The organism is Variovorax sp. Soil_C_26 (assembly GCF_057657075.1).
In genome coordinates this window covers 279,391-335,866 of record NZ_JBDGJC010000007.1, presented here as the reverse complement: position 1 = coordinate 335,866, position 56,476 = coordinate 279,391, and the positions used below count along the sequence as shown (strand labels likewise).

At 69.0% G+C, this 56,476-nt stretch carries 50 protein-coding genes and 1 pseudogene (1 of these 51 cut by a window edge); 30 read left to right on the top strand and 21 right to left on the bottom strand.

The genetic code is table 11. The features are described 5' to 3' along the window. The 7 genes and pseudogenes from AC3A6G_RS21190 to AC3A6G_RS21160 form a co-directional block, all read left to right on the top strand. Positions 1-610: pseudogene (locus tag AC3A6G_RS21190) on the top strand (type VI secretion system tip protein VgrG); the annotation flags it as partial. Between the two features lie 55 nt (positions 611-665). Next, on the top strand, positions 666-3,008 hold the full coding sequence (locus AC3A6G_RS21185) for a type VI secretion system Vgr family protein (RefSeq protein WP_487861099.1): 2,343 nt from the start codon (positions 666-668) through the stop codon (positions 3,006-3,008). 37 nt (positions 3,009-3,045) lie between these two features. Next, positions 3,046-3,486 carry a hypothetical protein gene (locus AC3A6G_RS21180; protein WP_487861100.1) on the top strand — a complete coding sequence of 147 codons (441 nt, stop codon included), beginning with the start codon at positions 3,046-3,048 and terminating at the stop codon, positions 3,484-3,486. Next, positions 3,483-6,149: a DUF2169 family type VI secretion system accessory protein gene (locus tag AC3A6G_RS21175; protein ID WP_487861101.1), complete on the top strand. Its 2,667-nt coding sequence runs from the start codon at positions 3,483-3,485 to the stop codon at positions 6,147-6,149. Before AC3A6G_RS21180 ends, AC3A6G_RS21175 begins: the two co-directional genes overlap by 4 nt. After that, positions 6,146-7,273 carry a pentapeptide repeat-containing protein gene (locus AC3A6G_RS21170; RefSeq protein WP_487861102.1) on the top strand — a complete coding sequence of 376 codons (1,128 nt, stop codon included), beginning with the start codon at positions 6,146-6,148 and terminating at the stop codon, positions 7,271-7,273. Before AC3A6G_RS21175 ends, AC3A6G_RS21170 begins: the two co-directional genes overlap by 4 nt. Further along, positions 7,270-7,980, top strand: a complete 711-nt coding sequence (locus tag AC3A6G_RS21165) for a DUF3540 domain-containing protein (RefSeq protein WP_487861103.1) — start codon at positions 7,270-7,272, stop codon at positions 7,978-7,980. The genes AC3A6G_RS21170 and AC3A6G_RS21165 overlap by 4 nt, the downstream gene beginning before the upstream one ends. A gap of 44 nt (positions 7,981-8,024) precedes the next feature. Continuing rightward, positions 8,025-8,408 carry a DUF4150 domain-containing protein gene (locus AC3A6G_RS21160; RefSeq protein WP_487874484.1) on the top strand — a complete coding sequence of 128 codons (384 nt, stop codon included), beginning with the start codon at positions 8,025-8,027 and terminating at the stop codon, positions 8,406-8,408. Between the two features lie 18 nt (positions 8,409-8,426). Here AC3A6G_RS21160 and AC3A6G_RS21155 read toward each other — a convergent pair whose 3' ends face one another. From AC3A6G_RS21155 to AC3A6G_RS21145, 3 genes are read right to left on the bottom strand one after another with little or no spacing between them, the layout of a single operon-like run. Then, on the bottom strand, positions 8,427-9,245 hold the full coding sequence (locus AC3A6G_RS21155; RefSeq protein ID WP_487861105.1) for a PP2C family protein-serine/threonine phosphatase: 819 nt from the start codon (positions 9,243-9,245) through the stop codon (positions 8,427-8,429). Beyond that, a complete protein-coding gene (gene tagH, locus AC3A6G_RS21150; RefSeq protein WP_487861106.1) occupies positions 9,238-11,094 on the bottom strand; it encodes a type VI secretion system-associated FHA domain protein TagH in 1,857 nt (618 codons plus the stop codon). The genes AC3A6G_RS21155 and tagH overlap by 8 nt, the downstream gene beginning before the upstream one ends. Positions 11,095-11,145: 51 nt before the next feature. Then, positions 11,146-11,520 carry a TssQ family T6SS-associated lipoprotein gene (locus AC3A6G_RS21145; protein WP_487861107.1) on the bottom strand — a complete coding sequence of 125 codons (375 nt, stop codon included), beginning with the start codon at positions 11,518-11,520 and terminating at the stop codon, positions 11,146-11,148. Between the two features lie 184 nt (positions 11,521-11,704). Between AC3A6G_RS21145 and tssJ the strand changes: the two genes are divergently transcribed. From tssJ to AC3A6G_RS21115, 6 genes are all read left to right on the top strand, one after another. After that, complete coding sequence (gene tssJ / locus AC3A6G_RS21140; protein ID WP_487861108.1) at positions 11,705-12,220, top strand: type VI secretion system lipoprotein TssJ; 516 nt, start codon at positions 11,705-11,707, stop codon at positions 12,218-12,220. 243 nt (positions 12,221-12,463) lie between these two features. After that, positions 12,464-13,759 (top strand): type VI secretion system baseplate subunit TssK, encoded by a 1,296-nt coding sequence (tssK, locus tag AC3A6G_RS21135; protein ID WP_487874486.1) that lies wholly within the window; start codon positions 12,464-12,466, stop codon positions 13,757-13,759. An 8-nt stretch (positions 13,760-13,767) separates the two neighbouring features. Further along, on the top strand, positions 13,768-15,159 hold the full coding sequence (locus tag AC3A6G_RS21130; RefSeq protein WP_487865209.1) for a DotU family type VI secretion system protein: 1,392 nt from the start codon (positions 13,768-13,770) through the stop codon (positions 15,157-15,159). After that, positions 15,159-18,791: a type VI secretion system membrane subunit TssM gene (gene tssM / locus AC3A6G_RS21125; protein ID WP_487874483.1), complete on the top strand. Its 3,633-nt coding sequence runs from the start codon at positions 15,159-15,161 to the stop codon at positions 18,789-18,791. Before AC3A6G_RS21130 ends, tssM begins: the two co-directional genes overlap by 1 nt. Position 18,792: 1 nt before the next feature. Continuing rightward, positions 18,793-19,506, top strand: a complete 714-nt coding sequence (gene tagF, locus AC3A6G_RS21120; RefSeq protein ID WP_487861111.1) for a type VI secretion system-associated protein TagF — start codon at positions 18,793-18,795, stop codon at positions 19,504-19,506. 34 nt (positions 19,507-19,540) lie between these two features. Then, positions 19,541-21,529, top strand: coding sequence for a serine/threonine-protein kinase (locus tag AC3A6G_RS21115; RefSeq protein WP_487874482.1), 1,989 nt, complete (start codon positions 19,541-19,543; stop codon positions 21,527-21,529). A gap of 20 nt (positions 21,530-21,549) precedes the next feature. Here the strand turns inward: AC3A6G_RS21115 and AC3A6G_RS21110 are convergent, their stop codons facing one another. Beyond that, positions 21,550-23,097, bottom strand: coding sequence for a YifB family Mg chelatase-like AAA ATPase (locus tag AC3A6G_RS21110; RefSeq protein ID WP_487874481.1), 1,548 nt, complete (start codon positions 23,095-23,097; stop codon positions 21,550-21,552). A gap of 223 nt (positions 23,098-23,320) precedes the next feature. Here AC3A6G_RS21110 and AC3A6G_RS21105 point away from each other — a divergent pair, with 223 nt between their 5' ends. The 10 genes from AC3A6G_RS21105 (at position 23,321) to AC3A6G_RS21060 (ending at position 33,313) form a co-directional block, all read left to right on the top strand. Beyond that, positions 23,321-24,145 (top strand): TorF family putative porin, encoded by an 825-nt coding sequence (locus AC3A6G_RS21105; protein ID WP_487861114.1) that lies wholly within the window; start codon positions 23,321-23,323, stop codon positions 24,143-24,145. Between the two features lie 69 nt (positions 24,146-24,214). Beyond that, on the top strand, positions 24,215-24,553 hold the full coding sequence (gene glnK / locus AC3A6G_RS21100) for a P-II family nitrogen regulator (protein WP_487861115.1): 339 nt from the start codon (positions 24,215-24,217) through the stop codon (positions 24,551-24,553). A 20-nt stretch (positions 24,554-24,573) separates the two neighbouring features. Then, positions 24,574-25,974, top strand: a complete 1,401-nt coding sequence (gene amt / locus AC3A6G_RS21095) for an ammonium transporter (protein ID WP_487874480.1) — start codon at positions 24,574-24,576, stop codon at positions 25,972-25,974. Positions 25,975-26,113: 139 nt separating this feature from the next. Beyond that, on the top strand, positions 26,114-27,049 hold the full coding sequence (locus AC3A6G_RS21090; protein ID WP_487874479.1) for an SMP-30/gluconolactonase/LRE family protein: 936 nt from the start codon (positions 26,114-26,116) through the stop codon (positions 27,047-27,049). Between the two features lie 19 nt (positions 27,050-27,068). Continuing rightward, positions 27,069-27,959 carry a LysR substrate-binding domain-containing protein gene (locus AC3A6G_RS21085; protein WP_487865214.1) on the top strand — a complete coding sequence of 297 codons (891 nt, stop codon included), beginning with the start codon at positions 27,069-27,071 and terminating at the stop codon, positions 27,957-27,959. Between the two features lie 110 nt (positions 27,960-28,069). Beyond that, the gene (locus AC3A6G_RS21080) at positions 28,070-29,536 is read left to right on the top strand and encodes an FAD-linked oxidase C-terminal domain-containing protein (protein ID WP_487874478.1); all 1,467 of its coding nucleotides are present in this window, start codon (positions 28,070-28,072) and stop codon (positions 29,534-29,536) included. Between the two features lie 11 nt (positions 29,537-29,547). Next, entirely contained in the window at positions 29,548-30,675 is a 1,128-nt protein-coding gene (glcE, locus tag AC3A6G_RS21075; RefSeq protein WP_487874477.1) for a glycolate oxidase subunit GlcE, read from the top strand. Between the two features lie 9 nt (positions 30,676-30,684). Further along, positions 30,685-31,497, top strand: a complete 813-nt coding sequence (locus AC3A6G_RS21070) for a YoaK family protein (RefSeq protein WP_487861121.1) — start codon at positions 30,685-30,687, stop codon at positions 31,495-31,497. A gap of 42 nt (positions 31,498-31,539) precedes the next feature. Continuing rightward, a complete protein-coding gene (glcF, locus tag AC3A6G_RS21065; protein ID WP_487874476.1) occupies positions 31,540-32,790 on the top strand; it encodes a glycolate oxidase subunit GlcF in 1,251 nt (416 codons plus the stop codon). A gap of 88 nt (positions 32,791-32,878) precedes the next feature. Beyond that, positions 32,879-33,313, top strand: a complete 435-nt coding sequence (locus AC3A6G_RS21060) for a carboxypeptidase regulatory-like domain-containing protein (RefSeq protein ID WP_487874475.1) — start codon at positions 32,879-32,881, stop codon at positions 33,311-33,313. 3 nt (positions 33,314-33,316) lie between these two features. Here AC3A6G_RS21060 and AC3A6G_RS21055 read toward each other — a convergent pair whose 3' ends face one another. Genes AC3A6G_RS21055 through lplT form a run of 3 tightly spaced genes read right to left on the bottom strand, consistent with a single transcriptional unit; the run spans position 33,317 to position 36,033 of the window. After that, positions 33,317-33,814, bottom strand: a complete 498-nt coding sequence (locus AC3A6G_RS21055) for a glutathione peroxidase (RefSeq protein ID WP_487874474.1) — start codon at positions 33,812-33,814, stop codon at positions 33,317-33,319. 16 nt (positions 33,815-33,830) lie between these two features. Next, complete coding sequence (locus AC3A6G_RS21050) at positions 33,831-34,721, bottom strand: DMT family transporter (RefSeq protein ID WP_487865220.1); 891 nt, start codon at positions 34,719-34,721, stop codon at positions 33,831-33,833. A 7-nt stretch (positions 34,722-34,728) separates the two neighbouring features. Next, positions 34,729-36,033 carry a lysophospholipid transporter LplT gene (lplT, locus tag AC3A6G_RS21045; protein WP_487861127.1) on the bottom strand — a complete coding sequence of 435 codons (1,305 nt, stop codon included), beginning with the start codon at positions 36,031-36,033 and terminating at the stop codon, positions 34,729-34,731. Between the two features lie 171 nt (positions 36,034-36,204). Between lplT and alr the strand changes: the two genes are divergently transcribed. From alr to AC3A6G_RS21020, 5 genes are all read left to right on the top strand, one after another. Beyond that, a complete protein-coding gene (alr, locus tag AC3A6G_RS21040; protein ID WP_487861128.1) occupies positions 36,205-37,308 on the top strand; it encodes an alanine racemase in 1,104 nt (367 codons plus the stop codon). Positions 37,309-37,347: 39 nt separating this feature from the next. After that, complete coding sequence (locus AC3A6G_RS21035) at positions 37,348-38,343, top strand: LysR family transcriptional regulator (RefSeq protein ID WP_487861129.1); 996 nt, start codon at positions 37,348-37,350, stop codon at positions 38,341-38,343. A 144-nt stretch (positions 38,344-38,487) separates the two neighbouring features. Further along, positions 38,488-40,065 carry an AMP-binding protein gene (locus AC3A6G_RS21030; protein WP_487874473.1) on the top strand — a complete coding sequence of 526 codons (1,578 nt, stop codon included), beginning with the start codon at positions 38,488-38,490 and terminating at the stop codon, positions 40,063-40,065. 18 nt (positions 40,066-40,083) lie between these two features. Beyond that, entirely contained in the window at positions 40,084-41,292 is a 1,209-nt protein-coding gene (locus tag AC3A6G_RS21025; RefSeq protein WP_487874472.1) for an acyl-CoA dehydrogenase family protein, read from the top strand. Between the two features lie 34 nt (positions 41,293-41,326). Further along, complete coding sequence (locus AC3A6G_RS21020) at positions 41,327-42,316, top strand: Bug family tripartite tricarboxylate transporter substrate binding protein (protein ID WP_487874471.1); 990 nt, start codon at positions 41,327-41,329, stop codon at positions 42,314-42,316. Here AC3A6G_RS21020 and AC3A6G_RS21015 read toward each other — a convergent pair. The 12 genes from AC3A6G_RS21015 to hpaR form a co-directional block, all read right to left on the bottom strand. After that, positions 42,310-43,287 carry a 2-dehydropantoate 2-reductase gene (locus AC3A6G_RS21015; RefSeq protein WP_487874470.1) on the bottom strand — a complete coding sequence of 326 codons (978 nt, stop codon included), beginning with the start codon at positions 43,285-43,287 and terminating at the stop codon, positions 42,310-42,312. The genes AC3A6G_RS21020 and AC3A6G_RS21015 overlap by 7 nt on opposite strands. A 4-nt stretch (positions 43,288-43,291) precedes the next feature. Further along, positions 43,292-44,083, bottom strand: coding sequence for a class II aldolase/adducin family protein (locus AC3A6G_RS21010; RefSeq protein ID WP_487874469.1), 792 nt, complete (start codon positions 44,081-44,083; stop codon positions 43,292-43,294). A gap of 92 nt (positions 44,084-44,175) precedes the next feature. Then, a complete protein-coding gene (locus tag AC3A6G_RS21005) occupies positions 44,176-45,165 on the bottom strand; it encodes a Bug family tripartite tricarboxylate transporter substrate binding protein (protein WP_487874468.1) in 990 nt (329 codons plus the stop codon). A 28-nt stretch (positions 45,166-45,193) separates the two neighbouring features. Continuing rightward, positions 45,194-46,942, bottom strand: a complete 1,749-nt coding sequence (gene ilvD, locus AC3A6G_RS21000; protein ID WP_487861136.1) for a dihydroxy-acid dehydratase — start codon at positions 46,940-46,942, stop codon at positions 45,194-45,196. Between the two features lie 50 nt (positions 46,943-46,992). After that, positions 46,993-47,823, bottom strand: coding sequence for a 4-hydroxy-2-oxoheptanedioate aldolase (hpaI, locus tag AC3A6G_RS20995; protein WP_487861137.1), 831 nt, complete (start codon positions 47,821-47,823; stop codon positions 46,993-46,995). A 25-nt stretch (positions 47,824-47,848) separates the two neighbouring features. Then, complete coding sequence (gene hpaH, locus AC3A6G_RS20990) at positions 47,849-48,652, bottom strand: 2-oxo-hept-4-ene-1,7-dioate hydratase (RefSeq protein WP_487865227.1); 804 nt, start codon at positions 48,650-48,652, stop codon at positions 47,849-47,851. A gap of 13 nt (positions 48,653-48,665) precedes the next feature. Next, positions 48,666-49,073: a 5-carboxymethyl-2-hydroxymuconate isomerase gene (locus AC3A6G_RS20985; protein WP_487874467.1), complete on the bottom strand. Its 408-nt coding sequence runs from the start codon at positions 49,071-49,073 to the stop codon at positions 48,666-48,668. A 17-nt stretch (positions 49,074-49,090) separates the two neighbouring features. Beyond that, positions 49,091-49,969: a 3,4-dihydroxyphenylacetate 2,3-dioxygenase gene (gene hpaD, locus AC3A6G_RS20980; RefSeq protein ID WP_487874466.1), complete on the bottom strand. Its 879-nt coding sequence runs from the start codon at positions 49,967-49,969 to the stop codon at positions 49,091-49,093. Positions 49,970-49,971: 2 nt separating this feature from the next. Further along, positions 49,972-51,432 (bottom strand): 5-carboxymethyl-2-hydroxymuconate semialdehyde dehydrogenase, encoded by a 1,461-nt coding sequence (gene hpaE, locus AC3A6G_RS20975; protein ID WP_487874465.1) that lies wholly within the window; start codon positions 51,430-51,432, stop codon positions 49,972-49,974. Continuing rightward, complete coding sequence (locus AC3A6G_RS20970) at positions 51,429-52,202, bottom strand: fumarylacetoacetate hydrolase family protein (RefSeq protein ID WP_487874464.1); 774 nt, start codon at positions 52,200-52,202, stop codon at positions 51,429-51,431. Before AC3A6G_RS20970 ends, hpaE begins: the two co-directional genes overlap by 4 nt. Then, entirely contained in the window at positions 52,199-52,837 is a 639-nt protein-coding gene (locus AC3A6G_RS20965; RefSeq protein WP_487874463.1) for a fumarylacetoacetate hydrolase family protein, read from the bottom strand. The genes AC3A6G_RS20970 and AC3A6G_RS20965 overlap by 4 nt, the downstream gene beginning before the upstream one ends. Then, entirely contained in the window at positions 52,834-53,268 is a 435-nt protein-coding gene (gene hpaR, locus AC3A6G_RS20960) for a homoprotocatechuate degradation operon regulator HpaR (RefSeq protein WP_487861144.1), read from the bottom strand. The genes AC3A6G_RS20965 and hpaR overlap by 4 nt, the downstream gene beginning before the upstream one ends. A 100-nt stretch (positions 53,269-53,368) precedes the next feature. Between hpaR and radA the strand changes: the two genes are divergently transcribed. After that, on the top strand, positions 53,369-54,760 hold the full coding sequence (gene radA, locus AC3A6G_RS20955) for a DNA repair protein RadA (protein WP_487861145.1): 1,392 nt from the start codon (positions 53,369-53,371) through the stop codon (positions 54,758-54,760). Positions 54,761-54,828: 68 nt separating this feature from the next. Next, entirely contained in the window at positions 54,829-55,242 is a 414-nt protein-coding gene (locus AC3A6G_RS20950) for a glycerate kinase (protein ID WP_487874462.1), read from the top strand. Positions 55,243-55,294: 52 nt separating this feature from the next. Here AC3A6G_RS20950 and AC3A6G_RS20945 read toward each other — a convergent pair whose 3' ends face one another. Continuing rightward, on the bottom strand, positions 55,295-56,269 hold the full coding sequence (locus tag AC3A6G_RS20945; RefSeq protein ID WP_487874461.1) for a recombination-associated protein RdgC: 975 nt from the start codon (positions 56,267-56,269) through the stop codon (positions 55,295-55,297). Between the two features lie 117 nt (positions 56,270-56,386). After that, a protein-coding gene (locus AC3A6G_RS20940; protein WP_487861148.1) for a tripartite tricarboxylate transporter permease crosses the window boundary here: on the bottom strand, positions 56,387-56,476 show its 3' end. 1,425 nt of this gene lie beyond the right edge of the window; 90 of the gene's 1,515 nt are visible here — the last part of the coding sequence; its start codon lies off the right edge, out of view; its stop codon occupies positions 56,387-56,389.

Genomic DNA, 56,476 nt, shown 5'->3' with positions numbered 1-56,476 from the left:
TGCGACCGAGACGATCACGGGTGGCGAGACGCGCATGGTCACCGGTGGGCTGACCGAGACGGTCAATGGCGGCGTGACGCTGACGGTGAATGGAGGCAGCGTCCGGCTCCTGAACGGTGCGGATCTGCGCATCACCCGCAGTGGGCGCATCGAGAGGGTTCATGCAATGGACCTCAAGCAGGTGAACGGGGCCGACTGCACCTCGGTCACCGGCCCCAAGGTCGTGGTGGCGCCGATCATCCTCTATCACACGACGCAGCACGTCGACACCACGAGCACCTACACGCTCAACGCGACGGTCAGCATCACCAGATCGCCCCACAGCATCCTCAACGTCGCCGATGAGACGTGGCTCAAATGCAATGTCCTGCGTTGGTCCAATCAGCACGTACGGGCGATCGTTCTGGCGACCGATTTCTATGGGCTCAAGCTGCAGGCCTGCGGGCTCAACACGCAAATCAACGGCTGGTTCACCAACAGGGCGACGAATTTTCTGCTCGATGCGCCGGTCAAGTTCGAGACCTCGGCGCGCAGTTCGAAGAAGGAGGGATTGAACGTCGGCTTCTGCAAGCTGCACCTGTCGTGTGTCTACCTGACGAAGAAAAAATGATCCCGCTGCATCGCGGCCGGCCTTACACAACCACCCATCAGGAGTTCTCGAGCCCATGGACCGCATCGTGAAGACCCACTCTCCACTGGGCGAAGACCAACTGCTGCTGCGCTCGATGCAAGGTTTCGAGAGCCTTTCGCAACCCTACGAGTTCGAGCTCGAGTTGCTCAGCACGGACGTGGCGATCGATCCCAAGACCCTTCTCGGAAAGTCGGTGTCGCTGGAGATCAAGACCGCCGTCGGCGGCCCGCGTTTCCTCGATGGTCAGGTGGTGCGTTTCTCGAAGGTGGGCCGGGAAGGCGGGAGCTCGCGCCACACGGTCTACCGCGCCGTACTGCGGCCCTGGCTCTGGTATCTCTCGTTCTCGAGCGGCAGCAGGATCTTCCAGGGCAAGTCGGTGGTCGACATCCTCGAAGAAGTGTTCGGCGCCTACGGCTTCGCGTTCGAGAAGAAGCTCAGCGGCAGCTACCGGCAGTGGGTGTACTGCGCGCAATACAACGAGAGCGACCTCGACTTCGTGAGCCGGCTGATGGAGCTGGAGGGCATCTATTACTGGTTCAAGCACGAGAAGGGCCGCCATACCCTGGTGCTGGCCGACGACGCGGGTGCGCACGAGCCGATGCCGGGCTACGAGACCATCGACTACTTCGCAGCCGACCGCGGCATCGACGAGGACATGGAGGTCATCGACGACTGGCAGGTGACCGAGGAAATCCGCACGGGCAGCTATGCGGTGGACGACTTCAACTTCACCATGCCGCAGGGCGACCTCGGCAGCACGCGCAGCCTGCCGCGCGCGCACGACAACGCCAGCCACGACATGTACGAGTGGCTCGGGGACTACGTCGACGCTGGTCAAGCCGAGCACTATGCGCGCGTGCGGCTCGAAGAGGCGCAGTCGCTGGCCTCGCGCAGCACCGGCCACGCCAGCGTGCGCGGCATGGCGCCGGGCGCCAAATTCACCATGCGCAACGCACCGCGCACGGACGACAACCGCGAGCACCTGATCGTCTCGGTGGCCTACGCGTTGCGCGAGGGCGGCTACACAACAGGCGGCGCACCGGGCATGTACAGCTTCGATTTCGTCGCGCAGCCCGCGGACAGCCCCTATCGCGCACCACGGCAAACGCCGTTGCCGCACACGAGCGGGCCGCAGACCGCGACCGTGGTGGGCCCCGAGGGCGAGGAGATCTGGACCGATGAATTCGGGCGCGTGAAGCTTCAGTTTCACTGGGACCGCGAGGGCCGGCGCAACGAGAACAGTTCAGCCTGGGTGCGCGTTTCGCAGGCCTGGGCGGGCGATGGCTACGGCACCGTGCACGTGCCGCGTATCGGCCAGGAGGTCGTGGTCGACTTCATCGCGGGCCGCGTCGATCGGCCCATCATCGTCGGCCGTGTCTACAACGCCGACCAGATGCCGCCGTTCGACCTGCCGGGCGAGGCCACCCGGAGCGGCATCGTGTCGCGCTCGACCAAGGGCGGCTCGCCCGCGAATGCGAACGCCATCGCGTTCGAGGACAAGATGGGCGCCGAGCAGATCCTGCTGCATGCCGAGCGCAACCTCGACGTGGAGGTGGAGGGCGACGAGACGCACACGACCGGGAAGACGCGCACCACGCTGGTCAAGGGCCACGAGTCGGCCACCTACGAGGCGGGCGAGGAGCGGCACATCACGGGCGGCGCGGTGGAGACCATCGACGGCGGCGAGGAGCGAACCGTGACGGGCGGGGCGACCGAAATGGTGGCGGGCGGCGAGGAACGCACGATCACGGGTGGTGCCACCGAGACCATCACGGGCGGCGAGACGCGCACGGTCACCGGCGGCATCACCGAGACCATCAATGGCGAAGTGGTGGTGACGATCAACGGCAGTGTGCTGCGCCTGGTCAGCGGAGCGGACATCCGCATCACCGGCGCGGCCCGGGTGGAGGTGGTGAACGCGGTGGACATGACATTGGTCCAGGGAAGCAAGATCACCACCGTGACCGGACCGAAAGTGATCTTCGCGCCGACCATTTTTCATCTGTCCGGCAGTGACCATACGATCAATGTGCCAGGCACACTCAAGATCAATGTGACCGGCGTCGATATCGAGAATACGCCGGTCAAGACCGTCAACTCGTTGGATACGAAGTGGTGGCTCCATGCGGTCAAGGAAGGCATCGGCCACCAGGCCCTGTTCGTGGCGGCATCGGCCGACTCCTACACGGCCAAGATCCAGCTCGCGGTGCGTAACACGCTGCTGCAGAGGGGGGCATTCGTGAACATCTCGGCCGTCAACTGGGTGCAGGCAGTGAACAGGCAGGAACTCGGCCACTACCATTTCTGGCTTGATCCGATATTGATCGTTGCTGGAGCGGCGCAATTCGTAAAGAGCGCGCTCGACGTCGAGAAGTGAAGCCATCGCAACAAGGGAGTCGCAGCGGATGCAGATCATGAGATGGCTGGAAATAGCGGTCGCCGTCGTCGGTGTCGCGGTCCTGTTGGTGTCCACGCTCGGCAGCTCCCGCGTCTTTCGCGCCGGCAGCGCGACCAAGGCGGTGCATGTCCGGGAGGAGGAGGAGTGGGAGGCGCTGCGGCACGACGGCGCGCGCGCGGTCGCCGAGATCCTGGCGCTGGCGCGGCCCGGCTTCCGTCTGGTGACCTGGCGCGGAGACTCACCGAACATGGCGGCCGCGGAGATGCTGATCGCGTTCACAGATTCGGACGGCGAGAACCACCGCGTGACCCTGCGAACCTTCATCGACCAGGAACTGCTGGCCAACTTCTCGGGCGGCCGTCCGCTGCCGATCGTCTATGCCAAGAACCCGACGTTGCGCGTCGCGGTGGACCGTGATCGCGTGCAACTCGAGATTCGCTCCACGATCGACGCATGAAAATCATCAAGCCCTTGCGTCTGGGCATGCTGACCCGGCCCTTTGCCAACGACGGACGCCACTGGCTGGCCGTGACCGCCATCGCGATGACAGATCGCCTCGACGGCGACGCCCGACTCGTCTCGGAGCAGGCGTGCTGGAAGATCTTCGGCGAGGAGGTCGGCACCGACGGCGCGTTCGACCTGGGCATGCCCAAGCTGCATCCGGAATTCCTCGTCACGGGCGCGGCCTATACCCGTCGGGAGCAGGACAAGACGCAATGCGCGGTCCGGGTGCGCGTCGGCGAGCGGCAGAAGGACCTGCTGGTCTTCGGCGACCGCTTCTGGATCGATGGCCGGCCGAGTGCGCCGCAGCCCTTCGAGTCGATGCGCATCGACTGGGACCATGCCTTTGGCGGTCCGGGATTGGCCGAGAACCCGTGCGGCATCGGGCATGCGCAGGAGCAGGTGGGTGGCGTCCAGGTGCAGCGCCTTCCGAACGTCGAGGATCCGCGCGCCCGCGTGCAGCGCCCCGACCAGACCGTGCAGCCAGCGGGGTTCGGGCCCGTAGAGGCCACGCGGCCCTCGCGTGCGGACCGGCTGGGCCGCCAGTACGACGCGCATTGGCAGAACGAGCTCTACCCCGGCTTCGCGCAGGACATGGACTGGGCCTTCTTCAATGTCGCGCCGCCGGACCAATGGTTCGGGCGTGACGACGGCGAACTCGCGGGCAAGGAGTTCGAGCTCTGGAACCTGCATCCCGACCGCACGGTGCTGCACGGGCGGGTGCCCGACTGGCGCGCGCGTGCCATCGTCGTGCGCGGCCCGATCAACAGCGTGAAGCTCGACGAAGGCACCCTGCACGACGTGCCGATGCGCCTGACCACCGCCTGGTTCTTTCCGCATCTGGAGCGCATGGGCCTGATCTATCACGGCTTCGTGGAGGTCGAACAGGACGACGCGGCAGACGTCACGCACGCCATGATCGCCATGGAGGAGGCGGCCATGCCGCCTCAGGGACTCGATGCCTGGCGCGACGTGCTGGTGCTGCGCTGCGAGTCGGAAGACCGCGCGCTCTACGGCATGCGCGATGACCTGTTGTTGCCCGATCCGATCATCGGCCCGTGGCCTGAGCTCGACGCGGAGCTCGAGGAATCTCCGATGCGGCGCAATGTGCAGGCGCGCGCCGACTATGAGCGCGAGCGCATGAAGGTGTCGTTCAGGTCCTCGGGCCTCGGCCCGGCCGCGCAGGAGGAGCCGCCCGCCGTCGACCTGATGGAGAAGGCGCCCACGCTGCGCGAACTGCCGGCCTACATGGCCCAGCGCAAGGCGCTCATCGAGGAGCACCGCCAGAAGATCGAGGCGGCGCGCCAGGAGCTCGACGAGGCCGCAAAGGCCAATGCCGAGCATTCGCGCAAGGCGGGCTTCGACACGTCGACCCTGATGCAACAGGTCGAATCGTCGTCGCAGAAGGGACCTCCGAATGTGGACAGGTGGTCCCGCATCGAAAGCATCGTCGCCCAATCCGACGGCAGCGGCTTCTCGCCGACGCCCGAGCAGATCGCGCAGTTGCGCGAGGTTCACGACGATGCCGCACGCCAGTTGCTCGAGAACTACCGCCGCACGGCACAACACCAGGATGCGGCGGACCCGATGTCCGAAGCGCGGTCGGCCGAGACGCGCATGGAAGTCGAGCGTCGGATGGCCGGCACGCGAGACCTGTCCGACATGGACCTCACGGGCGCGGATCTCACGGGGATGGACCTGCGCGGCGCATGCTGGCACCGCGCGATGCTGGAGTGCGCCGATCTCAGCGGCAGCAAGCTCGATGGCGGCGACTTGTCGGACGCGCTGCTCGCGCGCGCGCGCCTGGTCGGCACTTCAATGCAGCAAGTGAACCTCAAGGACGCGAACCTGTCCCTGGTGCGGTGCGAGAACGCGGATTTCACCGGTGCGCGCTTCGAGTCCACCCAACTCGAAGGCATGGCCGCGCACGGCTGCAGATTCGCCGACGCATTTTTCGACCTCCATGAGGCCGCGGGCGTGGTGTGGGAGAACTGCGGCTTCGAGCGTGCGCAACTGCGGAACTTGAGCTTCACCGAGGGCACCCGGCTGAAAGGATTGGATTTCGAAGGCGCCAGATTCCACAAGGTGGCCTGGATCGAATGCCAGGCCGGCGGGCTGCGCTTCCGTGGGGCCACGCTCGACACCTGCGACTGGACCGACACCGACTGCACCGAGGCCATGGACTTCTCCGATGCGCGCCTCGTTGCGACCTGTTTCGTGGGATCGAGCGACCTGCACAAGGCCGACTTCCAGGGCGCTACGCTGGTCGAATGCAACCTGCAGTCGATCCGCCTCGACGAGGCCGACTTCCGCGATGCGAGGCTCGACAACACCGACTTCACCGATGCGTCGATGCGTGGCGCCCGGCTCGACGGCGCGAACGCCGACGGTTCCGAATTCGTGCGCACCGATCTCACCGCTGCGTCGCTGGTCGACGTGAGCCTGATCGAGGCCGACTTCAGCAAGGCCATCCTCGTTGCCACTGATTTCCACCGCGCCAACCTGTTCCAGGCCGACCTGTCCCAGTGCCTGATCGACGACACCACGCGCTTCGACGAGGCCTACACGGTCAACGTGGTCACGGTGCCGCGGCGCAAGGCGCAAGAGGGCGCGCGATGACGCCGAAGGAGGTGCAGACCATGGTCAAGCGCGGGCAGGAAATCGTCGACCAGAACCTGGCTGGCATGGATTTCCGCGGCCTCGACCTGTCAGGCGGCATGTTCATCGAGAGCGACTTCACTGGCGCGGACCTGTCGGGCGCGAACCTCAAGGGCAGCGCCTTCGCGACCTGCGGACTGAGCCGTGCCACGCTCGAGCGCGCCGTGCTGGACCGCTGCAACTTCCATCGCGTGAACGCATCCGGCGCCGCGATGGCCGGCGCCACCATGAATGGCACGAGCTTCTACGACACGCAGCTCGCCGACGCGCGCTTCGACGGTGTCGAGGGCGATGTGATCGGCATTTCCAATTGCGACCTGGCGGGGACTTCGCTGCGCGACATCAAGTCCGAAATGCTGGTGTTCTATGGGGCGCGGCTCGACCGGACGGATTTTTCCGGATCGCTGCTCGACGGCGCCACCTTCTATCAGGCCGACCTGCGCACCGCGGTGTTCGCGCGCTGCAGCTTCGAACGCTGCATCTTTTCCGAGTGCGATCTGTCGGGGCAGGTGTTTCGCGGGCAGACATTCAATCTCTGCCAGTTTCCCGATGCCAACCTGGCTGCCTGCGACTTCGACGAAGCGACGCTGCGCCAGTGCAACTTCAAGGGAGCGCGGATCGAGGGCGGTTCGTTCCGACGTGCGGCGGCGGCGCACAGCGTGTTCGTGGGGGCCAACCTCGGCGGCGTGTCCTTCAACGGCGGCCACTTCTTCCAGAGCGTCTGGGCCGATGCCCGGCTGCCCGGTGCCGACCTGTCCGGCGCGCACCTGGAACAATGCGTCTTCCACCGTGCGCAATGCGGCGATGCGAGGTTTTCGGAAGCGCGGCTCGCCTACGCCGACTTTTCCTATGCCGATCTGCGCGAAGCCGATTTCCGGGGCGCCACACTGATGCGCACCAAGGTGCACCGCGCGGTGCTCGAAGGCACGCAGTTCTCCGACCGCGGCGGCCTGCTGCTCAAGGAAGATGCGTTGTACGAGGCCGAGGCCTATTCGGCGCGCCGGCCCAGCCACCGCGATCCACCCCGGTCTCGCGGCGAGCCGGACACGAGCGCACAGGCCGCAGAGAAGGATTCCCAGAGATGACGACATTCCGACGTACAGCTTCCGACCCGACACCCGCAGGCGGCGAACTGCGCTCTGCGGCCGCTGCGCTCAAGCCCGGGGGCGGCGGCGTTGTCAATGCGCTGGGCACAGTGACGGCCATCCTGCCTGGAGGCATCCACAGCGTGGACAGCGACGGGCGCATGCTGCGGTGCCTGCGCGCCGCCAGCTGCCTGCTGCGGCCGGAGATCGGTGACATCGTGCTCGTCAGCGGTCCCGACGCGCAGCGCCTGTACCTGACCGCCGTGGCCGAGCAGGCCGATGCCGGGGTCGCCCACATCGAGGTGGCCGGCGATCTCACAGTGGCTTCGCAGCGCGGTGCGGTCACGCTGCAGGGCGCCACAGACTTGCACCTGAGCGGTCCACGCGCTCTGCGCATGGACACCGCGCAACTGCGCCTCGACGCGCAGGCGGCCGACTGCCAGGTCGGCCGGATGAGCTACCAGGGCGTGGAAGCGCGCGCGACCGTGCTGAACATGCGCATCGTCGGCCGCGTCTACGAGGCCATCGTCGACCGCCTCGTGCACCTGAGCAAGTCGGCCTTTCGCATGACCGAGGGCGTGGACCAGCTGCACGCGGGCCAGATCGACTACCAGGCCAGCGAGATGGCGCGGGTGCATGGAAGAAACACCGTGGTCACGGCCAAGGATCTGATCAAGGCCGATGCCAAGCAGATCCACATGGGCTGAGAAGCCCGTCCAAGCAACGAAACTTTTTTTGAAGGAGAGCCGAGATGTTCTTTGCCGCGCAAGGCCCCAGTCTGGATCTTGGATTCCCGGACGTCTGCAAGACACCGGCCGTTCCCATCCCTCACATCGACATCGGGCTGGGCCTGATGGCGACCCCCAACGTGCCGAACATCTTCTGGTCCTGCATGATGGCGCACAACAAGAAGACCAAGATTCCGCTGACCTTCGGCGACACCGCGGGGATCGGACTCGGTGTCCGCGTGCCCAGCGTCATGGGACAGTCGAAGAAGATCACTGCCTCCAACACCTTCCTGATCAAAGGGTCCCCGGCCACGCGCGTGACGAGCTTTACCAAGCAGAACCGCGGCAACGCGAACGGCATCCTCGCGACGCCGCCCCAGCTCACCAGCGTGAACCTCTGCGCCTGAGTCGCCGGCAATGCAACCTCAGCCGCCCGCCGCCCCCGGCCGCGCCGTCCCGGCCAGCGTCACCTGCTGCGGAAACCCCACCCACACCGCCAGCGCCGAGTAGTTGTCGCGCGCGTCGTCGGCCTTGGCCTCGGCCGCGCGGCGTAGCAGCGCGAGCCATTCCTCGGCGCTCGCGGCGAGCTGCAGCGAGCGCTCCATCACCTGCTGCGAGATGAGCTGCCAGAGCCCGTCGGTGCACAGCAGGAAGGCGTCGCCGTCGGCCAGGCGCTGCGGCGTCGAGACCGTGGTCTCGGCCGTGGCCCGCGCGCCGAGCGCGCGGTACAGCAGGTTGGTCTTCACCAGGCGCTCGCCGCCGTTGGTGCCGCTGCCGATCGCGGCCTCGCCCGAGCGTTCGGACAGGCTGTGGTCCTCGGTGCGCTGCATGAGCGCGCCGCGGCGGAACCAGTAGAGGCGGCTGTCGCCCACGTGGGCCCAGCAGGCCTGGCCGCTCGCGCGGTCGACGAACAGCGAGACGATGGTCGCGCTCATGCGGTTCTGGTCGGCCAGCTCGCGCTGCTTCGCGAGGATGGCGTCGTTGGCCCGCTTCACCGCATGTTGGATGTCCTCCTGCGCGACCGAAGGATGGTCGACGAAGGTGTCGAGTGCGGTGTCGACCGCGATGCGCGCGGCCAGTTCGCCGCCCGCGTTGCCGCCGACGCCGTCGCTCACGACGAAGCAGGCGCTGTGGTCGTCGAGGTGGTAGCCGATGGCGTCCTGGTTGCCGCTGCGCTCGCCCACGCAGGAGAACTGCGAGGTCGAGATCGGAATCGACGACACGGTGCGCGTGGCTTCAAGCACGGCGGGCCTCCTTCAAGCGTTCCATCTCCTTGTCGTAGGCCTGCTGGAAAGCCCGGCCGAAGACGGCCTGGAAGTCGTCTTCCACCGCCGCCGTGGTCTCGGCATGCAGCTTCTGCAGCTGGCGCCACAGGCGCGCCTCGCGTCCGCCGGGCAGCAGCTTCTCGCCGAGCCCGCCGTCGTGCGGCGTCTCGCTCGCGAGGGCGCCGGGATCGAAGCGCTGGAGCACGGTGAGCAGCGCGGCGCGCATGCCGGCCACCATGCCGAGCTGGTGCGACTGCAGGTCGCCGAGCGCATCGTGCACGGCGGCCTCGGGCGGCAGGAAGCCCGGCATGCGCGCGCCGAACATCTGCATCAGCACGGCGCGGCCGTTGGGCAGGATCTTGAACGGGTTGTTCTCCTCGTCGACGATCATCGTGATCTCGGCGCGCACCTCGCGCTTGAGCATGGCGCGCGACGACAGCAGCTCGATGGTGCCGTCGGTGAATGCGCGCATCAGCCGGCCGAGCCGGCGCATGGCCTCGGCATCGCACGGCTGCTGGCCCGCGACGTCGGGCACGCCGGCGCCTTCGAGGAATGCGCGGAAGAGGTCGTCGTTCGACGTCGCAGCCATCGGCGGCGGGCTGGCCAACGGTTCGGGTGGCGGAGGTTCGGGGACAGGTTCCGGTGCAGGCGCAATGGCGGGCGCGACTGGGGCTGGGGGCTGGACCGGTGCGACGATCGCGACGGGCGCAGGTGCCGGCACTTCGACCGTCGCTTCGGCGGCCTTTATTTCAGATTTCGCGGGCTGGGGCTTCGCCGGCTCGAACGCCACCGGATCGGGCGGCCTGAACTGCGCGGTCACTTCGCGCGCATGGTCCGAATGGCTGGCGTAGGCCGCGGGCGCTGGCGGTCGGGCCAGCAGGTCGATCGCGGGATGCACGTCGCTGAGCGGATCGTCGTGCGTGAGCGCGGTCGGGCGCGGATCGGACAGCGGCGAGGGCGCACTGCTGTCGCCCGCAAAGAACGACAGCGGGTCCATGCCGCGCTTGAGCGCCACGTCGGAGATGCCACCGGCCGCATGCGGGTTCAGCTCGGCCAGCGGATCGGCCGGGTTCCTGCGCGCCTGCGAGGGCAGCTCGAAAGGCTCGTGCGCCATCGGGTCGGGCATCGGCTCGGGTTCGGCGCTCGGCGCTCGGCGCGGGGCGTTGGCAAGGATCGCGTCCCAGTCGGCGGCGGTGGGTACCTGCGCTGCCGCCGTGGCAGGGCAGGCGATCGGTGCCGGTGCCGGCGGAGATGGCAGTGGTGGTGGCGGTGGTGGCGGCACCACTGCGGGTGCGGGCGCCGGCACCGGCGCAGCGCTCACCGGCTGCGCATCGCCGATCGGCAGCGCGCCTGCGCCGAAGAGGTCCGAGAACACATCGGAGACCGGCGTCGAAGGCAACAGCGCATCGATGGGCGCGGGCGCCACCGTGGGCGGTACCTGCATGTCGCGCGCGGGTGCGGCCGCTGCGGGCATCGGCATCGCTGGCGCATCGACGGCAGCAGCCGCGGCGCGTGTCCCGCTCGCGGCCTCGAGCACGTAGCTGCCGATGGTCACGCGGTCGCCATCGGCGACCGGCGACTCCTGCTCGTGCGCCAGCGTGCGCCCATTGACGACGATCGGCAGCACTGCGCTCATGTTGCGCAGCACGGCGGTGCCGGTATCGTCGAAGCGCACGGTGGCCTGCAGGCGCGAGATCTGGCGCTGCGCGTCGGGCAGCACCAGGTGGTTGTCGGGGCTGCGGCCGATGGTGCCGCCCGGCATGGCAAGCAATGCCGAGGGTCCCGAGGCCACCGGCTTGCCGGCATGTTCGATCACGGTCCAGCGCATGGCGTCTCCATGTTCATGTCGAGCTGATGCTGCTCGTTCGTTCACGGCGTCTCAGCGCTTCATCCGCTTCGCGGCCTCGAAGGCAGGGCCCCAGACCGGATGCTTGCGCTCGGCCACGTTGAGATCGAAGTTGGGAAAGGTGTCGAGCAGCTTGCGGAACTGTGCGCGGCATTCGGGCACCTGGTTGGCCACGCAGTAGCTGAAGGCCTCGAGCTTCATCGCGTCGAGCCGGGTGCCGGGTTCCGCCGCGTCGAACACCGACACGCCGCCACTCTTGAGCGTGGTGATGGCCTTGGCGTAGTCGCCTTCGTCATACGCCTGCTGTGCGCGTTCGAGCGTGGTGCGTGCCACCTGCTGGCTCAGCCGCTCGGGTTGTTGCGGATCGGGTGGCGGCGTGGCGGTGCAACCGGCGACGAGGGACAACACGGTGAATGCCAGGGCGGCCAGACATGACTTCAATCTTTTCTCCTAACTTGCGGAAGGCAATGCGCGAGAGAGTGTGCCGCTGTCATGCGACAGGCGTGCGATGCCGGACGATGCGAAGCGATACGAAGTGGTGCGTACGCACAACTTCGATAATATAGATCGCGAACCCAGAGGAAGATCACATATGCAACGACGAATCCTTCTTCAAGGCGCATTGGTCACCACACCGCTGCTCGGTGGCCTCGCTGGATGTGCATCGACCGCGAAGTCGCTGCCCACGCCCTATGCCGTCAGCGTGCGCATCGACGAGGGCGTCAATCCCGACGGCCGCGGCCAGCCCGCACCGATCCTCGTAAAAGTCTTCGAATTGAAATCTTCCGGTAACTTCGAAGCGGCAGACTACTTTGCACTGCAGGACCGCGACCGCGAGACGCTGTCGACGGAACTCGTGAACGCCGACCAGGCGATCATGCGCAGCGGCGAGCAACGCACCTTCAAGCGCGAGGCAGGACTCGACTCGCGCGCGATCGGCATCATCGCGGGCTACCGCAGGCTGGAGTCCGCACGCTGGCGCATCGTGCTGCCGCTCAAGGAGCCGAAGCAAACCAATCTCTACAAGGTCTGGCAGTTTTCGCCGAGCGAGCAGGTGGTGCGCATCGCCGTGCGAAAAACAGGCATCGAGTTACTACCAAGTCGTTAATCCTGCTGGCGAAGTAACCCAAAAGTGCGAAGAATTCGTGCGCGAAATGCAGTGAAAAATGTAAGAAGCGCCGTGTAGCATCCGAGAACAAAACAGTATCGAGCGGGATGCCCTTAACCCGGCCATCCCGCCCCAGTGTGGGCACTCCCAGGAGGTTCTTTGGTGACAGTTCGCAACCCGGGCACCGCAAGACAAGGCGCTCACCCGCAGGCGTTGGCAAATCGCGTCGTTTGGTCCGAAGGCATGTACCTGAGGCCGCAGCACTTCCAGCAGCTGGAGCGCTACGTCGAGCATTACGTCACGCGCCGCTCCGCGGGACTGCAAGGCGCCTACTGGGGATGGCTGCAGCTCGAGATCGACCGCGACGCGTATGCGCTCGGCCGCATCTCGCTGCTCGGCGGCGCGGGCGTGCTGCCCGACGGCACGCCGTTCGCGTTCGGCGCCGAGGACGCGCCGCCGCCCTATGAAGTACCCACCGACCTGACCGACGAACTGATCGTGCTGGCATTGCCGCTGCGACGGACGGGCAGCGAAGAGGTCATCTTCGCGGAGGACGAGGGCTCGGCCGCGCGCTTCGGCGTGATCGAGCGCGAGGTGACCGACGCCAACGCGGTCGCACTCGGCCCCGCGGTGCTGCAGCTCGCGCGGCCGCGCCTGCGCCTGGCCCGTGCATCGTCGCTCACGGCCGAATGGCAGGCCATCGGCGCGGTGCGCGTGATCGAGCGCCGCACCGACCACAAGCTCGTGGTCGATGCCAACTACATACCGCCGGTGCTCGATGCCTCCACGCACCCGATGCTGCGCAGCATGATCGCCGAGCTGCACGGCCTGCTCACGCAGCGCTCCGAGGCGCTGGCCTCGCGGCTGTCGCAGCCGGGCCGCGGCGGCGTCAGCGAGGTGTCCGACTTCCTGCTGCTCGAACTGGTCAATCGCTATCTCGCGCTCACCTGGCATGCGCAGCAGGCCGTGCAGGTGCATCCCGAGCAGCTGTTCGTCGACTGGCTCAAGCTCGCCTGCCATCTGGCCACGCACACCTCGCCGACGCGGCGCCCGGTGGTGTGGCCGGTGTACGACCACGACAACCTCAACGAGAGCATCCGCCCGCTGATCGAGGAGCTGCGGCGTTCGCTCTCGGCGGTGCTCGAGCAGAGCGCCATCGCGATCGAGCTCGAGGAGCGAAGCCACGGCGTGCGCGTAGGCCGCATGCCCGATCCGGTGCTGGTGCGCAATGCGGGCTTCGTGCTCGCGGTGCATGCCGACCTGCCGGCCGAGGCGGTGCAGCAGCGCTTTCCGACGCAGGTCAAGATCGGCTCGGTCGAGCGCATCCGCGACCTGGTGCAGCTGCAGCTGCCCGGCGTGACCGTGCGGCCGCTGCCGGTGGCGCCGCGCCAGATTCCGTACCACGCGGGCTATCACTACTTCGAACTCGACAAGAGCGGCGACATGTGGCGCCAGCTCGAGAAATCGGGCGGCGTGGCAATGCACCTGGCCGGCGACTTCCCCGGGCTGGCCATGGAGTTCTGGGCCATCCGTCCGTGAAGGACCTTATGAGCGGTGTCAACGACATGGCCGTCGGTGCTGGAGGCTTCGTGCCACCGAATCCGGGCGGCGGCGCCCACCCGGGCAACCACCAAGGCAGCAGCCAGCACGGCGATGCGCCCGGCATGCCCGCCGCCTCGCGCGGCCCGGGCGAGCCGCCGCAGGCCTTCACTGCCTGGCACGACGCGCGCCGCCCGCATGCGGGCGACACTGCGCTCGCCGGCAACAACCCGCTGGTCGCGGCGGCCAATCCGCTGCTCGACCTGATCCCGCAGATCCGCGCCACCGGCCACCATGATTCGCCGGCCCAACTGCGCGAGCACCTGGTCGACGAGGTGCGCCGCTTCGAGACGCGCGCGCAGCAGAGCGGCATCGCGCCCGAGGTGATCATCGGCGCGCGCTACTGCCTGTGCACCGCGGTCGACGAGGCAGCTGCGCTCACGCCCTGGGGTGGCAGCATCTGGTCGTCGCAGAGCCTGCTCGTGATGTTCCACAACGAGACCTGGGGCGGCGAGAAGTTCTTCCAGCTGCTGTCGCGCCTGGTCCAGAACCCGCAGCAGCACCTGCACCTGATCGAGCTGATCTATTTCTGCCTCGCGATGGGCTTCGAAGGCCGCTTCCGCGTGATCGACAACGGCCGCACGCAGCTCGAGACGCTCAAGCAGCGGCTGCTGCAGATCATCCGGCAGACACGTGGCGAGATTCCCGTGCCGTTGTCGCCGCACTGGCAGGATGCGAGCACGCCGGTGCGCCGCACGCGCAACCGGCTGCCGCTGTGGGCCGTGGCCGCGGTCGCCGGGGTGCTGCTGGTGCTGGTGTTCGCGCTGCTCACCTTCAGCCTCGCCGGCCGCTCCGACGGCGCTTTCGCTGCCGTCAATGCGGTGCGCCTGCCGCAGACGCACCGCGCAGTGGCGCTGCCGGCACCGCAGCCGCGGCTGCAGCGCTTTCTCGAGCCCGAAATCCGCGACGGCCTGCTGACGGTGCGCGACGAGGCCGACCGCAGCGTGGTGGTGCTGCGCGGCGACGGCCTGTTCGCCTCGGCATCGGACCGCGTGCTCGACCGCTACCTGCCCGTGCTCGCGCGCGTGGCCGACGCGCTCAATTCGGTGCAGGGCAATGTGCTGATCAGCGGCTTCAGCGACGACCAGCCGATCCGCAGCGTGCGCTTTCCTTCCAACTGGCAGCTCTCGCAGGCGCGAGCCGATGCCGTCAAGAAGATGGTCGCCGAGCGCATCGACCGGCCCGAGCGCCTGCGTGCCGAAGGCCGCGGCGAGGCCGATCCGCTGGTGCCCAACGACTCGCCGGCGAACCGCGCGCGCAACCGGCGCGTCGAGATCACGCTGCTGGTGGCGCCCGTGGCGGGTGCCGCGAGGCAAGCGCCGCAGGGAGGGTCCCGCTGATGCTGCGCGCGATCTTCCGTTTCATCGTGAGCCGCGACCTGTGGGTGTTCTTCGGGTTGCTGGCGCTGGCCTTCCTGATCTGGATCATCGGGCCCGTCGTGGCGGTGGGCCGCTACCGGCCGCTCGAAAGCGAGTTCGTGCGCATCGTCGTGATCGCGCTGATGTTCGCGATCTGGATCGCGCGCGTGCTCTACCGCAAGTGGCGCGAGCGGCGCCTCAATGCGCAGCTGCTCAACCAGCTGCGCACGCCCTCGAAGGAGAAGGCCGCCAAGCCCGAGGACGCGCCCGAAATCAAGGAGTTGCAGAGCGGCTTCACCGACGCCACCGCCATTCTCAAGAACATGCGCTTCGGCACGGGTGCCGACGGCAAGGGCGCGGGCCGCTTCTCGGTGTTCGACCGCCAGTACCTCTACCAGCTGCCCTGGTACATCTTCATCGGCGCGCCGGGCTCGGGCAAGACCACCGCGCTGGTCAATTCCGACCTCGACTTCCCGCTCGCCGACCAGCTCGGCAAGGCCGCGGTGCGCGGCATCGGCGGCACGCGCAACTGCGACTGGTGGTTCACCAACGAGGCGGTGCTGATCGACACCGCCGGGCGCTACACCACGCACGAGAGCAATCGCGAGACCGACGAGGGCGAGTGGAAGGGTTTCCTCGAGCTGCTCAAGAAGTTCAGGCCGCGCCAGCCGATCAACGGCGCGATCCTCACGATCAGCATCGCCGACCTGCCGCTGGCCGACGACGCGCAGCGCGCGCGCCATGCGATGGCGCTGCGCAAGCGGCTGCTCGAGCTGCGCAGCGACCTGGGCATCAATTTCCCGGTGTACGTGATGGTCACCAAGACCGACCTGCTCGCGGGATTCAACGAGTACTTCGGCTCGCTCGGGCGTGCCGAGCGCTCGCAGGTCTGGGGCTTCACCTTCCCGATCGACGAGAACCCGGCCGATCCGGCCAAGGCCGACCTGCGCGAGCGCTTCCACCAAGAATACAAGCTGCTGCACCAGCGGCTCGACGAGCGCCTGCCCGAACTGCTCGCGGCCGAGCCCGACCCGCTCCGGCGCGCGCAGGCCTACCTGCTGCCGCAGCAGTTCGCCAGTTTCGAGGACATCCTCGGCACGTTCCTGGCCGACGTGTTCAATCCGTCGAAGTTCGAGACCGCGCCGATGCTGCGCGGCGTGTACTTCACGAGCGGCACGCAGGAGGGCACCGCCTTCGACCGCGTGATGGGCGCGATCAAGCGCTACCTCGCGGTCAACGCGCCGCCCGCGCCGCCGCCGGGGCCGGGCAAGAGCTACTTCCTCAAGGAGCTGCTGCAGCAGGTGATCTTCCGCGACGCGGGCGTCGCCGGCACCAATCTGCGCTGGTACCGGCGCAAGCGCGCCATCGACGTCGGCGGCTACGCGCTGATCGGCGTGCTCATGGTGGTGCTGCTCGGCGCCTGCGTGAACAGCTGGCGCAACAACCGCGACTACGTGGCCGAGGTCGACAACAACGCGAAGACCTTCAACAAGGCCGCGGCGCGCGGCGAGCTGCCGACGGTAGTCGATTCGAACAGCGACATCGCGAGTTCACTGCCGGTGCTCGACCGCCTGCGCGACCTGCCGAAATCGAGCGAGTTCGACATCGAAGACCCGCCGCTCGGCCACCGCTTCGGCCTCTACCAGGGCGACAAGCTGCAGGCCGCGACCGACGGCGTCTACCAGCGCGCGCTCGAGAGCGTGCTGCTGCCGCAGGCGGCGCACCGGGTGGAGCAGGCGCTGCGCGAGGCGCCGAAGAGCGACGCCGAATACAGCTACGAGGCGCTCAAGGCCTACCTGATGCTCTACGACGCGGAGCGCTACGACGCCGACTACCTGCAGGCTTGGCTCTTGACCGACGTGGACCGCAAGATCGGCGCCGGCCTCACGCGCGAGCAGCGCACCAACCTCGAGACGCACCTGCAGGCGCTGTTCGCGGGCCGCGTGGTGACCTCGCCCTTCGCCAAGGACGAGCGGCTGGTCACCGAGACGCGCGAGCGCCTCGCGGGCATGCCGCTCGCGCAACGCTCGTATGCGCGGCTCAAGCGCATCCTGCTGCAGACCAGCCCGCCCAATGCGTTCAGCATCGCCGAGGCGGCGGGCGCCGAATCGGCGCTCGTGATCCGGCGCGCGAGCGGCAAGCCGCTGACCGACGGCATCCCGACGCTCTTCACCTACCGCGGGTACTGGGACATCTTCGACAAGCGCATGGCCGAGACCACGCTCGCGCTCGAGCAGGAAGACCGCTGGGTGCTCGAGATCCGCGCGCCCGGCATGACCGACATCACCTCGCGCGAGCTGCTGCTGCGCGAGGTGCGCCGGCTCTACCTGACCGACTACATCCGCACCTGGGACGAGTACCTGGCCGACATTCGCCTGGCCGACAGCCGCTCGCTGCTGCAGAGCATCCAGATGACGCGCGTGCTGTCGACCTCCGAGTCGCCGATGTCGCGCCTGATTCGCGGCGCGGCACGCGAGACCGATCTGCTGCGCAACCATGACGAGGCCACGCGCAGCCTGCTCGACCAGGCGCAGAACCGCGTGGCCAGCACGCGCGAGCGCATCGAGCAGCTCATCGGCCAGCCCGACGGCAGCCAGCGCCGCAACACGATTCCCGACCGCCCCGAGTCGCTCGTGGACAACCACTTCGCGCCGCTGCGCCGCATGGTGACGGCACCGAAGAACGGCGGGCAGGCGCCCATCGACGCCACCGCCGCGCTGATCAACGAGCTCTACACCTTCCTCACCGCCACCGACACAGCGCTGCGCAGCGGCAACATCCCGCCGTCGAGCGACGCGGTCACCAAGGTGCAGGCCGAGGCGGGCCGCCTGCCGGTGCCGTTCCAGGGCATGCTCAACGACCTCTCGGCCACCGCGTCGTCGAAGGCCGCGGCCGTCACGCGGCAGAACATCGGCCAGAGCGCGGCCGCGACCATCGGGCAGTTCTGCAACCGGGCCATCGCCGGGCGCTATCCGTTCTCGCGCGGATCGAAGCGCGACGTGGCGGCCGGCGACTTCGCGCAGCTGTTCGCACCGGGCGGCATGATGGACGACTTCTTCCAGAAGAACCTCGCCTCGCAGGTCGACACCTCGGTCAACCCCTGGGCCTTCAAGCGCGGCATCGACGGCAGTGCGTCGGGCCGCTCGGCCTACCTCGATTCGTTCCAGAAGGCGCAGGCCATTCGCGACGTCTTCTTCTCGGGCATGGCGGGCGGGCGCACGCCGTCGTTCACCATCGACATCCGACCCGAGGACATGGACGCCGCGCTGACGCAGTTCACGCTCGACGTCGATGGCCAGACGGTGCGCTATGCCCACGGCCCGCAGGCGCCCGCCTCCGTCAAGTGGCCCGGTCCGCGCAACAGCAACCAGGTGCGGCTGCAGGTGACTACCGCCAACGGCACACCCGCCGGCGGCATCGTGACCGAGGGACCGTGGGCACTGCACCGGCTGTTCGACCGCGCCTCGGTCTCGGCCGGCAGCGCGCCCGAATCGTTCAATGCCACCTTCGACCTGCAGGGCCGCAAGGTGGTGCTCGCGGTGAACGCGAACAGCGTCTACAACCCGCTGCGGCTCAACCAGATGAGCGGGTTCTCGTGCCCCGGGAAATCCTGAGATGAACAGCAGCATCGCCCCGCACGCCTGGGTCCCGCCCGATGAGCAGATCGGCTGGTACGGCAAGCTGCCGGCCGCGGGCGACTTCCTCTACCGCCGCATGCCGCGCGAACTGCAGGCCTGGTGGGACCGCTGGATGCAGAACGGCCTGGGCAGCTTCAAGCGCTGGCCCGACGCGATGACGCGGCACTTCGTGGTCGCGCCGGTCTGGAACTTCGTCATTCCGGCCACGCAGGGCGTGGACGCGGTGCAGTTCGGCTGCATCGCGCCGAGCTGCGACCGCGTGGGCCGCTACTACCCGGTCTGCGTGACGGTGCAGGTGGCGGCCTCGGGCTACCGCCCCGCCATGCTCGAAGGCTCGGCCGCCTGGTACTGGCAATGCGGCAGTGCCTTGCTGCAGGCGATCCGCCACAGCGTGGCGCCCGACCAGTTCGACCACCAGGTGCTGGCCGCCGCGCACGGCGGCTTCCAAACCGCGAGCGGCGGCTCCGACGACATCCTTTCGATCCTCGGGCCCGCGGCCGGCGGCGCCAGCCCGCAGCAGCGCCTCGGCTGGCCCGAGCTGCCACTGTGCTTCGATGCCTTCGGCAGCACCAGCTACTGGTGGACCAACCAGGCCGACGGCTCGCCGCTGCGCACCGCGGCGCACGGCGGCGGGCTCAACACGCCGTTGTTCTCTAAACTCTTTTCCCAGGGGCATGTGCCATGGGCATGAACGCACACAAGATCCAAAGCGCGGGAGGGGATGCATGACGACGACTGCCAGCAGCGCGGGCGAGCCGCAGGAGCGGCCCCATCCGCTCGCCGTGGGCCATCGGCTGGACGAGTTCGAGCTGCGCGAGGTGATCGGCGAAGGTGGCTTCGGCATCGTCTACCGCGCCTACGACCACTCGCTGCAGCGCGAGGTCGCCATCAAGGAATACATGCCCTCGATGCTCGCGCGCCGCGTGGGCGACGACAGCGTGCACGTGCGCTCCGACCGCCTCACCGCCACTTTCCAGGCCGGCCTTCGCAGCTTCATCAACGAAGCCCGCACGCTCGCGCAGTTCAGCCATCCGGCGCTGGTGCGGGTGCACCGCTTCTGGGAGGCCAACTCCACCGCCTACATGGCGATCCAGCTCTACCGCGGCCGCACGCTGCGGCGCGTGGCGGAGGAAGAGCCCGCGAAGATCTCCGAAGCCTGGCTGCTCGGCATGCTGGGCCCGCTGCTCGGCGCGCTCGAGACGCTGCACCGCAGCCAGTGCTTCCACCGCGACATCGCGCCCGACAACATCTTCATCCAGCAAGACGACCTGCCGGTGCTGCTCGACTTCGGTGCCGCGCGCAAATCGATCGCCGACCTCGTCGACGAAGTGGCGGTGATGGTGAAGTCGGGCTATTCGCCGATCGAGCAGTACGCCGACGACAACACGCTGCTGCAGGGCGCGTGGACCGACCTGTACGCGCTCGGCGCCGTGCTGTACCGCGCGGTCACCGGCGCTCCGCCGCCCTCGGCCGTGGTGCGCAGCGTGCAGGACGCCTACGTGCCGCTGTCCTCCATGGGGCGCAGCGACCTGAGCCCGGCCTTCTGCGCGGCCATCGACCACACGCTCGCGGTGCACAGCAAGGACCGCACGCAGACCGTGGCCGCCTTTGCGGCGGAGCTCGGGCTCGTGAAGCTCGGCGAGACCTACGTGGGCGGGCTCGCGGCGCCGACTGTGATCGTGCCGCCATCGCCCGCTCAGGCCGAGCCGCCGGTGGCGGCGCCGCTCGCCCCTGCTGCTGGGTCGCGCGAAGAAGCGGTGCCGCCGCGGGCCGCGTCCGAAGCGGCGCCGGCGCCGGCGCCTGCGCCTGCGCCTGCGCCTGCGCCTGCGCTCCCGCCGAAGGCCGCTGCGCCACGTGCGGCGGCGGTTATTGCACCCGCGGCACGCCAGCCGGCCAAGAAGTCGTCGCGCCCGCCCTGGGGGCTGGTCGGCGTGCTCGTGATCGCGCTCATTGCCGTCGGCAGCTGGATCGGCCTGCACCTGAGCGGGGGCCGGCAGGACACCCGGACCGCCATGGTCCCCGTGCCGCCGCCTTCCGAGCCGATGTCGGCGACCGCGCCGCCGCCCGCCGCCATGCCACCGGGCGCGACCGATCCCGCAGCCGCCGCGCCCGCTGTCAATGCGCCGGCCAGTGCGCCGGCCGGCCCGCTCACGCCGCTCGACAACGTGCCGGTCGCCGCCCCCGTTCCCGCCCCGCCCGTGGCACCGACCGAGCCGGCGGAGGCGCCCACCACGCCATCACCGGAGGCCGCGCTCGCCATCACCGAGGCCGAGGACTGGAACCTCGCGCAGGCCGAGAACACGCGCGAAGGCTACGAAGCCTACCTGCGCCGCTACCGCCGTGGTGCGCACGCGCGCGATGCGCGCAATGCGATCGCCGAGCTGAATCGCCAGGCGCAGGCGCAGCCGCCCGCACCGGTGCCCTCGACCAATCCTGTGCCGACCGTGATCGCCGGCGGCGCTCCGCTGCCCCCCACCCCGGCGTCGCCTGCCGCAGCGCCGGGCAGCGGCCGCGTGCAGTTCAACATCCGGCCCTGGGGCCATATCTTCGTCGACGGCGTCGACCGCGGCGTGAGCCCGCCGCTCAAGTCGCTGTCGCTGCGACCGGGCATCTACAACGTCGAGGTGCGCAACGGCGACCTCGAGGTGTTCCGGCAGCGCGTGACGGTGCAGGACAGCAAGTCGGCGCCGGTGGTGAGCCATGAGTTCAAGTAGCGCCGCAGATGCCCGGCGCCTCAGCGCCCGCTGAGCGCCCGCCGGTACTGCACCGCCTCCGCCACGTGCGTCGCCTGCACCGCATCGGCGCCGGCCAGGTCGGCCACGGTGCGCGCCACCTTGAGCGCGCGGTGCGTGCTGCGGGCCGACCAGCCGAGCTTGGCGGCGGCGTTGACCATGAAGCGGCGCGCCGTTTCGTCGAGCGCGGCGTGCCGGTCGATCTCGCCGGCCGCGAGCGCATGGTTCGCCACGCCCTGGCGCTTCAGCGCCCGATCGCGCGCGGCGACCACGCGCTCGCGGATGGCGGCGGTCGATTCGCCCGCGGGTGAGCCCAGCAGCTGGTCGGCCGGGATCGCCGGCACTTCGATGTGCAGGTCGATGCGGTCGAGCAGCGGGCCGCTGAGCTTCGACTGGTAGCGCGCGACCTGGTCGGGCGTGCAGCGGCAGGCCTTGCGCATCGAGCCCAGGTAGCCGCAGGGGCAGGGGTTCATCGCCGCCACGAGCTGGAAGCGCGCCGGAAACTCGGCGCGCCGCGCGGCGCGCACGATGGTGATGGTGCCGGTCTCGAGCGGCTCGCGCAGCGCCTCGAGCGCCGCGCGCGCGAACTCGGGGAATTCGTCGAGAAAGAGCACGCCGTGGTGTGCCTGAGAGATTTCGCCGGGGCGCGGCGGCGAGCCGCCGCCAACGAGGGCGACGGCGCTCGAGGTGTGGTGGGGCGCGGCGGTGGGCCGGTTCATCCACCGGGCGGGCGAGAAGCTGCCGCCCAGGCTCGCGATGGCCGCGCTTTCGAGCGCTTCCTCGATGCTCATCGGCGGCAGCAGGCCGGCAAAGCGCTGCGCCAGCATCGACTTGCCCGAACCCGGCTCGCCGACCATCAGCAGGCTGTGCCCGCCCGCGGCGGCGATCTCGAGCGCACGCCGGGCGCCTGCGTGCCCCTTCACGTCGGAGAGATCGGCATAGCGCAGCGCCGGCGCCGCATCGGCGGCCTGCACGCGGGCCCAGCCGTCGTTGCCGTTGCCGCTGTCCTCCTCGCTGTGGCCTGCCGCATCCTCGGCCACGAAGCGCTGTACCACGTCGAGCAGGTGCCGCGCACCGTAGACCTCGCCGCCCGGCACCAGCGCCGCCTCCTGCGCACTGTCGGTGGGCAGCACCAGGCGGGTCGCGATGCCGCGCGTGTGCAGCGCCAGCGCCATGGCCAGCGCGCCGCGCACGGGCCGCAGTTCGCCCGAGAGCGACAGCTCGCCCGCGAATTCGTGCCCCGCCAGCCGCGCCGACTGGATCTGTCCGCTGGCCGCGAGGATGCCGAGCGCGATCGGCAGGTCGAAGCGGCCCGAGTCCTTGGGCAGGTCGGCCGGCGCCAGGTTCACGGTGATGCGCTTGTTGTTGGGAAATTCCAGCCCGGCGTTCTGGATCGCCGAGCGCACGCGCTCGCGTGCCTCCTTGACCTCGGTGTCGGCCAGTCCCACGAGCGTGAAGCTCGGCAGGCCGTTCGCCAGATGCACCTCGACCGTGACACTGGCCGCTTCCAGCCCAAGCAAAGCGCGGCTTTGCACCAAAGACAGGCTCATTCCTCCCCCTCTCCCCAATATGGTGCACCCGGTCTGGGCCGGGCTCTTGCACCAGGGTGCCTCGTGGGACACCCCGTTGTTGAACAGGCTGTTACTTCGCTCGGTCCGGTGGCCAAGGGCGGGCGGCTGCACCGAAGGCGAAACGAGCACTTTGGCACGCTCCCTGCTAAGTGAGGTTGTCCCCCCCATTCAACGCCACCCACCACAAACCCGAGGAGTCTCGATGATGCACCGTAAATTCGTTCAGGCAGCGGCCGTCGCCGCTGTTGCCGTCCTGCCGATGCTGGCGAGCGCGCAGCTCTCGGGGAACGTGGCGTTGACGAGCAACTACAAGTTCCGCGGCCAGGACCAGGACATGATCGGGAACAACGACTACGCGAAGACCAAGAGCTTCAAGCCTGCGATCCAGGGCGGCTTCGACTATGCGTTCGGCGAGAGCGGCTTCTACGTCGGCAACTGGAACTCCAGCGTCAATTGGCTGCAGGGCAACAGCATCGAGAGCGACCTCTACGGTGGCTACAAGTTCAAGGCCGGCCCCTTCGACCTCGACGTGGGCGCGCTGACCTACATCTACCCCGGCAACTCGGTCGGCAACACCACCGAGCTCTACGCCGGCGCCACCTTTGCCGACGAAGCCATCGGCGCGTTCACGCTCAAGTACTCGCACACGGTGTCGAAGGACTACTTCGGCTACGCGGGCTACAAGTCGGGCTCGGGCCTGAAGGGCCGCAACACCGGCTACGTGAACCTCGCCTACGCCAAGGAAGTCGCGCCCAAGCTCACGCTCAAGGCCGCCGTGGGCTACACCCACATGGCCAGCGACATCCGCAGCCTGGGCTACAAGAGCTACGTCGACTACAACGTCGGCGTGTCGTACGACTTCGGCAACGGCCTGGCGCTGGCGGGCTCGGTGCAGGGCGCCAACAAGAAGAGCTCGTACCTCGCACTGAGCAACCCGGGCTACGACTTCGGCTTCGGCACCTTCGGCGAGCAGTACTACTCGCCCAACAAGGCGCGCTTCATCGTTACGCTCAGCAAGACGCTGTAAGAGAAAACAAAAACGAGGTGCGGCCCACGCTGCCGCGCCATTCATTCCATCCAGAAGGAGAAACACACCATGAAGCTGATCGCAGCCATCATCAAACCGTTCAAGCTCGACGAAGTGCGCGAAGCACTGTCGGCCATCGGCGTGCAGGGGATCACGGTCACCGAGGTCAAGGGCTTCGGGCGCCAGAAGGGGCACACCGAGCTCTACCGCGGCGCCGAGTACGTGGTCGACTTCCTGCCCAAGGTGAAGATCGAGGCGGCGGTTTCCGACGACCTCGTCGACCGCGTGATCGAGGCCGTCGAAGGCGCGGCGCGCACCGGCAAGATCGGCGACGGAAAGATCTTCGTCTACAACCTCGAGCAGGTCGTTCGCATCCGCACCGGTGAAACCGGCCGCGAAGCCCTCTGATCCAGCCCGGAACAAAACAAATGAAAAAACTGCTTGTTTCCCTCGCGCTCGGCCTGAGCCTGCTCGCTGCAGGCACCGCGAGCTTCGCCCAGGCGCCCGCGGCACCGGCCGAGGCGCCCGCCGCTGCGGCACCGGCCGCGGCTGCTCCGGCTGCAGCACCCGTTGCGGACGCCGCGCCTGCTGCGGCAGCGGCGCCCAAGATCGATTCGGGCGACACCGCGTGGATGCTCACCTCCACGCTGCTCGTGATCCTCATGACCATTCCCGGCCTCGCGCTCTTCTACGGCGGCCTCGGGCGCTCGAAGAACATGCTGTCGGTGCTGATGCAGGTCTTCGTGATCTTCTCGCTGATCAGCATCCTGTGGGCCATCTACGGCTACAGCCTGGCCTTCACGGGTGAAGGAAGCTTTGTCGGAACCTTCGACAAGATCTTCATGAAGGGCATCACGCAGGAAACCTTCGGCGCGCTCACCACGATTCCCGAATACGTGTTCGTCGCGTTCCAGGGCACCTTCGCGGCCATCACCGTGGCGCTGATCGTCGGCGCCTTCGCGGAGCGCGCCCGGTTCTCGGCCGTGCTGCTGTTCTCGGTGCTGTGGTTCACCTTCGCCTACGTGCCGATGGCCCACATCGTCTGGGGCGGCGGCCTGCTCGCCAAGGACGGCGCGCTCGACTTCGCAGGCGGCACCGTGGTGCACATCAACGCCGGTGTCGCCGGCCTCGTGGGTGCCTACCTGGTCGGCAAGCGCGTGGGCTACGGCAAGGAAGCCTTCACGCCGCACTCGCTCACGCTCACCATGGTCGGCGCCTCGCTGCTGTGGGTCGGCTGGTTCGGCTTCAACGCGGGCTCGGCAGGTGCGGCCAATGCGGTCGCCGGTCTGGCCTTCGTCAACACCGTGCTTGCAACCGCCGCCGCGGCGCTGTCGTGGATCCTGGGTGAGAGCCTGCACAAGGGCAAGGCCTCGATGCTGGGCGCCGCCTCGGGTGCCGTCGCCGGCCTGGTGGCCGTGACGCCGGCCGCCGGCTTCGTCGGCCCGATGGGTTCGATCGTGATGGGCCTGCTGGCCGGCCTCATCGGCCTCTGGGGCGTGGGCGGACTCAAGCGCATGCTCGGCGCCGACGATGCGTTCGACGTGTTCGGCGTGCACGGCGTGTGCGGCATCCTGGGCGCCATCCTGACCGGCGTGTTCGCGGCCCAGGGCCTTGGCGGCACCGGCGGCCTCACGCCCGACACCTTCTCGATGGGCGCGCAGGTCTGGATCCAGGTGAAGAGCGTGCTGTTCACCATCGTCTGGTCGGGCGTGGTGGCCTTCATCGCCTTCAAGATCGCCGACCTCACCATCGGTCTGCGCGTGTCCGAAGAGGAAGAGCGCGAAGGCTTGGATATCTCCTCGCACGGCGAGACGGCTTACAACAGGTAAGCCCGGCCGGTACGACAACAAGAACAACGCAAACGATCAGTTTCAGCAAGGTCTCCTTTGGATGTTCAGCCCGCGAGCGCTTCGGCGTGAGCGGGCTTTTTTTGGCCTGCGCGAGGGGCGGTGCACAATCCCTCGAACCATGTGGACATCCCTCGAATACAGCCTTTGCGAGCTCGGCGAATCGCCGTTCTGGCATCCCGATGAGCGCGCGCTCTACTGGCTCGACATCCCCGGCCGCGCCGTGCTGCGCACGCGCGGCGAGATCGGCACGCCGTCCGCGCGCGTGGAGCGCTGGGCCTTGCCGACCGAGCCCGGATGCATGGCCCCGGCGCGCCGCGGCGGGCTCGTGATCGCGCTGCGCGACGGCATCTACCGCGCGCGCGAATGGGGCGGCGCGCTCGTGCCGCTCGCGCGGGTCGACCACGACGCGCGCACCATGCGCTTCAACGACGGCAAGTGCGACGCCTTCGGCCGCTTCTGGGCCGGCTCGCTCAACGAAACCAAGGACCGGCCCAACGCGGCGCTCCACTGCCTCGATGCGCGGCCCGGCGTGCAGGCGGTGCCGCTGCTGTCGCGCATGGCGAACGAGGTGACCACGGCCAATGGCCTGGCTTTCTCGCCCGATGCGCGCACCCTGTACTGGGCCGACACGGCCGCGCACCGCGTGCGCGCATGGGACTGGAACGCCGAGGCCAACCTGCTGTCGCAGCCGCGCGTGTTCCGCCAGTTCGACGCCAAGCCCGAGGGCTGGACGCCGGGTGCGGCGATGCCGCGCTACGACGGCCGGCCCGACGGCGCCACGGTCGATGCCGAGGGCCACTACTGGGTCGCGATGTTCGAAGGCGCGCAGCTGCTGCGCTTCGCGCCGTCGGGCGACTGCGTGGCCGCGGTGCCGGTGCCGGTGCAATGCCCGACCATGCCCTGCTTCGGCGGCGACGACCTGAAGACGCTGTTCGTCACGAGCGCGCGCAAGGGACGGCCGGCCGACGAGATCGAGCGCTGCCCGGCCTCGGGCATGGTGCTGTCTACGCGCGTCGATGCACCCGGCCTGCCAGTCGCCTTCTTCGAAGACTGATTCGCAAGGCCAAGACGCCATGGCGCTCCAGCACATCCCGCCGATCCAGTGCCTCGTGACCTTCGAGGCCCTGGCGCGGCTGCGCCATGCGGGGCGCGCGGCCGACGAGCTCTGCGTGACGCCGAGCGCCGTGAGCCACCGCATCCGGCAGCTCGAATCGCACATCGGCTTCAAGCTGTTCGGCCGCGCCGACTTCAGCCTCACGGCCGACGGCGCCGCCTACCTGGCCAATGTGCGCACCGGCCTGGCGGCGCTGCAGGCCACGCCGGGCGGCCCGGCCGCGCAGAAGCAGCAGCGCGCGACGCGCCTGCGCCTCGCGGTCACGCCGACCTTCAGCCGGCAGTTCCTGATGCCGCGGCTCGAGCTGTTCCGCAACATCTATCCCGACATCGAGCTGGTGCTGCAGGTGTCGATCCCGCTGCTCGATGTGACGGCCGAGCAGGCCGACCTCGAGGTGCGCTACGGCAGCGGCAACTACGCCGATTGCGAGCACCGCCTGCTGCTCGAGGAAGACGCGGTGCCCGCCTGCAGCCCGAGCTACCTCAACGAGTTCGGCCCCTTCGACGGCTTCCGCACCGCGGCGGAGATCGCGAACTCGCGGCTCATCCGCAGCCCGCTCGAGCCCTGGGGCACCTGGTTCGCGGCCTGCGGCATCGACCAGCCGGAGCCGCACGTGGGCTCGCAGTTCAACGACCTGGGCCTGGTCTACGACGCGGCCGCGAGCGGCTTCGGCGTGGCGCTGGTGCGCCTGAAGATGGGGGCTGCCTGGTTCGAGTCGGGGCGCCTCGTGGCGCTGTCCGACCGGCCCGTGCGCTCGCCGCACAGGCACACCATCTGCTGGCAGCCCGGCACGCTCGAGCGCTGGGAATGCGCCGCCTTCGTCGACTGGCTGGCGCAGAGCCTGCGCTGAGCGGCGAAGTTCTCTCAAGCCCGGCGCGAAAAAGCTTCAACCCGGCGCGGCCTCAATTTGCGTAGAGTGCGTCTCTCCACGAGACGACAACACGAACGACAGACAACACGATGGACAAGACCGAACGCCAGGCACAGGTCGTGCGCGCGCTGCAGGCGAACCTGCCGGCGCATGCGCTGATCTGGCATGCCGAGGACACCACGCCCTACGAATGCGACGGCCTCACAGCCTACCGCCAGCGCCCGCTCGTGGTGGCGCTGCCCGAGACCGAGGCGCATGTGGCCGCGGTGCTGAAGACCTGCCACGGCCTGGGCGTGCCCGTGGTGGCGCGCGGCGCGGGCACCGGGCTGTCGGGCGGTGCCATGCCGCACGAAATGGGCGTGACGCTGTCGCTCGCCAAGTTCAACCGCATCCTGAAGGTCGATCCGGTGAGCCGCACGGCCGTGGTGCAGTGCGGCGTGCGCAACCTCGCGATCAGCGAGGCCGCCGCGCCCTTCAATCTCTACTACGCGCCCGATCCGTCGAGCCAGATCGCGTGCTCCATCGGCGGCAACGTGGCCGAGAACTCGGGCGGGGTGCACTGCCTCAAGTACGGCCTCACGCTGCACAACGTGCTGCGCGTGCGCGGCTTCACGGCCGAGGGCGAGCCGATCGAGTTCGGCGGCGAGGCGCTCGACGCGCCGGGGCTCGACCTGCTGGCGCTCGTGATCGGCAGCGAGGGCATGCTCGCGGTCACCACCGAGGTCACGGTCAAGCTGGTGCCCAAGCCGCAGCTCGCGCGTTGCATCATGGCGAGCTTCGACGACGTGCGAAAGGCCGGCGATGCGGTGGCCGCGGTGATCGCGGCCGGCATCATCCCCGCGGGGCTCGAGATGATGGACAAGCCGATGACGGCCGCGGTCGAGGACTTCGTGCACGCGGGCTACGACCTCGACGCCGCTGCCATCCTGCTGTGCGAATCCGACGGCACGCCGGAAGAGGTCGAGGAGGAGATCGGCCGCATGACCGCCGTGCTGCGTGCCTCGGGCGCCACCGCCATCGCGGTGAGCACCAGCGAGGAAGAGCGCATGCGCTTCTGGAGCGGCCGCAAGAACGCGTTCCCCGCCTCGGGTCGCATCAGCCCCGACTACATGTGCCTCGACTCCACCATCCCGCGCAAGCGCCTGGCCGACATCCTGCTGGCGATCCAGGCGATGGAGAAGAAGTACAACCTGCGCTGCTGCAACGTGTTCCACGCGGGCGACGGCAACCTGCATCCGCTGGTGCTGTTCGATGCCAACGACCCCGATGAGCTGCACCGCTGCGAGCTGTTCGGCGCCGACATCCTCGAGACCAGCGTCGCGATGGGCGGCACCGTGTCGGGCGAGCACGGCGTGGGCATCGAGAAGCTCAACAGCATGTGCGTGCAGTTCACCGCGGCCGAGAACGAGCAGATGTTCGGCGTCAAGCGCGCCTTCGATCCGGCGGGCCTCTTGAACCCCGGCAAGGTGATCCCGACGCTGCAGCGCTGCGCCGAATACGGCAAGCAGGTGGTGCGCGGCGGGCGTCTGCCGCATCCCGAATTGCCGAGGTTCTGACGATGGATGCCATGGACAACACCCTGCGCGAAGTGGTCGAGCGCATTCGCGCCGCCGCCGCCGCCGCCGCCGGCCATGCCGCGCCGCTGCGCATCCGCGGCGGCGGCACGAAGGATTTCTACGGCGAGGCGCCGCGCGGCGAGGTGCTCGACACCGCCGGCCTGCGCGGCATCGCGAGCTACGAGCCGAGCGAACTGGTCGTCACCGTGCGTGCCGGCACGCCGCTCGCCGAGCTCGAGGCCGTGCTGGCCGACAAGGGGCAGTGCCTGCCGTTCGAGCCGCCGCACTTCGGTGCGCCTGGCGCCGCTACCGTCGGAGGCATGGTGGCCGCGGGGCTCAGCGGGCCCGCGCGCGCCAGCGTCGGTGCGGTGCGCGACTACGTGCTCGGCGCCACGCTCGTCAACGGCCGCGGCGACTTGCTCACCTTCGGCGGCCAGGTGATGAAGAACGTGGCGGGCTACGACGTCTCGCGCGTGCTGGCCGGCTCGCTCGGCACGCTGGGCCTGATCGCCGAAGTGAGCCTCAAGGTACTGCCCGTCGCGCCCGCCGAGGCCACGCTGGCGTTCGAGTGCAGCCAGGCCGATGCGCTGCGGCTGCTCAACGAATGGGGCGGCCGGCCGCTGCCGCTCAATGCGAGCTGCTGGGGCGAGCGCGACGGCGCCGGCGTGCTGAGCCTGCGCCTGCGCGGCGCGGCCGCGGCGGTGGAAGCAGCCTGCGCGCATCTCGGCGGCGAGCGCCAGGACGATGCGGCGGCCGCACGCTGGTGGCGGTCGCTGCGCGACCAGCAGGCCGCATGGTTCGACACGACGGCGCAAGCGCCCTACGCGCTCTGGCGCGTGTCGGTGCCGCAGACCGCGCCGGTGCTGGCCTGGCCCGGTGCCGGCACGCCGCTGGTCGAATGGCACGGCGCGCAGCGCTGGTACCGCGCGCCGGCCGAACAGGCCACCGCGATTCGCGCGGCGGTGCATGCAGCGGGCGGCCACGCCACGCTGTTCAGGCTGCCGTCAGGACAGGACGCCGGCGCCGCCGCGCGGTTCGACGCCTTGAGCCCGCCCGTCGCGCGCATCCACCAGGCATTGGCGCGCGAGTTCGATCCGCACGGCCTCTTCGACCGCAGCCGCCTGTACGCCTTCGCCTGAACAACGATCATGCGGCGCCTGCGCTTCCTCACCGGCCGCCACCGCGCGCCCTCGACCAACCGCATGCTCGGCCTGCTGCTCGCGTTCAACGCCGGCGCCGTCAATGCGGGGGGCTTCCTGGTGCTGCACATGTACACCTCCCACATGACCGGCTTCACCTCGCAGGTGGCCGACGCGCTGGTGCTCGGCAATGCGACCCTGCTGCTCAACGCGCTCGGCGCGATCCTGGCCTTCGTGGCCGGCGCTGCGGTCTCGGCCGTCCTGGTCAACTGGGCGCGCCAGCACCGCCTGCGCAGCGTCTACGCTCTACCGCTGTTGCTCGAATCGGCACTGATGCTGCCCTTCGGCCTGATGGGCGCCATCACCTTGACCTGGCACACGCCTTTCGCGGTGCCGCTCACGGTGCTGCTGCTGTCCTTCATCATGGGCCTGCAGAACGCGGTGGGCTCGAAGACTTCGGGCGGCCGCATCCGAAGCACCCACATGACCGGCAATCTCACCGACCTCGGCATCGAGCTCGGCAAGCTGGCGTACTGGAACCGCAGCACCCGGCTCGGCGAAACCGCGGCGGGACCGGTGCGCCACAACCGCGCGCGGCTGCGGCTGTTCGCGGGGCTCGTCGGTATGTTCGTCGGGGGTGGCATCGTCGGCGCGGCCGGCTTCACCTACGTCGGCTTCGTCTGCGTGGTGCCGCTCGCGGCATTGCTGCTGGCGCTGTCGCTGCCGCCATTCATCGAGGACGTGCGGCGCTCGGCTTACCTGCGGGAACTGCTCGGCGCCGTCCGCCCGCGGCGCAAGAACGGCGCTTCCCCGGGCTCGTGAGGCGGCCGCGCCCTGCCAGTCAACCACAAGAACCCACCCACGATGCAAACCGAACTCGCCCCAGAATTCCAAGGCACCGACGAAGGCCGCGAGGCCGAAGCCATCCTGCGCAAGTGCGTGCACTGCGGCTTCTGCACCGCCACCTGTCCCACCTACCAGCTGCTCGGCGACGAACTCGACGGTCCGCGCGGGCGCATCTATCTGATGAAGCAGGTGCTCGAAGGCCAGGCGCCGACGCGCAGCACGCAGGTTCACCTCGACCGCTGCCTGACCTGCCGCAACTGCGAAACCACCTGCCCAAGCGGCGTGCAATACGGCCACCTGGTCGACATCGGCCGGCGCATCGTCGACCGGAAGGTACCGCGCCCGGCGATGGAGTCGGCGCAGCGCTGGCTGCTGAAGGAAGGGCTGCCGTCGCCGCTCTTCGGCCCCGCGATGAAGCTCGGCCAGTCGGTGCGCGGCCTGCTGCCCGCGGCGCTGCGCGCCAAGGTGCCGCCGAAGCAGGCGGGCGGCGAATGGCCCACGGCCACCCATGCGCGCAAGGTGCTCATGCTCGCGGGCTGCGTGCAGCCGGCGATGATGCCGAACATCAACAGCGCCACGGCGCGCGTGCTCGACGCGGCCGGCATCCAGGCCGTGGTCGCGCCCGCGGCCGGCTGCTGCGGCGCGGTGAAGTTCCACCTCAACGACCAGGAGGGCGGCAAGGCCCAGATGCGCGCCAACATCGACGCGTGGTGGCCGATCGTCGAACGCCATCCTGACGAAGGTGGGGTCGAGGCGATCGTGATGAATGCCTCGGGCTGCGGCGTCACCGTGCGCGAGTACGGCCACCTGCTGCGCGACGATGCGGCCTATGCCGCCAAGGCCGCACGCATCAGCGAGCTCACGCGCGACTTGAGCGAGCTGCTGCCCGAGCTTGTGCCCGCGCTGAAGGCCCGTGTGCGAGCCCCTGAGGGCGTGGTGGCGTACCACCCGCCGTGCACGCTGCAGCATGGCCAGAAGCTGCGCGGCGGTGTCGAGACGCACCTGCGCGCGCTGGGCTTCGACGTGCGCGTGGCAATGAACGAGTCGCACCTGTGCTGCGGCTCGGCCGGCACCTATTCGGTGCTGCAGCCCGAGCTCGCCTATCCGCTGCGCGACCGCAAGCTGGGGCACCTGAAGCAGTTGCAGCCCAGCGTCATCGCCTCGGCCAACATCGGCTGCATCACGCACCTTCAGAGCGGCAGCGACGAGACGCCGGTGCGGCACTGGGTGGAGCTGCTCGACGCGGCGCTCAAAAAAACAGCGGCCTGATCGCACGCCGGTGCGCGCCCTGGTCCGACTGGCGCCGATGCTTGGCGTGCCGCATCATCGCGGCTTCGAGTCCCTGAAGGAGCCAGTCATGTCCCGTGTTCAAACTGCCGCCATTCGAAGCAAGCGTTTGCTGCGCCTGCTGCCGGCCCTGGCCTGTGCGGCCGGCGCGCTGGCCGCGCACGCCCAGTCGGGCATGCCGCCATGGCAGGGCGAGGGCGCAGTGCGCCACGTCTGCGGCGGCATCGGTTCGGACGAGTCGAACGCGATGCGCGCGGCCATGAAGGACCATCCGCTCGCATTGCTGTTCGCGCGCGCCGATGGCGCCTACCTGGCCGACGTGCAGGTCGATATCAGGGGCGCCGACGGGGCCACGGCGCTGTCGCTGCGCGCCACCGGGCCGGTGTGCCTGGTCGACATTCCCGCGGGCCGCTACACCATCGCCGCGACCACCCAGAACGGCGAGTCGAAGAGCCAGAACGTCACGGTGGGCGGCGGTTCGAAGACCGCGAGCTTCAGGTTCTGAGCCTCAGCTGGCCGTCGCCGCCAGCGCCGCTTCGATGTCGCCCGCCAGCGCGGCCGGCTTGTCGAGCGGCGCATAGCGCTTGATCACCTGGCCGTCGCGCCCCACCAGGAACTTGGTGAAGTTCCACTTGATCGCCGTGCTGCCCAATAGCCCCGGCTTTTCCTTGGTGAGCCACTGGTACAGCGGTGCCGCGCCGCTGCCCTTGACCTCGATCTTTTCCATCATCGGAAAGCTCACGCCGTAGTTGCGGGTGCAGAAGGCGCCGATCTCCTCATTGCTGCCCGGGTCCTGGCCGCCGAACTGGTTCGACGGAAAGCCCAGCACCACGAGCCCCTGGTCCGCGTATTTCTCGTGCAGTTCCTCGAGCCCAGCAAACTGCGGCGTGAAGCCGCACTGGCTGGCGGTGTTGACGATGAGCAGCACCTTGCCGCGGTAGTCCGCGAGGCTGACCGCCTGGCCGTCGATGCGGCGCGCTTCGAAGTCGTGGATGCTGCTGGCCATGGCGCTTCCTTCATCATCAAGTGGCGGAGGGAAGCCGATCATCGCTGCGCGCAGGCGTTCGCGCAAATGCCGACCAGGCCGCCGCGAGCACGATCAGCGCGCCGCCGGCAAGGATGCGCGGGCTCATCGTGGCCGCGCCGAGCGTCACCGACGAGACGCTCGCGAACAGCACCTCCGACAACATGATCACCGCAGTGGCGCTGGCCGCGAGCCGTGCCGCACCGTATTGCAGGCAGACGTTGGCCACCACGAAGCCGACGCCCAGCAGCATGGCCCAGCCGATCCATCCCGGCGTGGCCAGGAGCGGCGAGGCGAAGGCGCCGAGCGCGGTGCCGCTCGCAGCCGCGGTGCCCGCGACCAGCGCGCAGCCGCTGAACATCGCGAGTGCGCGCGATTCGCCAGGCGCAGCGCGCAGGTGGCGCAGGACGATGTTGGTCACCGCGAAGCCGAAGCCCGCCGCGAGGCCCAGCCAGTCGGGCAGGCTCGCGGGCACCGGCCAGTCGACGCCCGGCGCCTTGAGCACCACGACGACGCCGCCGAGCGCGAGCGCCACGCGTGCGAGCGCGCCGCCCGTGGGCCGCTCGCCCAGCACCGCCCAACCCAGCAGCACGCTCCACAGCGGCATCATGTAGAACAGCAGCACCACGCGCACCACGTCGCCTTGCGTCACCGCCCAGTTGAAGCCCAGGTTGGTGAAGCCGGCAGCAAGCCCGAGCAGCACCAGCATCGGAAAGTCCGCGAAGCCGCGCCAGGCGTGGCGGCGCAGCAGCCCCATCGCCAGCGAGATCGCCGCGTAGATCAGGAAGGTGGTCCAGACCGGATGCAGCCCGTGGGCCTCGATGTGGCGGAATGGAAACCAGGACACGCCCCACACGAAGGCGTTGAAGATCAGTGCAAGGGGAGCCAAGAGGAGGTCAATGATGCTTGTCGCTGCGGGCGATCGCGAGCAGGTGCTCGACTTCTTCCGGATACTTGCGCAGGTTCTGCTGGTGCCAGCGCTGGATGATCCACATGACGCCCGCCACCACGCCGCCGAAGGCGGCGATGGCCGCGTAGGCCGAAAGGCCCAGGCCGGTGCAGGCGCTGTAGAAGCCGCCAAGCAGCAGGATGCAGGCCTGCTCGTTGAAGTTCTGCACCGCGATCGAACGGCCCGCGCCCATCAGGTTATGGCCGCGGTGCTGCAGCAGTGCATTCATCGGCACCACCAGGAAGCCACCGAGCCCGCCGAGCAGGATCAGGAAGGGCACCGCGAGCCAGACGCTGCCGATCAGGTTCATGCAGATGACCAGCACCCCCATGGCGATGCCCATCGGGATCACGCGCGTGGCCATGTCCAGCCGCATGCGCATCGAGGCAACGATGGCGCCCACCGCCATGCCGATCGTCACCACGCCGGTGAGGGCGGTGGCCTGCGTGGTGTTGTAGTCGAGCGCAAGCCCGGCCCAGGCCAGCACGATGTACTTGAGGTTGGCGCCCGCACCCCAGAACAGCGTGGTGGTGGCGAGCGAGATCTGCCCGAGCTTGTCGCGCCACAGGCGCGCATTGCAGTTCCAGAAGTCGGGCATCAGCGCGAACATGTTGCGCGCGAGGCCATGCGCGGGGTTGGCGCGCAGCGGGCGCATCTCGACGCCGGTGCTCGGGATGCGGGTGTTGAACCAGGCCGCGAGCGCGTAGACGAAGATCAGCACCGAGATCGCCGCCTCGGCCGGCGACTCGACGCCGGTGTCCAAGAGCGGGATGTCGATCGCGAGCAGCCAGCTCGAGATCGCATGGCCCACCAGCGAGCCGCCGAGCACGATGCCCAGCAGGATCGAGGCGATCGTCAGGCCCTCGATCCAGCCGTTGGCCTTGACCAGCTGCGAGGCCGGCAGCAGTTCGGTGAGGATGCCGTACTTGGCCGGCGAATAGGCCGCGGCGCCGAGCCCCACGATCGAGTACGCGAGCAGCGGGTGCGAGCCGAACAGCATCATCAGGCAGCCGATCACCTTGATCGCGTTGCTGATGAACATCACCCGCCCCTTGGGCAGCGCATCGGCGAAGGCGCCCACGAGCGGTGCGAGCACCACGTAGAAGACCGCGAAGATCGGCACCAGCGCGGCACGCTGCCATTCGGGCGCCCCGTTGCTTCGCATCAGCTCCACGGCCACGACGAAGATCGCGTTGTCGGCCAACGACGAAAAGAACTGGGCCGACATGATCGTGTAGAAACCGCGCTTCATCGATGGGCTGGCTGGCCAGGAGCTCGCTGGCAGTAGTGAGAAAGGCCGCGTCGTTCACGGCGAATGGGCGGTTATAGCATGGGGGTACGACTGGCAAACCCGCATGGCCACACCGGGCGCCCCGGTCCGCGAAGGTGCTAAAACCCCGGTCTTCGACCTTCGGGATTTCCCATGCCGCGCCCCATTCTCGCCACTGTCCACACCGCCGCACTGCGGCACAACCTCGACCGGGTGCGGCGCAGCGCCGTCGATGCCCGCGTCTGGGCCGTGGTCAAGTGCAATGCCTATGGCCACGGCATCGAGCGCGTGTACGAAGGCCTGCGCGGCGCCGACGGCTTCGCGCTGCTCGACCTGGCCGAAGCCGAGCGCGTGCGCGCGCTCGGCTGGCGCGGGCCGGTGCTGCTGCTCGAGGGCGTGTTCGAGGCGCGCGATCTCGAGCTCTGCTCGCGGCTCGACCTCTGGCACACGGTGCATTGCGACGAGCAGATCGACATGCTCGCCGCGCACAAGACGCTCAAGCCGCAGCGCGTCTTCCTCAAGATGAACTCGGGCATGAACCGCCTGGGCTACGCGCCCGAGCGTTTCGGCGCGGCCTGGACGCGGCTCAATGCGCTGCCGCAGGTCGACGAGATCTCGCTGATGACGCACTTCAGCGACGCCGACGGCGAGCGCGGCATTGCGCACCAGCTTGCGGTGTTCGAGCGCGTCACCAAAGACCTGCCCGGCGAGCGCTCGATCGCCAACAGCGCGGCCACGCTGCGGCATGCCTCGCAGGCCCGGGGCGACTGGGTGCGCCCCGGCATCGTGCTGTACGGCAGCGCGCCCGACCATCCCGAGCACGACGCCGCGCACTGGCAACTCGAACCCACGATGACGCTCTCGACGAAGCTGCTCTCGGTGCAGACGCTGCAGCCCGGCGACACCATCGGCTACGGCTCGCGCTTCACGGCCGAGGCGCCGCTCACCATCGGCGTGGCCGCGGCCGGCTATGGCGACGGCTATCCGCGCCACTGCGATACCGGCACACCGGTGCTGGTGAACGGCGTGCGCACGCGCATGGTGGGCAGGGTCAGCATGGACATGATCACCGTCGACCTCACGCCCGTGCCCGACGCGAAGTTCGGTAGCGAGGTCACGCTCTGGGGCCGTTCGGCCGTGAACGGCGCGACGCTCTCGATCGACGAGGTCGCGCGCGCTGCCGGCACCATCGGCTACGAGCTCATGTGCGCGGTGGCGCAGCGCGTGCCGTTCGCGCCCACCGCGCACGAAGAATGAAGCCCGCTCGCTGACTGTCTGACTGACTGAGCGGCCTGCATGGACCTGCGGACCCTGCGCTATTTCATCGCCGTGCTCGAGGCCGGCAGCCTCTCGCGCGCGGCCGGTTCGCTCTACATCGCGCAGCCGGCGCTCACGGCGCAGATCAAGAAGCTCGAGGCCGAGCTCGGCGCGCAGCTCTTCGACCGCTCGCATGCGGGCGTGACGCCCACGCCCGCCGGCATGCAGCTCTACGAAGACGCGCGGCGGCTCTTGTCGGACGCCGATGCGGTGCGCGAGCGCATCCAGCGGCTGCCGCAGGGACCCGAGGGCTCGGTGACGGTGGCGGTGCCGTTCCTGATCGCCTCGCTGCTGCTCGGGCCAGTGCTGGCCGCGCTCAAGACCAGCCATCCGCGCATCCGCGTGTTCGTGCTCGACGACCTGAGCCTGGCCGTGAAGAAAGCCATGCTCGACCGCCGCGCCGACGTCGGCATCCTCGTGGACACGCCGCAAGTCGAAGGATTGGACTGCCGGCCGCTCGCGCGCGAGTCGATCTTCGTCTGCGGCTACGACCGCGATGGCGCCCTGTCGGCGCACCTGCGGCGGCGGGCGCGCGGAAAGAACACGAAGCCCGAGGTCGCTTTCGCCGACGCGGCGCGCCTGCCGCTCGTGCTGCAATCGCGCCGCTTCTCGATCCGCCAGCGCGTGGAGGAGGCTGCCGCGTCGCTGGGCGTGACGCTGAACCTCGCGCACGAACACGATTCGGCGCGCGTGATCCGCTCGCTCTACGGCTGCGGTGCGGGCTACACCTTCACGCCGGCCTGCGCACTCGGCGACAGCCCGCACGGCGGCGACGACTGGGTCGTTGCGCGCGTGGTGGAGCCCGCGCTGCAGCGCAGCTACACCATCGCCATGCCCGCCGAGCGCGCGCCCGATCCGGCCGTGCAGGTGGTGGCCGAGGCGCTGGCCGAGCAGGCGGCGCGGTTGATCCGCGAAGGGCGCTGGGAGGCCGAGCTGCTCGCGCACGACAGCGCGAGGCGCACGCCTCGGGCATAGCCGCACGCACGGCGAGCAAGCGGGGCCATCAATCCGATTGATGGCCCGGCATCAGCAAACGGTATTTCCTCTTGGCTGCCGCTTTGCGGGACAGTGGCGCATCGCATGCAGAACCCATGCATGCACGCATCCAGGAGACAGCCCTTGCCACACACCTCCACGGTCGCCAACGTCGGCGAACTCGTTTCGCGCTGCGCGCGCATCCACGGCCGGCGCATCGCGCTGCGCACCGCCGACCGCAGCCTGAGCTACGAAGCGCTCGACCGCCGGTCCAACCGCCTGGCCAACGCGCTGCTCGCATGCGGTCTGCAGCGCGGCGATCGCGTCGGCATCTACCTGCCGAACTGCACCGAGATCGTCGAGATCGAACTGGCCTGCTACAAGGCCGCGCTCGTCAAGGCACCGTTCAATGCGCGGCTGTCGCCGACCGAAGTGGGCGACATCGTGGCCAACAGTGGCGCGGCGCTGATCGTCACCACTGCAGAGCGCGCCGAAGCCTTCCTGCCGCACCTGAAGGGCGGCAGCGCGGAGATGCCCAGGCTGCTATTCATCGACGGCCCCGAGGATGCCGATAGCTCCTATGCCGGCCTGCTCGAACGCGCGAGCGATGTGTTCGAGGCGGTCAGCGTCCAGGCCGACGAGCTTGCCGTGCTGCACTACACCTCGGGCTCGTCGGGCGTGCTGAAGGCGGCGATGCAAACCTTCGGCAACCGGCTCGCGCAGCTGCGCAAGTTCCTCATGCGTTCCGAGGGCATGCGCGAAGGCCACCTGCTCGGCCTCGTGGGCCCGATCACGCATGCCTCGGGCATGCAGATCGTGCCGGCGCTGTGCAGCGGCGCGACCATCCGTCTGTTCGCGGGCTTCGAGCCCGGACGCTTCCTGGCCGACATGAAGGCCGACCGCGTGACGCACACCTTCATGGTGCCGACCATGATCAACATGCTGCTCGGCGAGCTCGAAGGCCGGTACCGGCCGCTGCCAGACCTGCTGCGCCTGGGCTATGGCGCCGCGCCCATGGCGCCGGCCCGCATCCTGCGCGCGATGGACGTGTTCGGACCGGTGCTGTCGCAAGGCTACGGCGCGGGCGAGACCACCTCGGGCGTGTGCGGCCTGAGCGTGGAAGACCACCTGTTCGCACGCGCCGCAGCGCCCGAGCGGCTCGCCTCGTGCGGCCGGCCGTTCCTCGAATCGAGGGTCGAGATCGTCGACGACGCGGGAGAGCCCGTGGCCACGGGCGAGATCGGCGAGATCGTGGTGGGCGGCGCCGACGTGTTCGCGGGCTACTGGCGCGCCCCCGAGCTCACGGCCGAGGTGCTGAAGAACGGCCGCTATCACACGGGCGACCTCGCGCGTATGGACTCGGAGGGCTTCGTCTACATCGTCGATCGCAAGAAGGACATGGTCATCAGCGGCGGCTTCAACGTCTATCCGTCGGAGGTGGAGGCGGTGCTCTACCAGCACGCGGCGATTGCCGACGCCTGCGTCTTCGCGGTGCCCGACGACAAGTGGGGCGAGGCCGTGGCCGCGCACGTGGTGCTCAAGCCCGGCCATGCGCTCGACGACGGCGCGCTCGATGCCTTCTGCGCCGAGCGGCTCGGCGGCTTCAAGCGCCCGCGCCGCGTGGTGTTCGTGGAGGCGCTGCCGAAGAACCCCAACGGCAAGGTCGCGCGCAAGCAGATCCAGGCGCCGTACTGGGCCGGTCAGAGCCGCATGGTGAACTGAGCGAGGACGAGAAGAATGATGAACGACAACGCCACCCCCGCCACGGCAAGCCGCGGCGTCTTCGAGGGCTCGCCGCGCGCCGCCGAGCTGATCGGCCGCATCGAGGGCTTCCTGCACGGCGAGCTGGCCGACATCGTGCGCACGCACGGCATCGACCATGAGCATGGCGCCAGCCGCGAGGTGCTGCAGCAGGTCTGGCGCCGCTCGCATGCGCTCGGCTTCTACGGCATGACGCTGCCCGAATCGATGGGCGGCCTCGGGCTGTCGGTGCTCGACCACGTGCTCATCAAGGAGGCCATCTATGCGAGCGGCTCGCCGCTCGCGCCGCACGTGTTCGGCGAACTCAGCGGGCCGCCGCGCGTGGGTGCTCTCGTGCGCAAGGCCACGCCGCACCACATGCAGAATTTCATCGAGCCGGTGGCCCGGGCCGAGAAGGCGATCTGCTTCGCGCTCACCGAGGCCGAGGCGGGCTCGGACGCCGGCGCGGTGCAGACGCGCGCCGTGCGCGACGGTGAGCATTTCGTGCTCGACGGACGCAAGCGCTTCATCTCGGGCTCGCCCTTTGCCGACTTCGCGGTGCTCATGGCGTCGACCGCTCCGGCCGGGAGCGCGCAGCGCGAGGTCACGGCCTTCTTCGTCGACCTGAAGCAGCCGGGCGTGCGCGTCGAGGCCGGCTACAAGACGATGGCAGGGCAGTCGCACACCGGCGACATCGTGCTCGAGAACTGCCGCATTCCCGCGGCCAACCTGATCGGTGAACCCGGGCGCGGGCTCGCGCTGGCGCTGGGCCGCATCACGGTCAACCGGCTGCTGCATTGCCCGGCGATGGTGGGGCTGGCGGCGGTGGCGCTGGGCGACGCCTGCGCCTATGCAGGCCAGCGCAAGCAGTTCGGCCGCGCGATCGGGCAGTTCCAGGCGGTCCAGCACATGCTGGCCGACATGGCGACCGAGCTGGCCGCCGCGCGGGCGCTCATGGTGTCGACGGCGCGCCAGATCGATGCCGGCAGCGAAGCGCGCGCCGAGGCCTCGATGGCCAAGCTGTTCTGCTCCGAAGCCGCGTTCCGCATCGCCGACCGCGCGGTGCAGGTCCACGGCGGCGAAGGCATCGTGCAGGGGCGGCGCGTGGAGTTCCTGTTCCGCATGCTGCGCATGTACCGGGTGCTGACCGGCACCAGCGAGATCCAGCGCAACACGATCGCGCGCGAGCTGCTCGGCGACGCCGGCTGACGACAAGACAGAGACACACCAGGAGACAAAAGACATGAACAGACTGCTGCAACGGCGCCACGTGCTGGCCGCCTCCCTCGTCGCCGCGCTGCTGCCGGCCGCCTCGTGCGCGCTGGCCACCGAGGCCGCATGGCCCGAGCGCCCCATCAAGTGGGTCGTGCCCTACCTCGCGGGCACCGGCCCCGACATCACCGCGCGCATCCTGGCCGAGGCCGTTGGGCCGCTGCTGGGCCAGGCGGTGGTGATCGAGAACAAGGCCGGCGCGGCCGGCAACATCGGCGCCCGGCTGGTGGCGCGCGCTGCGCCCGACGGCTACACCTGGATCTATTCGGCCGCACCGATGGCCGCGAACATGCGCATGTACCGCGACCCGGGCTACGACGCGCTCAAGGACTTCCGCCACATCATGCGGGTGAGCACCTCCGACATCGCGCTGGTGGTCAACGCCGCGTCGGGCATCGGGAGCCTGAACGAACTGGCGGCCAAGGCGCGGGCCAATCCCGGGGCGCTGAACTACGCATCGGGCGGCGTCGGCACGCCGTCGCACCTGGGCGTGGAGCTGCTGCTGAACGCGCTGAATGCCGAGGCGCTGCACGTGCCCTACAAGGGCGCGTCGGAACTGGTGAACGCGATCCTCGGCAACCAGGTGGCGTTCGGAACGCCGATCCTGTCGGTCGCCTATCCGCTGATCCAGTCGGGCAAGCTCAAGCCGCTCGCGATCGCGGGCCCGCGCCGCAACCCCAAGCTGCCCGATGTGCCGACGCTGGCCGAGCTCGGTGTGAAGGGTGTCGAGCTCACGTCATGGGGCGGCGTCTCGGTGCCGGCCGGCACGCCTGACGCGGTGGCTGCACGCATCGCCGCGGCTTTCGAGAAGGCGCTCGCGACGCCTTCGGTTCAGGCTGGCCTGACCGAGAACGGCGGCCAGGCGAGCCCGCTGCCCGCGCCCGAATACACGCGCGGCTTCACCAAGGAAATGACGCTGACCGAGGTGATGATGAAGCAGGTGAAGCTGCAGCCTCAGTAGAGGCCCAGGCGCCGCGCCTGCAGCCGCGCCAGGCCCAGCAGCGCATCGGTGAAGGGCGTTGCCACGGCAGTGAGTTCGCCGAGTTCGCGCACCACGGTCACGAGCGCATCGAGCTCGACCGCGCGGCCGGCTTCGACGTCCTGCAGCATCGAGGTCTTGAAGGCGCCGAGCTTCTTCGTCACCTCGTGGCGGTCTTCGGGGCTCTGTGCGATCTCGATGCCGATGCGGCGCCCGATCTCCTTGGCTTCGAGCATCACGGCCGAGATGAAGCCGCGCACGAAATCGTCGCCCATGATGAGGTCGGTGGTGGCGCCCGTGAGCGCGCTGATGGGGTTGACGGTCATGTTGCCCCAGAGCTTGAACCACACGTCGCGCTGGATCTGCGGCGAGAGCGTGGCGTCGATGCCGGTGCGCTGCAGCAGCGCCAGCAGCTTCTGCACGCGCGGCGTGGCCGCGCCCGAAGGCTCGCCCACGATCAGGCCATTGCCGAAATGGTGCCGCACCACGCCGGGCGCATCGAGCGAGCAGCTGCAGTGCACCACGGCGCCGATCACGTTGGCCGCGGGAATGGCGCGTGCGATCGCGCCGTCGGGGTCGACGGCCGCGAGCCGGCGGCCGGTGATCGGGCCGCCGAAGCCGCCTTCGAGAAACCACCAGGGCACGCCGTTCATCGCTGTCAGCACCACGGTGTCGGGACCGATCAGCGGGCCGATGCGCTCGGCCACGCCGGCCAGCGCGGGCGCCTTGACGGCGATGACCACCAGGTCCTGCACGCCCAGCGCCTCGGGGTCGGCCACGGCGTTGACCGGCACGCGCGTGCGCACGTCGCCGCGCATCAGTGAGAGTCCGTCTCGTTGCAGCGCCTCGAGCGTGGCGCCGCGCGCCACCACGTTGAGCCGCTCGCCCGCCTGCGCGAGGCCGACGCCGATCCATCCGCCGATCGCGCCGGCGCCGTAGATGCAGATCTTCATCGCTTCAGTTCTTGTAGGAGGGATCGATGCGGTCGATTTGGCGCACCAGCGCGTCGAACACGTCCTGGCCCGCGCCGTGGTTCGGGTTGAACTGCAGCGCGTCGCGCGTGCACCTGCGTGCGATCTCCTCGCTCACCGGGATCGGCTGGCCCATCGAGAGCGTGGCCATCTGGATCTCGCAGGCCCGCTGCAGCGTCCAGAGGATCGCGAAGGTCTGCGGCAGTGTGTGCCCCCAGACCAGCAGGCCGTGGTTGCGCAGGATCACCGCATTGCGGTTGCCAATGCTCCTGAGCAGGCGCGGACCTTCGTCGGCATGGATGGTGATGCCCTCGAAGTCGTGGTAGGCCACCATGTCGTGCAGCTGGGCGGTATAGAAATTGGTCTGCTGCAGGCCGCCCTGCAGACAGGCCACGGCCACGCCGGCCGTGGTGTGGGTGTGCATGACGCAGTGCGCGCCTTCGAGGCCGTCGTGGATGGCCGCATGCACCGTGAAGCCGGCCGGGTTCACCGGCCAGGTCGAGCCGTCGAGCACCTTGCCCTGCAGGTCGATCTTCACGAGGTTGCTCGCCGTGACCTCGCTGTAGTGCAGCCCGAAGGGGTTGATGAGGAACTGCTTCTCGCCGCCCGTCACGCTGTCGGGCAGCCGCACCGTGATGTGGTTGTAGATCATCTCGGTCCAGCCCAGCATCGCGAAGACGCGGTAGCAGGCCGCGAGCTCTTCGCGTGCGGCGCGCTCGTCGGGATGGATCGACGGATGGACCAGCGCGGTGGGCGCGGTGGTGGCGGGTGCGTTCATGGCAGTTCCTTTCAGATGACGCTTGTCTTGGCCCCGCGCTCTTCGCGGGGAGCACCGCGGAACCGGCTTTGCCGGGCCGCTTCGGGGGAGGGCTACCCTTCCGCTGTGAAGCCGACCTCCTTGACGATCGGCGCCCACTTGGCTGTGTCCTTCTTGAGCAGCTCGGTCAGCTCGCCCGGCGTGGACGACATGGCTTCCAGTCCGAAGGTGGCGAGGCCGTCGATCACGTCCTTTTGGGCCAGTGCGTTCTTCATGGCCGTGTTGAGCTTGGCCACTACGTCGGGCGACGCCTTGGCGGGCAGGAAAAAGGCGAACCACTCGCTGTGCGCCATGTCCTTGATGCCTTGCTCGCCGAAGGTCGGCACCTCGGGGGCGAAGCGATTGCGCTTGGCGCCCGAGACGCCCAGGATGCGCACCTTGCCCGAGGTCAGGTGCTGCGTGATGTCGCCGATCGGGCCCGACACGGCCGAGATGTTGCCGCCCAGCAGGTCGAGCATGGCCGGCTGGGTGCCGCGGTAGGCCGCATGCTTGAGATCGACGCCGCCCTTCTTGCCCAGCAGCGCACCGATGAAATGGGGCGTCGAGCCGGCGGCCGGCGAGCCGTAGTTGGCGCCGGCCGGGTTGGTCTTGGCCCAGGCCAGAAAGTCGGGCACGTTCTTGACGCTCGCGGGCACCGCCGGGCCGACCGCGAAGCCGAAGTCGAAGATGCAAGCCAGGCTGACCGGCGTCAGGTCGAGCATCGGGTCGTACGGCAGCTTCTTGTAGATGTGCGGATAGATCGTGAGGATCGAGGTCGGCGTCTGCAGCATCGTGGCGCCGTCGGCCGGCTTGCCCTTGACGTAGCTCACTGCGATCTGTCCGCCCGCGCCGGTGCGGTTCTCGACCACGGCGGTCTTCGCGTAGTCGGGGCTGAGCCGGGTCGCCACGCGCCGGCAGGTGGTGTCCGAAGTACCGCCGGCCGCAAAGCCGGTGACGATGGTGGCGGTCTCGATCGAAGCCTGCGCGAAGGCATGCTGGCCCAGGCTGGCAAGCAGCGCCGAGGCGCCGGTGGTCTGCAGCAGGTTGCGGCGGGTGAAGGTCATGGTGTCTCTCCGGGTGGTGGGTTGCGTTTCACGACTCGTCGCGCAGCCAGGTGACTGCGCCCGAATGGGTCACGGCACCCTGGTGGGCAGGGCGCACGGTGAGCGCGTATTTTTCCAGCAAGCCGCGGTGCTGGACCCCCGCGTTTACGTTGATGACCCCGCGCGCTGCGAGCCGCCCGGCGATCTCCTCCGCCCCCAGTTCGACCGAGATGCTGCGCGCTTCGGCGCGTGCGTCGATCGCCACCATGTCGCCGTCACGCAACGCCGCGATCGGGCCACCGTCCGCCGCCTCGGGCCCCGCATAGCCGATGCACAGGCCGCGCGTCGCGCCCGAGAAGCGGCCGTCGGTCAAAAGCGCCACCTTGTCGCCCATGCCCTGGCCGTAGAGCAGGGCGGTGATGCCGAGCATCTCGCGCATGCCCGGGCTGCCCTTGGGGCCTTCGTTGCGGATCACGATCACGTCGCCGGGCGCATAGCGGCGGTTCTGCACCGCGGCCTGCGCCTGTTCTTCCGACTCGAAGACGCGCGCCGGCCCGCGGTGCACCAGCGTCTTCAGGCCGGCCGTCTTGAGCAGGGCGCCGTCGGGGCACAGGTTGCCTTTGAGCACCGCCAGGCCGCCGTCGCGCGTGATCGGGTTGCCCGCTGCACGCACGACCCGGCCGTCGGGCGCAGAGGCGCCGGCGAGCTCCTCGGCCAGCGTGCGGCCGGTGAAGGTCAGCGCGTCGCCGTGCACGAAGCCCTGGTCCATCAGCGTGCGCAGGATCACGCCCGCGCCGCCGATGTAGTAGACGTCGCGCGCCAGGTACTGCCCGCCCGGGCGCAGGTCGGCGATGAGTGGGGTGCGCGCGAAGATCTCGGCCACGTCGTCGAGGTGAAAGCGGATGCCCGCCTCGTGCGCGATCGCCGGCAGGTGCAGCGCGGCATTGGTCGAGCCGCCCGTGGCCGACACCACGGCGCAGGCGTTCTCGAGCGCCTTGCGCGTGACGATGTCGCGCGGCAGCGGCGCGTCGCCCATCACCGCCTTCATCAGGTGCTTCGCGGCGCGGCGCATCAGCGGCGCTCGCTCGCTGAACACCGCCGGCACCATGCTCGAGCCGATGGGCGCGAGGCCGAGCGCCTCGGACACCATGCCCATGGTGTTGGCCGTGAACTGGCCCGCGCAGGCGCCCGCGGTGGGCAGGCAGGCGCGGCTCATGGCGTCGAGTTCGTCGGTCGTGGCGGTGCCGGCGAGCACCTTGCCGATGGTCTCGTAGGTGTCGACCACGTTCAGGTCGCGCCCGTCGGGCCCGGGCATCTGCCCCGGCAGCGCCGAGCCGCCATGCACGAACACGCTCGGCACGTTGCAGCGCACCATGCCCATCATCAGGCCCGGCAGGTTCTTGTCGCAGGCGCCGATCGCGAAGATGCCGTCCCACTGGTGGCCGCGCGTGGAGGCCTCGACGCTGTCGGCGATGAGTTCGCGCGAGATCAGCGAGAAGCGCATGCCCGAGTGCGCCATCGTGAGCCCGTCGCTCACCGACACCACCGGGCATTCGTGCGGCGTGCCGCCGCCCGCATAGATGCCGGTCTTGGCATGCTGCGCCTGCTCGCGCAGGTTGAGGTTGCAGGGGCTCATCTCGCCGCCGGTGTGGAACACGCCGATGTGCGGGCGTTCGATGTCCTCGTCGTCCTGCCCCAGCGCATGCAGGAAGCTGCGCGTGGTGGCGCGGATCGTGCCCTCGCGGATGATGGCGGAGCGGAAGCGCGGCGGTTTCTTCGGGTCGGTCGGGGTGGTCATTGGCTGGCGGGCGGCTGGCGTTCGATCAATGGATGGGTTTGCAGAAGGCGTCAGTAGCTGCCGGGCGCGGCGCTGGCGGCCGCGCCCTCGGGCTTGAACTTGCCCGCCAGCGCGCTGGCCGCTGCGGCCAGCAGCATGGTGTCCACGCCCACGGCGACGAAGGCCGCGCCCGCAGCGAGCCACTTGCGCGCCTGCTCCTCGGTGGTCGAGAGGATACCGGCCGCCTTGCCGGCCTTCTGGATGCGTGCGATCGCATCGGCGATCGCGGCCTGCACTTCGGGGTGGCCGGGCTGGCCCACGAAGCCCATCGAGGCCGAAAGGTCGGCCGGACCGATGAACACGCCGTCCACGCCGGGGGTGGCGGCGATCGCGTCGAGGTTCCTCATCGCCTCGACCGTCTCGGCCTGCACCAGCAGGCAGGTCTGGGCATTGGCCTCGTGCAGGTAGTCGGGGTAGGCCTGCCAGCGCGAGGCGCGCGCGAGCGCACTGCCCATGCCGCGCACGCCTTCGGGCGGGTAGCGCATGCCCTGCACCATGCGCGCGGCCTGTTCGGCGGTGTCGACCATCGGCACCAGGATGGTCTGCGCGCCGATGTCGAGCATCTGCTTGAGCAGCGTGGTGTCGCCGACCGGCACGCGCACCACCGGCTGCGGCCGCGTGGCGCCCTCGGGCAGTGCCGACCAGGCGCTCGAGATGCCCTGCAGCTGCGCGAGGATCGAGCGCACGTCGTTCGGCGCATGCTCGCCGTCGACCAGCAGCCAGTCGTAGCCGGTGCCGGCCAGGATCTCGGCCGCATAGCCGTCGGCCAGGCCGACCCAGAGACCGATCTGGGCGCGCTTGCCGGCCAGGGCCTGCTTGAAGGTGTTGAGGGGTGTCTGCATGGGACGATGTCTCGGTAGTGGCGGGTCAGGCGAGTCTGAACGAAATCGCGCCGAGGGGGCCGTAGTCGGCGTGGAAGGTGTCGCCCGCGAGCGCGGTGGTGGGGCGCGTGAACGAACCGGCGAGCACCACCTCGCCGGCCGCGAGGTGCTCGTCCCAGGGCGCGAGCTTGTTCGCGAGCCAGGCCACGCCGGTGGCCGGGTGGTTGAGCACGGCCGCGGCCACGCCGGTCTCCTCGATCACGCCGTTCTTGTAGAGCAGCGCGCCGACCCAGCGCAGGTCGACCGCATCGGGTTTGACCGGCCGGCCGCCGAGCACGATGCCGGCGTTGGCCGCGTTGTCGGCGATGGTGTCGAACACCTTGCGCGGCGCCTTGGTGTGGCGGTCGAACTGCTCGATGCGCGCATCGATGATCTCGATCGCGGGCACCACGTAGTCGGTGGCCGCGAGCACGTCGAAGATCGTGACCCCCGGCCCCTTGAGTGGCCGGCCGAGCACGAAGGCCAGCTCGACCTCGATGCGCGGCGCGATGAAGCGCGTGAAAGGAATGTCGGCGCCCTGCTCGAAGAACATGTCGTCGAGCAGCGTGCCGTAGTCGGGCTCGGTGATCTGGCTCGACAGCTGCATCGCGCGCGAGGTCAGGCCGATCTTGTGGCCCTTGACGGTGCGCCCCCCGGCGATCTTGTGCGCGACCCAGGCGCGCGAGACGGCGTAGCCGTCTTCGACCGTCATCTCGGGAAAGCGCTTGGAGAAATGCTCGACCTGCACGCGCGTGCGTTCGCTCTCGTGCAGTTCGGCGGCCAGTTGGGCGATGGTGGCGTCGGAAAGCATGGAAGTCTTCTTCTCAGCCTTTGTTGAACAGGGGATGCAGGTTGCTGTGCTTGCCGTCGTACACCTGCTGCGGGCTTTCGTCGATCTGGAGCGTGATGCCGATGTGGCGGCGCTCGAGCACCGGCGCGAAATGCGTCTTCACCGCCGCGAGCAGGTCGTCGCCGGCCTTCTTCTTCACGGCATCGGTGCGGCCCGCCGCCATGCGCAGGTTGAGGTAGACGAAGGCGTAGTCGGCCTTTCCATCGGCCACCGCATGGTGCGCAGCCGGGTAGGCCAGCACGCGCGTGCCGCCCGTAGGAAAGATAGGCCGGCCCGCCGCGTCGCGCTGCGCGAGCATGGTGTCGGCAAGCGTGCGGCAGAGCGCCGTCATGTCGGTCTCGGGCTCGATGTTGGGCGTGTAGAGGATCACCAGGTGCGGCATGCGTCGTGCTCCCTTGCTCAGGCGGTGGCGGCGTCGGCCGGCAGCGGCGTGACCGGGAAGATCGCGTTGATCTGTCCAGTGCCCGAGCTGCCGAAATAGGGCGTCACGATCTCCACGGGTGCGGTGTAGCGGTCCCAGCCGAGCAGGCCCAGCAGCATCGCGGTGTCGTGCATGTCGCCTTCGCCCCAGCACTTGTCGGCATACATCGGCAGCATGCCGACGAATGTTCTCCAGTCGCCGGCCTTCCAGAGTTCGACCACGCGATGGTCGACCTGCTCGAGAAACGGGTCGTAGACCTTGTGCATGAACTCGGGCGCGCGGCCGTTGTCGGCGAAGTGGTGCGAGAGCGAACCGCTCGCGAACACCGCGACCGTGCCGTCGTAGCGCTCCTCGATCGCGCGGCGCACCGCGAGGCCGAAGCGGCCCGACTCGGCAAGGTCGTGCCAGTCGCACCAGCCGCTGATGCTGATCACCTTGTAGTGCTGATCGGCATTCATGTAGCGCATCGGCACCAGCGTGCCGTACTCAAGCTCGAGCGTGGTGTCGCTGTGCGCGCGGCTCTTCACGCCCATCTCGTTCGCCACGTCGGCGATCAGGTGCCCGAGCGCCGGGTTGCCCGGGTAGGCATAGGGCATGTTCTTGATGAAGTGCGGCAGCTCGTTGCTGGTGTAGGTGCCGCCGAATTCCGGACCGCAGTTGATGTGGTATTCGCTGTTGACCTGCCAATGCACGTCGAACACCACGATGGTGTCCACGCCCAGCGCGCGGCAGCGGCGGTCGATTTCCTTGTGGCCCTGAATCGCGGCGTCGCGGCAGCCGAAGTTCGGCCCCGGAAATTCCGACAGGTACATCGACGGTACATGCGTGATCTTGGCGGCGAGTGCGAGCGTGCCCATGGTCAGACTCCCCAATGCGGAATGTGGTGATTGCCCAGCGACACCGCCACGTTCTTCGGCTCGCAGAACACCTCGTAGCTCCAGGTGCCGCCCTCGCGGCCCGTGCCCGAGGCCTTGGTGCCGCCGAAGGGCTGGCGCAGGTCGCGCACGTTCTGGCTGTTGACGAAGCACATGCCGGCCTCCACCGCGGCGGCGACGCGGTGGGCGCGGCCGATGTTCTCGGTCCAGACGTAACTCGAGAGGCCATAGGCGATGTCGTTGGCCAGCTCGATCGCATGCGCCTCGTCCCTGAACGGGATCAGGCAGGCGACGGGGCCGAAGATCTCGTCCTGCGCGATCTTCATGCGGTTGTCGACGTCCGCGAAGACGGTCGGCATCACGTAGTTGCCACGCTTCACCCGCTCGGGCAGATCACTCGGCGCATCGAGCCCGCCGCACAGCAGCGTCGCGCCTTCCTTCGGGCCCAGCTCGATGTAGCTGCGCACCTTCGCGAGATGAGCCTGCGAGATCATCGGGCCGACGATGGTCTTCTCGTCGAGCGGGTCGCCGACCGTGATGCGCTTCGCGCGCTCGGCGAACCTGGCGGCAAAGTCGGCATAGATCGACTGCTGCACCAGGATGCGCGAACCCGCGGTGCAGCGCTCGCCGTTGTTGCTGAAGATCATGAAGACGGCTGCGTCGAGCGCGCGGTCGAGGTCGGCGTCGTCGAAGATCACGAACGGGCTCTTGCCGCCGAGCTCCATGCTGAACTTCTTCAGGCCCGCGCTCTTCACGATGCGGTTGCCCGTGGCGGTGGAGCCGGTGAACGAAATGGCGCGCACGTCGGGGTGCGCCACCAGCGGCTCGCCGGCGTCCTTGCCGTAGCCGTGCACCAGGTTCAGCACGCCGGGCGGAATGCCGGCTTCGAGCGCGAGTTCGCCGAGGCGCGCGGCGGAGAGCGGCGAGAGCTCGCTCATCTTCAGCACCGCGGTGTTGCCGAAGGCCAGGCAGGGCGCGACCTTCCAGGTGGCCGTCATGAACGGCACGTTCCACGGGCTGATGAGCGCGCACACGCCCACCGGGTGGAACAAGGTGTAGTTCAGGTGCGTGGGCGTCGGGTAGGTGTGGCCGTCGACGCGCGTGCACATCTCGGCGAAATAATGAAAGTTGTCGGCCGCGCGCGGCACCAACTGCTTGCCGGTCTGCGCGATCACCTGGCCGCAGTCGTCGGTCTCGGTGCGCGCGATCTCGGGCACGTTCGTCGCGATCAGATCGCCGAGCCTGCGCATCAGCTTCGCACGTTCGGTTGCGGGCAGGCCGGCCCACTTGGGGAAGGCTTCCTTGGCGGCTGCCACGGCGGCGTTCACTTCGGCCTCGCCGCCCGCGGCGACCTCGGCCAGCACTTCCTGCGTGGCGGGGTTCACGGTCTCGAAGTAGTCGGGGCCGGCAACGCGCCGGCCGGCGATCAGGTGGTCGATTCTCATGCGGGTCCTTCGATGGTGTTCTGGAGGGCGCCGATGCCCTCGATCTCGGTCACGACCACGTCGCCGGGCCGGCAGTCGACCACGCCGTCGGGCGTGCCGGTGAGGATCAGGTCGCCGGGCGACAGCGTCATGAAGCGGCTGAAGTACTCGATCAGGAAGGGCGCGTCGAAGATCATGTCGCGCGTGTTGCCTTGCTGGGTGACCTTGCCGTTGACGGTGGTGCGCAGCGCGAGCGACATCGGATCGGGCACGTCGACCGCATCGACGAACCATGGGCCGAGCGGCGTGCAGGTGTCGCGGTTCTTCACGCGCAGGTTGGGGCGGTACCAGTTCTCGAGGTAGTCGCGGATCGCGTAGTCGTTGGCCACCGTGTAGCCGCCGATGAAGTCGCAGGCATCGTCGCGCTTCACCTTGCGCGCAGTCTTGCCGACCACGATCGCGAGTTCGCATTCGTAGTGCATGAACTGCACGCTGGCGGGCCGGAAGGTCTTCTGCCGGTGCCCCGTCAGCGTGGCCTGTCCCTTGACGAACACCAGCGGTTCCTCGGGCGCCTTGAATTCGAGCTCCTTCGCATGGTCGGCGTAGTTCAGGCCGAGCGCGAGGATGGTGCGCGGGCGTGGCGTCGGCGCCAGCGGCGGCAGCCATACGAGGTCGGCCTCGGGCACGACGCGGCCGTCGTCCAGGCGCACGGCACCGTCGGGCCGGCCGTCGAATTCGTGGCTGGTGCCGGCGTGCTCGCGGCCTTCGTGGATGACGCGTGCGTGCTTCATGCGGCCTCCTGCACCAGCGTGTTGCAAAGGGGCTCGAAGCCCGGCGCGGAAATCTCGATGCGGTCGCCCGCTCGTGCCAGCGGCCGGCCCGCGCCGCAGCCGAGCAACAGCACGTCGCCGTGTGCGAGCGTCATGAACTCGCCGACATCTGCGAGCAACTGGCGCACAGGCCGCACCAGCGTGGCGAAGTCGAGGGTCTGCCGCAGCGCGCCGTTGATGCGGACCTCGACGCTGAAGCCCGCCGGGTCGGCCACTTCCTGCGCATCGCGCAGCGCCGGGCCGATGCCGAGAAACCCGTCGACGCACTTGAACTTGACGGGCGGTCGGAAGAAGCTCGTGTGCGGGATCGACAGGTCGTTCATCAGCACGAAGCCCTCGACGTCGCCGTCGGCGCCGATCACCATGCCGACGGTCGCGCCGACTTCGACCTCGGGCGCGTCCACCGGCACGGCGATCGCAGCACCGTGCGGGCTCCAGGTGTTGGCGGTCTTCACGTAGAGCACCGGGGCCTTCGGCGCGGCCTTGTAGGGCGGCTCGGTCATCTGCGGCACGAGCGCGTCGAATTCGGCGCGAAAGTTCAGCAGCGTGCCGTACACGGTGCCGGTCGGAAGGTAGTGCGAGGCGGTGCCGTTCATGCGGGCTGCTCCAGCGCGATGAGTTCGTCGAGCAGTCCGTAGAGCTGCGTGAGCTTGGTCTTGCCGAGTGACTTTTCCATCCAGGCGTAGTGCGCCTCGATGCTGACTCCCAGGCGCTTGACCAGCCGCATGCCATGCGGCGTGGCCTCGATGACGGTGCGTCGCTGGTCGGCCGGGTCGCGGCTGCGCGTGATGAGCTTGTCGCGCTCCATGCGCGCGAGCACGCCGGTGAGGCTCGGGCCGAGGATGAAGGCCTCGCGCGCCACGTGGCCGGTGTCGACTGCGCCGTTCTCGCCGAGCACGCGTAGCACGCGCCATTGCTGGTCGGACAGCGCGTGTTCGCGCAGGCTGGGCCGCGTGTGGGCCATGACGGCCTCGCGCGCCTGCAGCAGCAGGCGCGGCAGATTGCGGTGGGTGAAGGTGGTGCTCAAGTGGCTCGTCCGGTTCAAATTACTTAACATGTTAAATGATTTGCCAGCTGCTTCCTAGCCGCCACGCATAGGGGTTTGTGCGGACCCCTAAACTCGCCGCATGGCCAAGGACAAATCACTCTTCGTCTGCAGCGAATGCGGCGGCACCAGCCCCAAGTGGCTCGGCAAATGCCCGAGCTGCAGCGCCTGGAACACATTGGTCGAGCAGGTGGCGGGCAGCGCCAGCGGCTCGGCCAACAACCGCTTCGGCACGCAGTTCGCGTCGCTGGCCGGCGCGTCCGAGCTCGCGACGCTGTCGGAGATCGAGGCCACCGACATCGCGCGCACGCCGACGGGCCTCGACGAACTCGACCGCGTGCTCGGCGGCGGCATCGTCTCGGGCGGCGTCACGCTGATTGGTGGCGACCCCGGCATCGGCAAGTCGACGCTGCTGCTGCAGGCCGTCGATGCGCTGCAGCGCGCAGGACAGAACGCGCTCTACGTCACCGGCGAAGAAAGCGGGGCGCAGGTGGCGCTGCGCTCGCGGCGGCTCGGCCTTGACCATTCGCAGGTGCAGGTGCTGGCCGAGATCCAGTTGGAGAAGATCATCGCCACGCTCGACGCCACGCGGCCGGCGATCGCGGTGATCGACTCGATCCAGACCGTCTACTCCGACCAGCTCACCTCGGCGCCCGGCTCGGTCGCGCAGGTGCGCGAATGCGCGGCCCACCTCACGCGCTTCGCCAAGACCAGCGGCACGGCGGTGGTGCTGGTGGGCCACGTCACGAAGGAGGGCGCGCTCGCGGGGCCGCGCGTACTCGAACACATGGTCGACACGGTGCTGTATTTCGAGGGCGACACGCACTCGAGCTTTCGCCTGGTGCGCGCCATCAAGAACCGCTTCGGCGCGGTCAACGAGATCGGCGTGTTCGCGATGACAGAGCGCGGTCTCAAGGGCGTGGCGAACCCGAGCGCGATCTTCCTGAGCCAGCATGCCGAGCCGGTGCCCGGCAGCGTGGTGCTGGTCACGCTCGAAGGCACGCGGCCGATGCTGGTCGAGATCCAGGCGCTGGTCGACGACGGCGGGCCCAGCCCCCGCCGGCTCTCCGTGGGCCTGGACCGCGACCGCCTCGCGATGCTGCTGGCCGTGCTGCACCGCCATGCGGGCGTGGCCTGCATGGACCAGGACGTGTTCGTCAACGCGGTGGGCGGCGTGCGCATCAGCGAACCCGCGGCCGACCTCGCGGTGATGCTCGCCATCACCTCGAGCCTGCGCGGCAAGCCGATGCCCAAGGGCTTCATCGCGTTCGGCGAGGTCGGCCTGGCCGGCGAGGTGCGGCCCGCGCCGCGCGGCCAGGAGCGGCTGCGCGAAGCCGCCAAGCTGGGCTTCAGCGTGGCCGTGGTGCCCAAGGCCAACGCGCCGCGCAAGGGCGCGAAGGAGATCGAGGGCCTGACGATCCACGCGGTCGATCGCATCGAAGAGGCGATGGACGTCGTACGCGGGCTGGATTGAACGTGCCCGAAGCGCCTTCGACGCGCTGCGCGGCGAAGAACGCCAGTGCGGGCGGCGACAATATGCGCATGAATTTCCAGAAGTTTCTGATTCCGGTCGGCGCCATCGTGCTGATCGGTGTCTCGTGGCGCAGCTACGGCTGGGGCGGAGTCGCGTTCGCGGCCGGCGTGATCGTGATGTTCGTGCTGATGCACTTCAATCGCCTGATGCAGGTGCTCAAGCGCGCGGGCAACCGCCCGATTGGCCATGTGGCGAGCGCGGTGATGCTCAATGCCAAGCTCAAGCAGGGCGTCACGCTGATGCACGTCATCGCCCTGACACGCGCACTCGGCGAGCCGCGCTCGCCGCGCGACGAGCAGCCCGAGCACTACCGCTGGACCGATGCAGGCGGCTCTTACGTCGACGCGGTGTTCAACGGCGGCAAGCTGCAAAGCTGGACGCTGACGCGGCCCGAGCAGCCCGCGGACGACGCGCAGCCGTAGCTTTCGCGTCCTTCGCGAGCCCTTCGCGGCCGCCGCATCCGGCGGCCCGGTTTCAGAACGGTGCGTCCGCCTCTTCGGCCGGCGTAGCGGTCGCTGCTGGCGCTGCGGTCTCTGTCGGAGCCGCGCCGAACGCCGCCTCGCCACCGAGCGCATCGAGCAGCGCCGGCACGAGCTGGCCGAGCTCGCCGGTGGCGATCGCCACGTCGGCATCGAAGTTGTCTTCCTTCTTGCCGCCGGCCGCGCCGTCGCCCGTGCCTTCGAGGAACACGATCTTGCGGATCAGCATGCCGTGCGTGAGCTCGAACGACACGCGGTCGTCCCAGGTCAGCGCGAGCCTTGTCGGGCGCTTGCCGTCGCTGATGTGCTGCTTGACTTCCTCGATGTCGAGCGGATGCTTGGCATAGCGCACCACGGCCTTCGAATCGTCGGATGCCTTGAGCTCGCACTCGCGGTCGACCGTGAAGCCGGCCGGCGGTTCCTGCGTGAGCAGCCAGTTGGCCATGGCGGCAGCGGGCTCGACCTGCGTGTTGATCGGGCTCACGGCAAAGCCGTCGAACGCCTTCACGAGGCTGGTGATCACCTCGTCGGCGCGCGCGGCATTGGCGGAGTTGATCACGAGGCGGCGCTCGGCCTGGTCGATCCACACGGCCACGCGGGCACTGCGCGTGAAGGCCATCGGCAGCAGCTCGAGCGTGATGTCCTCCTTGAGCTCCTTCTTTTCCTTCTTGCCGGGCTTGCGGCCCGTGGCGGCCTCGATCTGCGCGCAGCGCTCGTCGAGCTTGCGGCGCACCACCGAGCCGGGCACGGCCTTGCTCTCGATCATGTACTCGACGAGCCACTGCCCGTCGATGGACTCCACCAGCGGGCCATTGGCCTCGCCGCGCGGCTCGATCCAGCCGGCCGACTTTTCCTGCGATGGGCCGCAGGGCTCGAAGCGCTGCTTGCCCAGGCCTTCTTCCGCCTCGGCCAGCGTTTGGGACCAGGCAGGTTCGATGCGATAGACGATGACGTTCTTGAATACGGACACTGAAAAACCTTTTCTACTCTGCGACGAACGCGGAACCCGCCATTGTCACAGGCCCGGCCCGCGGGCGAGAAAAAAGGGCCCGGAGGCCCTTTGAGAGAAGGTGCTTCGAGGTGCGGCCTAGTCTTCTTCGACGAAAGCCTCTTCGCGCTTGCTACGCACCGACGGCAGCAGCACGATCACCAGCAGCACCGCGGCCGCGGCCAGCAG

What these genes read in the sequence shown, in the direction of transcription:
- AC3A6G_RS21185 (WP_487861099.1), top strand. Translation starts at nt 666, where the DNA reads ATGGACCGCATCGTGAAGACCCACTCTCCACTGGGCGAAGACCAACTG.
- AC3A6G_RS21180 (WP_487861100.1), top strand. Translation starts at nt 3,046, where the DNA reads ATGAGATGGCTGGAAATAGCGGTCGCCGTCGTCGGTGTCGCGGTCCTG.
- AC3A6G_RS21175 (WP_487861101.1), top strand. Translation starts at nt 3,483, where the DNA reads ATGAAAATCATCAAGCCCTTGCGTCTGGGCATGCTGACCCGGCCCTTT.
- AC3A6G_RS21170 (WP_487861102.1), top strand. Translation starts at nt 6,146, where the DNA reads ATGACGCCGAAGGAGGTGCAGACCATGGTCAAGCGCGGGCAGGAAATC.
- AC3A6G_RS21165 (WP_487861103.1), top strand. Translation starts at nt 7,270, where the DNA reads ATGACGACATTCCGACGTACAGCTTCCGACCCGACACCCGCAGGCGGC.
- AC3A6G_RS21160 (WP_487874484.1), top strand. Translation starts at nt 8,025, where the DNA reads ATGTTCTTTGCCGCGCAAGGCCCCAGTCTGGATCTTGGATTCCCGGAC.
- tagH (WP_487861106.1), bottom strand. Translation starts at nt 11,094, where the DNA reads ATGCGCTGGACCGTGATCGAACATGCCGGCAAGCCGGTGGCCTCGGGA.
- tssJ (WP_487861108.1), top strand. Translation starts at nt 11,705, where the DNA reads ATGCAACGACGAATCCTTCTTCAAGGCGCATTGGTCACCACACCGCTG.
- tssK (WP_487874486.1), top strand. Translation starts at nt 12,464, where the DNA reads ATGTACCTGAGGCCGCAGCACTTCCAGCAGCTGGAGCGCTACGTCGAG.
- AC3A6G_RS21130 (WP_487865209.1), top strand. Translation starts at nt 13,768, where the DNA reads ATGAGCGGTGTCAACGACATGGCCGTCGGTGCTGGAGGCTTCGTGCCA.
- tssM (WP_487874483.1), top strand. Translation starts at nt 15,159, where the DNA reads ATGCTGCGCGCGATCTTCCGTTTCATCGTGAGCCGCGACCTGTGGGTG.
- tagF (WP_487861111.1), top strand. Translation starts at nt 18,793, where the DNA reads ATGAACAGCAGCATCGCCCCGCACGCCTGGGTCCCGCCCGATGAGCAG.
- AC3A6G_RS21115 (WP_487874482.1), top strand. Translation starts at nt 19,541, where the DNA reads ATGACGACGACTGCCAGCAGCGCGGGCGAGCCGCAGGAGCGGCCCCAT.
- AC3A6G_RS21110 (WP_487874481.1), bottom strand. Translation starts at nt 23,097, where the DNA reads ATGAGCCTGTCTTTGGTGCAAAGCCGCGCTTTGCTTGGGCTGGAAGCG.
- AC3A6G_RS21105 (WP_487861114.1), top strand. Translation starts at nt 23,321, where the DNA reads ATGATGCACCGTAAATTCGTTCAGGCAGCGGCCGTCGCCGCTGTTGCC.
- glnK (WP_487861115.1), top strand. Translation starts at nt 24,215, where the DNA reads ATGAAGCTGATCGCAGCCATCATCAAACCGTTCAAGCTCGACGAAGTG.
- amt (WP_487874480.1), top strand. Translation starts at nt 24,574, where the DNA reads ATGAAAAAACTGCTTGTTTCCCTCGCGCTCGGCCTGAGCCTGCTCGCT.
- AC3A6G_RS21090 (WP_487874479.1), top strand. Translation starts at nt 26,114, where the DNA reads ATGTGGACATCCCTCGAATACAGCCTTTGCGAGCTCGGCGAATCGCCG.
- AC3A6G_RS21085 (WP_487865214.1), top strand. Translation starts at nt 27,069, where the DNA reads ATGGCGCTCCAGCACATCCCGCCGATCCAGTGCCTCGTGACCTTCGAG.
- AC3A6G_RS21080 (WP_487874478.1), top strand. Translation starts at nt 28,070, where the DNA reads ATGGACAAGACCGAACGCCAGGCACAGGTCGTGCGCGCGCTGCAGGCG.
- glcE (WP_487874477.1), top strand. Translation starts at nt 29,548, where the DNA reads ATGGACAACACCCTGCGCGAAGTGGTCGAGCGCATTCGCGCCGCCGCC.
- AC3A6G_RS21070 (WP_487861121.1), top strand. Translation starts at nt 30,685, where the DNA reads ATGCGGCGCCTGCGCTTCCTCACCGGCCGCCACCGCGCGCCCTCGACC.
- glcF (WP_487874476.1), top strand. Translation starts at nt 31,540, where the DNA reads ATGCAAACCGAACTCGCCCCAGAATTCCAAGGCACCGACGAAGGCCGC.
- AC3A6G_RS21060 (WP_487874475.1), top strand. Translation starts at nt 32,879, where the DNA reads ATGTCCCGTGTTCAAACTGCCGCCATTCGAAGCAAGCGTTTGCTGCGC.
- AC3A6G_RS21055 (WP_487874474.1), bottom strand. Translation starts at nt 33,814, where the DNA reads ATGGCCAGCAGCATCCACGACTTCGAAGCGCGCCGCATCGACGGCCAG.
- lplT (WP_487861127.1), bottom strand. Translation starts at nt 36,033, where the DNA reads ATGAAGCGCGGTTTCTACACGATCATGTCGGCCCAGTTCTTTTCGTCG.
- alr (WP_487861128.1), top strand. Translation starts at nt 36,205, where the DNA reads ATGCCGCGCCCCATTCTCGCCACTGTCCACACCGCCGCACTGCGGCAC.
- AC3A6G_RS21035 (WP_487861129.1), top strand. Translation starts at nt 37,348, where the DNA reads ATGGACCTGCGGACCCTGCGCTATTTCATCGCCGTGCTCGAGGCCGGC.
- AC3A6G_RS21025 (WP_487874472.1), top strand. Translation starts at nt 40,084, where the DNA reads ATGAACGACAACGCCACCCCCGCCACGGCAAGCCGCGGCGTCTTCGAG.
- AC3A6G_RS21020 (WP_487874471.1), top strand. Translation starts at nt 41,327, where the DNA reads ATGAACAGACTGCTGCAACGGCGCCACGTGCTGGCCGCCTCCCTCGTC.
- AC3A6G_RS21015 (WP_487874470.1), bottom strand. Translation starts at nt 43,287, where the DNA reads ATGAAGATCTGCATCTACGGCGCCGGCGCGATCGGCGGATGGATCGGC.
- AC3A6G_RS21010 (WP_487874469.1), bottom strand. Translation starts at nt 44,083, where the DNA reads ATGAACGCACCCGCCACCACCGCGCCCACCGCGCTGGTCCATCCGTCG.
- AC3A6G_RS21005 (WP_487874468.1), bottom strand. Translation starts at nt 45,165, where the DNA reads ATGACCTTCACCCGCCGCAACCTGCTGCAGACCACCGGCGCCTCGGCG.
- ilvD (WP_487861136.1), bottom strand. Translation starts at nt 46,942, where the DNA reads ATGACCACCCCGACCGACCCGAAGAAACCGCCGCGCTTCCGCTCCGCC.
- hpaI (WP_487861137.1), bottom strand. Translation starts at nt 47,823, where the DNA reads ATGCAGACACCCCTCAACACCTTCAAGCAGGCCCTGGCCGGCAAGCGC.
- hpaH (WP_487865227.1), bottom strand. Translation starts at nt 48,652, where the DNA reads ATGCTTTCCGACGCCACCATCGCCCAACTGGCCGCCGAACTGCACGAG.
- AC3A6G_RS20985 (WP_487874467.1), bottom strand. Translation starts at nt 49,073, where the DNA reads ATGCCGCACCTGGTGATCCTCTACACGCCCAACATCGAGCCCGAGACC.
- hpaD (WP_487874466.1), bottom strand. Translation starts at nt 49,969, where the DNA reads ATGGGCACGCTCGCACTCGCCGCCAAGATCACGCATGTACCGTCGATG.
- hpaE (WP_487874465.1), bottom strand. Translation starts at nt 51,432, where the DNA reads ATGAGAATCGACCACCTGATCGCCGGCCGGCGCGTTGCCGGCCCCGAC.
- AC3A6G_RS20970 (WP_487874464.1), bottom strand. Translation starts at nt 52,202, where the DNA reads ATGAAGCACGCACGCGTCATCCACGAAGGCCGCGAGCACGCCGGCACC.
- AC3A6G_RS20965 (WP_487874463.1), bottom strand. Translation starts at nt 52,837, where the DNA reads ATGAACGGCACCGCCTCGCACTACCTTCCGACCGGCACCGTGTACGGC.
- radA (WP_487861145.1), top strand. Translation starts at nt 53,369, where the DNA reads ATGGCCAAGGACAAATCACTCTTCGTCTGCAGCGAATGCGGCGGCACC.
- AC3A6G_RS20950 (WP_487874462.1), top strand. Translation starts at nt 54,829, where the DNA reads ATGAATTTCCAGAAGTTTCTGATTCCGGTCGGCGCCATCGTGCTGATC.